This is a genomic window from Aeromonas sp. s9 (genome assembly GCF_040907765.1).
Lineage (GTDB): Bacteria > Pseudomonadota > Gammaproteobacteria > Enterobacterales > Aeromonadaceae > Aeromonas > Aeromonas caviae.
The window spans coordinates 56,169-113,839 of the sequence record NZ_JBFOCK010000045.1 but is presented as its reverse complement, the minus strand read 5'-3'; the positions used below and the strand labels follow the sequence as shown (position 1 = coordinate 113,839).

The following is a 57,671-nucleotide window of genomic DNA, read 5'->3' as shown; positions in this document are numbered from 1 at the left end:
GGGGCGCCTCAAGGTGAGCTTCTTCGGCCCCTTCTACGGCAGCTACAACGTACTGGCGACGGACTATGACCTCTCTCTGGTGAGCAGTTACAACCTCCAGTACCTCTGGATCCTCTCCCGCACGCCCCATCCCCCCAAAGAGAAGGTAGAGGCCCTGGTCGAGCGAGCCCGGGGGCTCGGCTTTGCCACCGACCGGCTGATCTGGGTCAGCCAGGATCCGGCGGGGAACGCCCCATGAGGATCTTCCAGGCCACCCCCGGGGACATTCCCCGGATCACCCCCCTGTTCGTGGAATACCGGGCGTTCTACCGGCTGCCTGCCCGGCCCGAGGCCGCCGAAGCCTTCCTGCTGGAGCGCTGCACCGCCGGGGAGTCGGTGCTCTTCGTGGCCCAGAGCGAGGCGGGAGAGGTGCTGGGATTTGCCCACCTCTATCCCCTGTTCTGCTCCCTCGCCCTGAAACCCATCTGGCTGCTGTACGATCTGTTCGTGGCGCCGGCGGCCCGCCAGCAGGGGGTGGCCCAGGCGCTGCTGGCGCGGGCCGATCGCCACGGCCAGGAGACGGGCGCCGCCTTCCTGATGCTGAGCACCGCCACCGACAACCGGCAGGCTCAGGCCCTCTACGAAGGGCACGGCTACCAGCGGGACAACGAGTTCTACAGCTACATCAAGCCTCTCTGAGCCTCTGCCTGCGCCCGTTGCAGGGCCAGGACCCGGCATTATTCAGCGGGTGCATGGTGAAATAATATCCATACACAGAATGAATAAAGGCGACCCCGGGGTCGCCTTTGTCACATCCGGGTCGCAGCCTAGAGCCGGAAGCGCCCGATCTCCTGCTCCAGCCGCTCGGTAAGAGACTTGAGCTGGGCCGCCTGGGCGGCCTCTTCGCCAGCCTGGGCCGCCAGCGCCTGGGAGACGTGGCGGATATTCTCGGTGTTGCGGCTGATCTCGCCGGTCACCGAGGTCTGCTCCTCGGCCGCCGCCGCGATCTGGGTCGCCATGTCGCTGATGGCGCCGATGGCCTCGTTGATCCTGCCCAGGCTGAGATTCGCCGCTTCGGCGTCCTCCACGCTGGTGCCCGCCAGCTGGCGACTGGTCTCCATGCCGCCCACCGCCTTGCGGGTGGTCTGCTGCAGCGCCTCGATCATCTGCTGGATCTCGGCGGTGGAGTCGTGGGTGCGGCGCGACAGCACCCGCACCTCGTCCGCCACCACGGCAAAGCCGCGCCCCTGCTCCCCGGCCCGGGCCGCCTCGATGGCGGCGTTCAGGGCCAGCAGATTGGTCTGCTCGGCGATGCCGCTGATGGTGGCCAGAATGCCGCTGATCTGCTGGGCGTGGCCATCCAGCTCGTGGATGGTCTGGCTGGCGTCGGAGACCTCCCCCGCCAGCCCCGTGATGCTGCGCTGGCTCTGGCCGACCTGGGACTGGCCGGCCACCGCGAGGCGCACCGCATCGCCGGCGGTGTTGGCGGCAAACTCGGCGTTGCCGGCGATCTCCTGGGTGGCGGAGGCCATCTCGGTCACCGCGGTCGCCACCATGACGATCTCGTCCTGCTGCTGGCGCACCCGCTGGCTGCGGGCCTCGGCCCCCGCCGCCTGGGTGCGGGACTGGGCCGCCAGCTCGACGGTGACGTCCCGCAACCGGCTGACGATGCCATGCAGTCGCGCCACGAACTGGTTGAAGTTCTGGGCCAGCTGCCCCACCTCATCCTGGCTGCGGGTGGCGATCTGCACCGTGAGATCACCCTCCCCGTGGGCGATGTCGGCAAGCGCCCTGGAGACCCGCCCCAGATCCGCGAACAGGTAGTTGAACATGGCGATGAGCAGGGCACCGAACACCAGCAGCAGCACCAGGGTCAGCCCCACCAGTTGCCACAGCAGGGAGGCGAGCGGCGCCTCCAGCACCTCCTTGTACATCACCATGGCGAGCAGCCAGTCGGTGCCGGGCACGCCCTGCACCGAGAGCAGCACCTCGCGCCCGTTCAGGTTGGCGCCGTGCAGTTCGCCGTCGCGGCTCCACGCATCCAGCGCCGCCCCGGTGAGACCGGGATCCAGCTCCGCCACCAGCTTGAGCGCCAGCTCCTTGTTCGGGTGGCCGACGATGAGGCCGGTGCGATCGAGCAGCATGGCGTAGCCCTCTCCCTGCACCTTCATGGCCAGCACCTCGTCGATGAGGGCGTCGAGGGAGAGATCCGCCCCGGCCACCCCGATCACCCGGCCCTGGTGGCTCACCGGCTCGGCCAGGGTCACCACCATCTGCTGCATGGTCACGCTGACATAGGGCGGCGTGACGATGAGCTTGCCCGCCTTGTCGGCGTTCTGGTACCAGGGGCGGGCCCTGGGGTCATAGTTGGCGGTGTTGAGGGCGGGATCGTGGCGGGTCATCTCCCCCTGCGCCGAACCAAAATAGGTGAGGCCGAAACCGCCGGAGGTGCGGGTCTGCAACAGGTGGGGCACCAGGGCCGTGTCGGGGTCGCGCGCAATGACAGCGGCCAGGGCGTCGACCGCGTGCTTGCGATCCTCAAGCCAGTTGCCGATGGCCACCGAGTGGGCGTGGCCGTAGTTGACCGCCTCGCTCTGGATGGCGTCAAGGGTGCGGGATTTGAGGGTGTGGAAGGCGACAATACCGAGCAGGGCTGCCATCAGCAGCACTACCCCCAGGCTGGCCGCGAGCAGCTTGCCGCGCAACGAGAGAGCCATGACAACGAATCCTTGTGGTAGCCGGGGGCCGGGAATACCCCCATCTTGGTAGTTCTATCGGCACAATCATGAACGGTCTTTAGTGAATCCTGATATTTTTTCATCTATCAACAACAGAACGCACTACCAGCAACAGACTGCTCACTATTCCATGCTGACACCCGCAGACACCACAAGGCCGCCCGAAGGCGGCCATGAGGTCAGGTCGCGGATGACGGGCAGGCGGCCAGCACCCGCTGACCTGTCTCTTGAGGGCGGTTTCAGGCGTCTGAAAAGAGGGTTGGCGGGCAGGGTTGAGCATCCATCAGGAACCGAGCTGGTGCTCCCCCTGTTGCCCCCTCTCGACAACGTGGACTGTGCTAGATTGGGTATCCCGTTTTCAAGGAGAGCCCGCTGCCATGCCACGAAATATCGAGATCAAAGCCCGCATAGCCGGGGTCGATGACCTTATCCCCAAAGCCGCGGCCATCGCCGACAAGGGCCCCGTCGACATCGCCCAGGACGATACCTTCTTTCGCTGTGAATCGGGCCGCTTCAAATTGCGGACGCTCTCCCCGTCGGCAGGCCAGCTCATCTTCTACCGCAGGCCTGATCAACAGGGTCCGAAGGAGAGCTACTACCACATCACGCCAACGAACGAGCCGGACAAGCTGCGGGAAACACTCACCCTGGCTTGCGGCCAGATTGGCAGAGTGCGAAAACAGCGGACCCTCTTTCTGGTGGGCAGAACCCGGATCCATCTCGACCGGGTTGAAGGGCTGGGTCACTTCCTCGAACTGGAAGTGGTGCTGGAAGATGACGAGCCGCGCGAGGTGGGGATGCAGGAAGCTCACGACATCATGGCGCGTCTCGGTATCGAGCCCTCCCGGTTGATCGAAGGCGCCTATCTGGATCTCCTGCTGCAGCGACAACCCTGAGGGATTAACAACAACAAGGCCGCCCGAAGGCGGCCTTTTACTGTCCGGCGGCTGGGTTATTTGACCCGCGCCAGCGCCGTGTTGATCCTCAGGTTGGTCGCTTCCAGCCCCGGCTGCTGGCCGTAGAAGTCGAACGCCAGCTCGACACCGGGACGAAACAGCAGGCAGTGGGTGGAGCCGCCGAAGTGGAACATGCCGAGCTGCTCCCCCTTCGCGATCCACTGCCCCGGCTGCACCGTCACCTCGCAGCTCGACACCTCCGCCATGCCCACCGGCACCACGCACATCAGGCCGATTTTGGGGTTGTCCGCCTCGATGAAGATGAGTGCCCGGGTCGCCACCGCGGTGAGGAAGGGCTGGGACTGGTTCGGGGCGCTGGGGTCGGGCCCCGCCGGGCTGTCGAAACCCTGGTGGCGGTTGGCCAGGTAGTAGCTGCCGTTGACCACTTTGACCGAGCGCACCGTGCCGCTCACCGGGCTGTGCCAGCGGTGATAGCTGAGGGCACTGAGGAAGGCCTGATAGAGGGTGCCCCCCTCGAACGCGGCGGCGCGCGGGTCGAAGTCCAGCAGGTTGTCCAGGGAATAGGGCTGCCCCTTGAGCCAGAAGGCGTCCTGCCGCCTTACCCCGGTCACCACCTGCAGCGGGGCCGACTCGCAGGCGTTGGCGATCACGCTGTCATCGTCCGGGGCCGTCACCGGCCGCACGCCGGGGCAGAAGCGGCGGGTGAAGAAGTCGTCCCAGCTGGCGAAGCCCTCGTATTCCTCTCCCGGCGCGGTGTGGAAGATCCCCTCGAAGCGCTCTGGGGTGGGGTTGTCGCCGGCCCCGAGCGCCCCCTGCGCCACCTTGACCATCTCCCGTTTCGCCACGTCACCCAGCCAGGGGACGATCAGGGTCTGGCGATCCAGGGGGCTCACCGACTCCGTCAGCACATAACGGGACGCGGGACTTTGCAGGAAGTCGGCCCAGTAACCGAGGATCTTGCGCAGTTGCTGGTTCACCAGCGCATTGGCGAAGAAGTCGTACCCGGCGGCCGTCGCCATGGGCCAGTTGAGCAGGGCATTGATGGGGAATCCGATCAGCCCGGCGGGCTCCTGGGTCTGCACATCCTGATAGGCCTCCGGGGCCGTGGTCATGATGCCGTTGAGCAACTGCAGGAACTCATCGAAGCTGCGCACCTGGGCCTGACCGAGCGGGGTGCTGTGCTCGTGCTGCCACGCCTCGTCGAACATCCCCTGGGCCTGCTGATGCAGGAGAGGATCCTGCTCCACCAGCGCCTTCAATCCGGCGATCGGGGCCACCAGCGGGCGAGGCTGGCGGGTGACCGCCTGACGCAGCCGCTGTACCCAGCGCGCCACATGGGCCTGATCCCGGGGGACCCAGCCACCGGCATGGGCATGGGGGGGGCGCGTATCCACTGCCTTGTTCATCGCTCTCTCCTTGTTGAAGCTCCTTGGGCCCGCCGGATGCGATGCGCCTGAGGGCGCCATCTGGCAGGAAGCAAGGTGTAGCACAGGGGAAAAGCGGCCTCCATTGACAGAAATGGCAGCGGCGAAGCGGGGAAAAGAGGCTAACGGAGGCGGTGGCAAACGCCGGAAATGCGAAAGGCCAGCTCAATGAGCTGGCCTTTCTGAAAAATGGCAGGGGCGGCAGGACTCGAACCCGCAACCATCGGTTTTGGAGACCGCTGTTCTACCAATTGGAACTACGCCCCTGCAACAAACGAGGCGTAGTATACAAAGCGGAGGTCAAAGGTAAAGGCTTTTTTTCTCACTTTCGATGCGATCGAACAAATGACGAGCAGATCCCCGCAATTCCAACAAGGAGCGGGGGTAAGCTGCTGTATTTGCAGCCCCGACGGGGTAGGAATGGGACACAAATGGGGGTAGGGTGAAACCAGGCTCAGGGAGGCTGCCCATGCTCAATTACCGACTGCTGCAACAGCTTGCGCCCCTCAACTTCCGGGATGAGCGCAAGACGGAGACCCTGGCCGACTATCTGGACAGAGTCTCTCCCCTGGCGCCCTCCATTCCCTCCAATGTGCTCGCCCAGTGGATTTACCGTCATTGGCGCGGTTTTGAATCCAACTGGAGCTTTATCGATCTCGCCAGCCACCAGTTCGAGTGCGAGCACTGGCCCACCGCGCAGATTATCGAGCAGATAGACTCCCGCCACATGGAGGTGATCGATCGCTGGGGCGAGATGCTGCGCAGCAACCGCTACGTGCGCCGCTCCTGGCTCGGCGATGACATGCTGCGCCGGGGCACCTGGTCCGAGCCTGTCATCGTCCTCGCCACCGCCCCGGGAACCTGCTACCCGGACGGTCACCCCCTGCCCCATCCCTACTGCCTGCTGGAGGGGCACCACAGGCTCGGCTACCTGCGCAGCATGGCCGCCGATGGCGCTCCTTTGCAGGCGCAGCACGCACTCTGGATTTGCCGACCCGTTCGCGACACTTAAACGTTTTTCTGGCCAAATCCTGCCTATGAAATAAATTTTTGACAATTCAAAAACCAGCCCTATAATCGGTGCGGTTTTGAAAAAGGTCGGGACAGGACAATGCCGTTTTTGATGAAAAAAGCAGCCTTGCAGACGGGTGGAGCGCACCAGAGCGGCCCCGTTGTTTCCGGTTCCCGTCCCACAGATCCCCCGTTTTTTTTGAAAAGAGCCCCTGTTTCAGGGGCTTTTTTTTGTGCCGGAAAAACCTTCATTGATGCCAAAGGGAATGCAGACGATGACCAATCCACTCTATAACAAACACGTCATCTCCATCTCGGATCTGACCCGGTCCGACATGGAACTGGTGGTCGCCACCGCACAGCGGTTGAAGGCCGAACCCGACAGCCGCCTGCTGAAAGACAAGCTGGTCGCCAGTTGCTTCTTCGAAGCCTCCACCCGCACCCGTCTCTCCTTCGAGACCGCAGTCCAGCGCCTGGGCGGCAACATCATCGGCTTCGCCGACGGCGGCAACACCAGCGCCAAGAAGGGCGAGACTCTGGCCGACTCCATCAAGATCATCAGCTCCTACACCGATGCGGTGGTGATGCGCCACCCGAAGGAAGGGGCAGCCCGTCTGGCCTCCGAGTTCTCCCGGGTGCCGGTCATCAACGGCGGTGACGGCTCCAACCAGCATCCCACCCAGACCCTGCTCGACCTCTTCTCCATCCACGAGACCCAAGGCAAGCTGGACGGCCTCAACGTCGCCTTCGTCGGTGACCTGAAGTACGGCCGCACCGTCCACTCCCTGGCCCAGGCCCTGAGCCTGTTCAACTGCCGCTTCTTCTTCATCTCGCCGGAGGCGCTGGCCATGCCGGACTACCTCTGTGAGGAGCTGGAAGAGAAGGGCATCCGCTTCAGCGTGCACGAGACCATGGAAGAGGTGATGCCGGAGCTCGACATCCTCTACATGACCCGCGTCCAGAAGGAGCGCTTCGACGAGACCGAGTACAAGCACATGGCCGCCAAGTTCGTTCTGGAGCTGGCGACCCTGGAAGGGGCCAAGCCCACCATGAAGATCCTCCATCCCCTGCCCCGGGTTGACGAGATCGAGGTCGCCGTCGACAAGACCCCCCACGCCTACTACTTCCAGCAGGCGGAGAACGGGGTCTATGCCCGCCAGGCACTGCTGGCACTGGTACTGAACGAAACCGTCTAAGGGAAAGGGGAACATCATGTCCGAGAAGAACCAACTGCAAGTCGAAGCCATCCGCCACGGCTCCGTCATCGACCACGTCCCCGCCGGCCAGGGCATCAAGATCCTCAAGCTGTTCCAGCTGATCGAGACCCAGGAGCGGATCACCGTCGGCTTCAACCTCAAATCCGGCGCCCTCGGCAAGAAGGATCTCATCAAGATCGAGAACACCCGTCTGACCGAGCAGCAGGCCAACCAGCTCGCCCTGTTCGCCCCCAAGGCGACCGTCAACATCATCGAAGACTTCGTGGTGGTGAAGAAGCACCAACTGGCGCTGCCGGAGTTCATCGAAGGGGTCTTCCACTGCCCCAACTCCAACTGCATTTCCCACAACGAACCGGTGGAAAGCTACTTCCGGGTGCGCGAGGTGAAAGGGGCGGTGCGGATGAAGTGCAAATACTGCGAGAAGTCCTTCACCCAGGACATCGTCAGCGAACGCTACTGATTTCCTGCCGACAAAAGATATCCATGTGGGCCCCATCGGGCCCATTTTTGAACCCTGTCACATCACTTATTCCCCCTTTGGTTATAATTTGCCATCCCGTAATGGATATACCTCGCTCATCCCCTGCTTGAGTGCTCCTCATTAGTGTTTTTCGCTATGAAAAGCCGGAACGACAGACTGGGCGAGACCGCCATCGCTCATCGCCAAAGGAAGTCGCCATGGTCAACACCCTCAGCCGCCCAGCAGAACCAGAGTCCGACCTGGCCCAGCTCGACGCCTGCCGCCAGATCATCGGCCAGCACTGCTACAGCACCCAGGAGGAGATCCGCCGCGAGCTCTCCGCCCGCGGTTTTGCGGACATCAGCCAGTCCACCATCTCCCGCCTGCTGCGCCGTCTCGGGGTCGCCAAGGCCCAGAACGCCAACGGCAAGAAGGTCTACACCCTGGTGGACGAGCAGCTGGAGCCCGCCGGCAGCACCCGCTCCATCCACGACATGGTGCGCGCCGTGGTCCACAACCAGCAGATGGTGCTGGTGCATACCACCCCGGGGGCCGCTACCGTGGTGGCTCGCCTGCTGGATCGCAACGCCAATCCCGAGATCCTGGGGGCCGTGGCCGGCAACGACGTGGTACTGATCGCCCCGCGCCACATCAGCCGAACCCGCCAGGCTCACGCTGCCGTGGTGCGCACCCTGGAAAACGCCCGCTGACCCCTGCTGGATGCCAGAAGGCGACCCCGGGGTCGCCTTTTAGTTGCCCGCGCGGCAAGGAGCCAAGCCACGTGAGAGGCCGGGCGCCCCGCCTTGCCAGCCATCAAAAACGGGAGCCCCAGGCTCCCGTTGTTGTCCCTATGTCTGTCGGCATTCATGCCAGCACGGCGCCCAGGCTCAGGCAGAGCACGATCAGCACGGTCAGCATGCCGAGCAGCGGGGCCACCCACTTCAGCCAGCGCACATAGGGCACCTTGGCAATGGCCAGCCCCCCCATGACCACGGCGGAGGTCGGGGTCACCAGGTTCACCAGGCCGGAGGCGGACTGGTAGGCGGTGACCACCAGCTCGCGGCCCACGTTGGCGAAGTCGGCGAGCGGCGCCATGATCGGCATGGTCAGCACCGCCAGACCGGAGGAAGAGGGCACCAGGAAGGAGAGCACCACTTCCAGCACGAACATCACGTTGATGAAGACGATGGTGGAGAGGCCGGTCACTATCCCCTCTGCACTGTGCAAAATGGTATGGGTGATCATGCCGTTGTCCATCACCACGACGATACCGCGGGCGATACCGATGATGAGGGCCACGCCGAGCAGATCGCGGGCACCGTCGATGAAGTTGGAGGTCAGCTCCTCCTCGCTCATGCGGGAGATGACGCCGACGATGATGGCGGCAGCCAGGAACACGCCGGAGATCTGCGCCATCCACCAGCCCAGCACGGCCACCCCGTAGATCATCACGGCAAAGGCGGCGACGAAGATACCCAGCACGATCTTGCGGGTGGTGGTGAACTCCAGCATCTGGTCGCTCTTGTTGCCGAGGAAGTGGGCACGGTTCTCTTCCCACTTGTCGGCCACCAGGGATTTGCTGGGGTCGCTTCGCACCATCTTGGCGTAACGCATCACATAGGCCACGCAGATCAGCCAGCCGGCCACCAGCATGGCGACCCGCAACCAGATGCCGTCGGTGAAGGAGATGCCGGCCGCGTTGGCGGCGATCACGGTGGCGAACGGGTTGATGGTGGAGCCCAGGGTACCGATACCGGCCCCCAGCAGCACGGTCGCGGCAGCGACCACGGGGTCGAAGCGGGCGGCCATCATTACCGGCACCAGCAGGGTGTAGAACGGCAGAGACTCTTCCGCCATGCCGTAGATGGTGCCCCCTGCGGCGAACAGCGCCATCAGGATGGGGATCATCCACTCTTCACGGCCACGCAGGCGATCGGTGACGCGCTCGATACCAGCATCGATGGCACCTGTCTTGGTCACGATGCCAAGGAAGCCACCGATGATCAGGATGAAGAGGGAGACGTCGATGGCGCCAGCCTCATAGGTGTCGTGGTTGTAGAGACCGTCGATGGGTGCCAGCAGCACGTCGACGATCCCCTGGGGATTGGCATCCACCAGTTTGTAGGTACCGGCCACCGGCACTTCCTTGCCGAGGGCCTCGTTCATGGTCATCTCGTATTTGCCGGCCGGCACTATCCAGCTCAGGGCGGCCACCAGGGCGATCAGCACAAACAGTATCGTGTAGGCTGACGGGAACTTGAATTTGGTCATGGTCCAGCTTCCTTCTGTGGGTGTGGTATCCATGCAGGCTGCGGGTCGTAGGGTTGGAGGTATTATGCCGCTGTCACATGGTTGAAAAGCCGGGGGTCACCCCCCGGCACCACTGACGACGTCAGTCGCCCAGCGTAGCCACCATCACTGCCTTGATGGTGTGCATCCGGTTTTCCGCCTCGTCGAACACGATGCTGTGCTCGGATTCGAACACGTCCTCGGTCACTTCCAGGCCCTTCATGCCATATTTGTCGGCCACTTCCTTGCCCATTGTGGTCTCGTCGTTGTGGAACGCCGGCAGGCAGTGCATGAACTTCACATCCGGGTTCTTGGTCGCGTTGATGACGTCCATGTTGACCTGATACGGGGTCATCAGTTTGACCCGTTGATCCCAGGCTTCCTTCGCTTCGCCCATGGAGACCCAGACGTCGGTGTAGAGGAAGTCGGCACCCAGCACACCCTCTTTCACGTCTTCGGTCAGGTGGATGCGCGCACCGGTCTCTTCGGCGATGAGGCGGCAGGTGGCAACCAGCTCCTCTTCCGGCCAGAAGGCTTTCGGCGCCACCAGGCGGATGTCCATGCCCATCTTGGCGGCACCCACCATCAGGGAGTTGCCCATGTTGTTGCGGGCGTCACCCAGGTAGGCGAACTTGATCTGATCCAGACGTTTGCCCTTGCCGTGCTCCAGCATGGTCATGAAGTCCGCCAGGATCTGGGTCGGGTGGAATTCGTTGGTCAGGCCGTTCCAGACCGGCACACCGGCGTGGGCCCCCAGCTCTTCGACGATCTCCTGGCCGTAGCCGCGGTATTCGATGCCGTCATACATGCGGCCCAGCACCCGGGCGGTGTCCTTCATGGACTCCTTGTGCCCGATTTGGGAACCGCTCGGGCCGAGGTAGGAGACCTGGGCGCCCTGGTCGAAGGCCGCCACTTCGAACGCACAGCGGGTGCGGGTGGAGGTCTTCTCGAAGATCAGGGCAATGTTCTTGCCGACCAGATGCTTGCGCTCATAGCCACCGTATTTGGCTTTCTTCAGGTCGATGGCCAGATCGATCATGTATTGGATTTCGCGAGGGGTGAAGTCCAGCAGTTTCAGGAAGTTACGGTTACGCAGATTAAAAGCCATGATGAGTTCTCTCTATATTTGTTCAGACCAATTTGGCAGTGTCATTGACTACGCAGTTGTTCAGACCAGAGCCTTGGCTCAGGCATTGACGGTATTGGTGGCGACGATGTTGGTGCCGGCTTCCCCCTTGAGGATGGCGAGGCCATCTTCCAGGGCGCCGATGCCGACCATGCCGCCGGTCGCCTTGACGAATTCACAGGAGGCTTCGACCTTGGGCCCCATGGAGCCGGCATCGAACTTGACGCCAGCCAGCTCATCCGGGCTGGTGACCCGCAGCGGACGCTGGGTCGGTTTGCCCCAATCCAGATACACTGCATCGGCATCGGTCAGGATCAGCAGGGCGTCGGCCTTGATCTGCTTGGCCAGGTAGGCGGCAGACATGTCCTTGTCGATGACGGCCTCGATGCCGGTCAGGCTCTGGCCATCCCAGGTCACCGGGATGCCACCACCACCGGTACAGATGATGAGGTGACCCTGGGCGATCAGGGTTTCGATGGCGTCGCCTTCGACGATGCGCTGGGGCAGCGGGGACGGCACCACGCGGCGGAAGAACTTGCCGTCTGCCTTGACCGACCACTGCTTCTCGGCAGCCAGGGCGCGGGCCTCCACTTCTTCATAAACCGGGCCGATAAACTTGGTCGGGTTGGCAAACGCCGGATCCTGGGGATCGACCTGCACCTGGGTCAGCAGGGCGGTGACGTTGCGGCTCGGCATCAGGTTCTTCAACTCCTGGATCAGCATGTAGCCGATCATGCCCTGGGACTCGGCACCCAGCACATCCAGGGGATAGGGGGAGACCTTGGTGTAGGCGCTGTTCTGCAGGGCCAGCAGGCCGACTTGCGGGCCGTTGCCGTGCACCAGCACCACGTTGTAATCCTCGGCGATGCGGGCGATGGTCTTGGCGGCGGTGGCGATGTTCTTGCGCTGGATGTCGGCTTCCAGAGGTTCACCGCGGCGGAGCAGGGCATTGCCCCCCAGGGCGACGACGACAGTTGGTTTTTTCATGGGTGTTACTCTCGAATTCGGGTGTGTGTGGCGCCAGCCTCTGCCGGCGCCACGCCGTCTTGTCAGATGCCGTCACGTTCCATCGGGCAGCTCATGCAGCGGGCGCCGCCGCGGCCACGTCCCAGCTCTTCACCCGGGATGGGCAGCACAGTGATGCCGGCCTTGTCGTACTTCTCGTTGGTGTAGGTGTTGCGCTCGTAACCCACCACCACGCCGGGGCGCACGGTCAGCACGTTGTTGGCGTCATTCCACTGCTCCCGCTCGGCCTCGAAGCTGTCGCCGCCGGTGGTGATGAGCCTGAGCTGATCCACCCCCAGCGCCTTCTCGATGGCGGTCACGAAGTAACCCTCTTCCTTGATGTTCATCCCGGTGGCTCCGCCCGGGGTCAGGCTCCAGCAGTTCACATCCTTGCGGATGACTTCCGGATAGACGGAGAAGGTGTCGACATCCATGTGGGTCATGACGGTGTCGAGGTGCATGCAGCTGCGGTGTTTCGGCAGCTCCATGGCGATGACCTGCTTGGCCTGACCGTGCTTGAACAGGCTGCGGGCCAGATGCTCCACCCCTTGCGGCGTGGTGCGCTCGGACATGCCGATGAGCACGGCGCCTCGGCCGATGACCAGGACGTCGCCCCCTTCGATGGTGGAGTTGTCGTAGTCGCGCTCCTCGTCACCGAAGTACTTGATGAACTCCTGACCGGCAAACTGCGGGTGCCAGCGGTAGATCGCCTTCACGTGGTTGGTCTCGCGACGACGGGCGGCCTTGGCCATGGGGTTGATGGAGACGCCGCCATAGACCCAGCAGGAGGTATCGCGGGTGAAGAGGTGGTTGGGCAGCGGTTCGATGATGAAATCGGTCGGGGCATGCATGCCGACCACCATGTTGACGCCGCTGTAGGGCATCTCGGAGTAGGTGAGGCCGCCGGAGAGGATGCGGGCCAGCTCGCGGTGAGGCATGTCCGCCAGGAAGCAGCGCACGTCGTTGGCCAGGGCAGTGCCGAGGCGATAGTCGGAGACCTGGTGTTGCAGCAGCCAGGCTTTGGCTTCCGGCACGTCCAGGGTTTCCGCCAGCAGATTGGTCAGGAGGAAGACTTCGACATTTTGATCGCGCAGTACCTGAGCGAATTTGTCGTGCTCCTGACCGGCACGTTCCACGGACAGGACGTCGTCAAACAGCAGATCCTGGCAGTTGGAAGGGGTCAGACGCTTCAGACTGAGGTTGGGGCGGTGCAACATGACACGGCGCAACTGGCCAACTTCAGAACCTACATAAAATTTGCTCATGATGATATTCCGTCTAGCAGTGGTCCCTGCGAGTGATTGAATAGATTCCTTCTATTCAGGCTCGTGGCTAAGGCGGGATATTCTTTATGTAGGGTACTCGGCTTGTGTTCTATCCTGCCCTTGCCTTTCGACGCAGAGATTAGGTCTGGCAACTCCACCAAACTTGGACATTGATCACATTCACCCGAGACTGCATAAATTCAGAAGTTAATTTATGATGGAGTTTACATATCTGACATTTCCCTCACCCTCCATCCGGCATAAATACGCAATAAAGCCCCAACATATTCCACAAAGAGCGCAATTTCATTCATCCATGATATCCACAAATGGATATCCACAAATAAAAAACATCAAATAAATCATTACATTAAAATCAAAATGCTCATTTTTTGAATAAAGCTCACCCAACTTTGAATTTAATCTCGCTTATCATCCCGTTTGCTCCCAAATAAATAATCACCTGCTCCTTTATCGCTGAATAATCCATCTCTTGTCCCAGATCATGGCGGCCCGACCGGGCCAGATGGCGAGCCTCATCGCCAAGTCGTGTGCACTATCTCTTTTATATGGATATGCATTTTGCACGCATCCTGATGGCGACTTTTTCACCGACCGGTGTGCAACCGGGATTCAAAGTTTTTTCATTAGTTGAATTTTTTCAGTCACCTTGCGCCGATTTCGGGTTCGCCTTAACTCAAAAAGTGATGCTTGTCACATTCGTTCCCGTCACCAAGGAGATAACCATGAAGATCCCGTCGCTGTTTCTGCTCGTCGCCCTGGTCCTGCCCATGACACCGGCCCTGGTGCATGCCCAGGGAGCCCCCGCCATGCCGCTGGTGGTCTGTCACGTTGACCAGGCACCCCAGATGCTGGTACCCGCCTACCTATGCCAATGGTACGGTGGCAGCCAGCACCCCTGACCCTCTCGCCCAAGGGGAGGCGATCTCCTCTTGGGTCATCTCAGCTTTCCCTCCTTTACCTCCTGAATGGGATCCGGACCACGCCACCAGCATCATGCCCGCTGCCCGCCCTCATCTGCGATCGACACTGACCGGCCTCCCAGGATTCTGAACCGCAGTTAAACGCCTTGTGAGACATTCGCCATATACTGCGTAAGTAAAGTGCCAACAAAATTCTCGCCATAGTCGGAAGATACGCGTGAAAAAACAGCACGATAGATCATTAAAACCATGATTTTAAAAAAGATAACTTCATTATCCTTTCTCGGGAAACCAGTTTGAAAAAAACGTTTTTCAGCATGTCATTGTCGCCCTGCGCGAAATCCTTATAGTTACTCCTGCACGGACGCAATGAAGTCGGTCAGGAAGACTGGCTGCCAGGGTTGGGCAAATGGACTCACCACAGGATGTGGTAAAGGACACCTCCCAGGACGGAGAAAGTGCGACGGGAACGGATGACTCGTCAGGCCATGATGGCTAAAGGACACCCCAAAGGATTGGGAAGGGGAAACCTAAAGGAAGAGGTATAGTCAGGGATTGCAGGGAGCAACTTCGTTCAAGGATATGAGCGATAAGACTATCGGGGGCGACGCAAGTCGCCCCCATCTTTTTTGGGTATTTTTCACGTCTGCCCGCTGATGGGTCACCCCGACCACGGCATTGCTGGCCAGGGTAACCGGGACTCGCCCAGCCGGCGCTATTCCAGCCGGAAGTGCCCCACTATCTCCCGCAGCCTGTCATAGGTGCGCTGCATGGCATTCGAGCTGTCCACGGTGCGCTCGCCATTCCCCTTGAGCTGGGTGATCACCTCGGCGATGGCACTCATGTTGCGATTGATCTCCTCGGCGACGGCACTCTGCTCCTCCGCGGCCGTGGCGATATGGCTGATGAGATCGTTGATCTCCACCACTTCTCCCGCCATCAGATCCAGTGACGCATTCACCTTGCTGGTGTTTTCCGCCGCATCCTGGCAGCTCTGCCGGGTGTTGCCCATGGCAGCCACCACGGTCTGGGTGCCCCGTTGCAGCCGGGTCAGCATGGTCTGGATCTCGGCAGTGCTCTTCTGGGTGCGTCCCGCCAGAGAGCGCACTTCGTCCGCCACCACCGCAAACCCCCGCCCCTGCTCACCAGCCCGGGCCGCCTCGATGGCGGCGTTGAGGGCCAGCAAGTTGGTCTGCTCTGCGATGCCACCGATGACCCCGAGAATCGAGCCTATCTGCTGCACATCCTGCTGCATGGCTTCGATGGAGTGTGCCGTGGTCTCCACCTCCGTCACCAGCGCAGTGACGCTGGCCATGGCCTGATCCACCACCTGACGCGACTGGTTGGCCAGTTGCTGGCTCTGGCCGGTCAGCTGGGCAGTATTGGCCGCGCTCTCCGATACCGAGACGGCAGTACGGCTCATCTCGTTGATGGCGGTGACCACCTGTTCGGTCTCCCGCACATGCTCCGCCAGCAGGCCCTGGGCCGACCCCGTCTGCCTCGCCAATGCCGATATCCCTTCATTGAGCTGGCCGCTCGCTTGTCTCACCTCCCCCATCATGCCCTGCAACTGCTCGATGAAACGGTTGATGCCCGCCGAGATCTGGCCGAGATCATCCTTGCTGGTCACCGTGAGCCGGCGGGTCAGATCCCCATTGCCCTGGGAGAGCTCCTGTACCAGGTCGCGCAGGGAGAGGATGGGTCTATAGGCCAGGTTGAGGGCCACCATGGAGAGGGCCAGTACCAGCACCGCCACCCCGAGCAGGGCCAGGGTGATCTTGCCGTTGAGCGCCTGGGTCATGGCCCGGATATAGTCGAGATCCACATAACCGGTCAGGGTCCACTCGCTGCCGCGAATATCCAGCTTGTTGGGGCGGCTCTCGCTCTCTCCCTGGGGCTTGCTGCTGTAGAGCACCTGTCCCTGACTGTCGGTGAGGGAGAAGTAACGCCCTTCCCCGCTTACCTTGGTCAGCAGCGTCTTGAACTCGCTCATGTCGAGGTAGTAGAGGTAGGCTGAGTCTGCACCGCGCGGCACCAGGATGGAGATGACTGGTTTGCCGTCCAGCTGCTCCAGCGGGCTGACGGTGATCTGGTTGTTGGCGGCGGGGATCAGCTTGCGCAGGGCATCAACCCTAGCCTTGTCGTCGATGATCCCGTTCGCGTCGAATGCCATGTCGCCAATGAGCTTGACGATGTTGTGAAAGCCGGTCTCCTGCAGCGCCTTCTTGACGCTGGTCACCCCGAGGTTGAGGTTGGCGGCCAGCAGCACCTTCTGGTTGATGTCACCCGCCAGCTTCTCCCTGACCAGGGTGATCTGCTCGTTGATGTTCTGGGTGGCCTGGGTGCGGATGTAGCCGCTGATGAAATGGTTGACGCTGAACCAGGCGGTACCGATGGTGACCAGAATGGCGAGCAGCAACAGTACGTTGATTTTGACTTTGAATGCCATGGTATGGGTCCCTCCAAAGAGAAAGGGCCGGGATGACCCGGCCCTCCCTGCCAATGCTTACTTCTTCTTGGCGTACTTCATGGAGTCCAGGGCTACCGCCAGGATGATGATGCCGCCCTTGATGATGAACTGCCAGTAAGGGCTGACACCGATGTAGGTCAAACCATAGTTGATCAGCGTGAAGATAAGTACGCCGGTGATCACACCCGCGACAGTTCCCACACCGCCGGCAAACGAAACGCCCCCCACCACGCAGGCCGCGATGGCATCCAGCTCGTACATGAAGCCGAGGTTGTTGGTGGCACTGCCGATCCGCCCCGCTTCCAGCATGCCGCCGAAGGCGTAGAAGACACCGGCCAGGGCATAGATGACCACCAGGTTGACGGCGACGTTGACGCCGGACACCTTGGCCGCTTCCGGGTTGCCACCGATGGCGAAGATGTTCTTACCAAAGCGGGTCTTGTTCCACAGCACCCAGACGAAGACGCTGGCGATGGCCGCATAGAAGGTCAGGTACGAGAGCTTGAACCCACCAATCCGGATGAAGCCCTGCGCAAAGTTGGAGAAGCGAGGATCAAACCCGGCTACCGGAGAAGCCCCCACGGAGTCGAAATAGAGGGAGTTGATGCCGTAAACGATGATCATGGTGCCCAGGGTGGTGATGAAGGGCGTCACGTTCAGGTAGGCGACGATCAGGCCGTTGACCAGACCAATCAGGGCGCCCACCACGCACACCAGCAGGATCACCGCCGGAATGGGCACCTCCCCCAGGGTGGGGAAGACCTTGTTGACGTTGGTCAGGGCCTGCAGCATGGTGGCCGCGATCAGCGCTGCCAGGCCGACCTGGCGACCGGCCGACAGGTCAGTACCCTGGGTGATGATGATGCCCGCCACCCCGAGGGCAATGATGACCCGTACCGAGGACTGGGTCAGGATGTTGCTGAGGTTGGTGAGGCTGAGGAAGGAGGGCTCCTTGATCACGATGATCATGAGCAACACCAGCAACACCACATAGATGCCGTTCTCTTTGAGCGCCTGCATCAGATTGAAATTTTTAGCCGACTCCATAATGTCTTCCTGTCTTTATAGGTACAGAGATGCCAGGCGCAGGATCTCGCTCTGGTCAGTTTCTTTGGTGTTGACGATCCCCGCGACCCGGCCATTGCTCATGACCATGATGCGGTCCGTGATGCCGAGCAGTTCCGGCATTTCGGAGGAGATGATGACGATGCCCTTGTCCTTCTTCGCCAGCTCCAGGATGAGCTGGTAGATCTCGAACTTGGCGCCGACGTCGATACCCCGGGTCGGTTCATCCAGCATCAGGATCTCGGGCTGGGTCAGCAGCCAGCGACCGATGATCACCTTCTGCTGGTTGCCACCGGAGAGGGAGCCGATCTGGGTCTGCTGGGTCGGTGTCTTGACCCGCATGGAGTCGATGACCCACTGGGTATCGCTCTTCATCTTGTTGTCGCTGAGCAGCCCCATGGATCCCTTGTAGTTGTCCATGTTGGCGATCAGGGAGTTGAAGGCGATGTCGAGGCGTGAATAGATCCCGGTGGAGCGGCGCTCCTCGGTCACCAGGGCGAAGCCGTTCTGGATCGCCTCGTGGGCGTTGTGGTTCGCCACCTCTTTGCCGTGCAGCTTGATGGTCCCTTCGCTGCGATCGCGGATGCCGAACAGGGTCTCCACGATGTCGGTGCGCTTGGCCCCCACCAGACCGGCGATGCCGAGGATCTCCCCCTTGTGCAGGTTGAAGGTCACGTCCTTGATGGAAGGCTGGTTCTTGGCCGTCAGGTGCTCGACCTCGAGGATCACCTCTTTGGGCTGGTTGGTTTTTTCCGGGAAGCGCTGGGTGAGCTCGCGGCCGACCATCATGCCGATGATCTGATCCATGGTCATGCCCTGGAGGGGCTGGGTCGCCACCCACTGGCCATCCCGCAATATGGTGATCTCGTCACAGAGCTGGAAGATCTCTTCCATCTTGTGGGAGATGTAGACGATGCCGCACCCCTTCTCCTTGAGCTTGTTGATGATCTTGAAGAGGTGGTTAACCTCTTTCTCGGTCAGGGAGGAGGTGGGTTCGTCCATGATGACGATCTTGGCGTCATAGGAGAATGCCTTGGCAATCTCGATCATCTGCATCTGGGAAACCGACAGGGTGCCGACCTTGACCCTGGGGTCGATATCGATGTCCAGCTCCTCGAAGATATGCTTGGTGTCCTGATACATCTTGCCGTGGTCGACAAACAGTCCCTTGGTGGGATAGCGGCCGAGCCACATGTTGTCCATCACGGTGCGTTGCAGTACCAGGTTCAGCTCCTGGTGCACCATGGAAACGCCATTCTCCAGCGCCTCTTTGGACGAGGTGAAGTTGATCTCCTGTCCCTTGAAGAAGATCTTGCCCTGATCCTTCTCGTAGATGCCGAACAGGCACTTGAGCAGCGTGGACTTCCCTGCGCCATTCTCGCCCATCAACGCATGCACAGAATGAGGACGGACCCGTAAATTGACATTATCGAGTGCCTTGACGCCAGGAAAGCTCTTACTGACGTCAATCATCTCCAACAGCCATTCTGATTGTTGCCGTGTTGTCATATCAGCCATCACATCTGGTTGAAAAGAGGGCAAGGGGATCTCCCTTGCCCTGAGGGGAGGAATTACTCGAATTGGGACAGGTTGTCTTTGTCTACGCCCACGTAGGCAACGCGGACGACCTTGTTGTCGATCTTCCAGTTGGTGCCTTCACCGGCCGGCTTGCCTTCGGCCAGGTTCTTGGTCAGCTCGAAGGTGGCCTTGGCCTGGTTGGCCGCATCGTTCAGCACGGTACCGGCCATGGCACCGCTCTTGACCATGGCCAGGGCTTCCGGCAGGGCGTCAACACCGAACACCGGGATGGCGGTCTTGCCCTGGGCCTTCAGGGATTCCACGGCGCCCATCGCCATGCCGTCGTTGTTGGCGATGACCACTTCGATCTTGTTGGCGTTCGGACCGGAGATCCAGGCGTCCATCTTGTCCTTCGCCATGGCGGTATCCCACATACCGGTATCCATGTGCAGCTGCTCGGTCTTGATGCCGCCATCGTTCAGAGTCTTGACGACGTAGGTGGTGCGGGCTTCTGCATCCGGGTGGCCAGGCTCCCCTTTCAGCAGCACGAACTGGATGACGCCATCCTTGTTCAGATCCCACTCGGGGTGCGCTTTCCAGTGCTTGGCGATCAGCTGGCCCTGGATGATGCCGGACTCCTTGGAGTCGGTGCCCACGTAGTAGGCCTTGTCATAGCTGGCCAGGTCGGCCGCGCTCGGTTCCTTGTTGTAGAAGACCACGGGGATCTCGTCCGCACGGGCTTTCTCAATCACGACAGGGGCCGCCGCCGGGTCAACCAGGTTGATGGCCAGGGCCTTCACGCCCTTGGCCAGCAGTACGTCGATCTGGTCGTTCTGCTTGGACTGGTCGTTCTGGGAGTCGTTCATCAGCAGTTCCACACCCGGGGTGGCCGCCGCTTCTTTCTCGATGGCCTTGCGTACCACGGCCATGAAGTTGTCGTCGTACTTGTAGACGGTGACCCCGATACGGGTATCGGCCTGGGCTTGGGCTCCCGCCATCAGTCCCATCAGCAAGGTGGCAACTGTCGTGAGTTTTTTCATTGTTATGCTCCGATCTCTATCTGTTTTTTGTAGGGAATTCTGTACACCGTTTGAGCTGGCGCCAGCCTAATGTAATCAGTTTGTTGTGAGGCGGTCTGTGATCCTGGCAACAAAATGAAAACGTTTACACTCTGTTACATAGCCGTAATATTGTTAAAAATTAAATAGTTACGTGAGAAACCGCCTTTGAGTCTCGCCATCTCGCGACGGCGGGTCCGGCTAGCTCAGACGGCAGTGCCAGTGATAACGCCCCGGCAACAGCCAGAACTCGGGCCGCACGCTCTGGCTCCAGGAGTCGTCGCCTCCTACCCCCATGTGGAAGCCATCGAGGCACAGGTGCGTGCCCCCCAGAGCCACCAGATCGGTCTGGTGACGGGCTTCGGCCAGCTGCTGCTGACTGTAGCGGCTGACGCTGAAGTGGAAGCGTCCCTCCACCGCCAGATCCCCCAGTTGCAGTGCGCGGGTATCGCAGCGCAGTCCGTTGTCGGTGGGGAAGACATAAGGGGTGTGCAACGCCTCGATGGGCAATTGCCAGCGACCGAGATCGGCGGCGAGCCGGCGATCCGGGTAATTCTCGTGGGGGCCAAGCCCCAGCCAGCTCACCGGGGCACCTTCGGCCGGTTCATCAGCCAGCCAGAGCCGGGCACCGATGCGCGGCAGGGAGGGCATGTCGGCGGCCACCTCCACCTCGATGGCGAGGTGCATGGCGCCCTCCCCGTCCACCCTGTGATGCCAGCGGGTCAGGATCTTCGGCTCGTCACCCACGAAGTAGCCGTGGTGCGCCGTGATGAGACCCAGCTCCGGACTCGCCTCCAGGCCGAGACAGCGGTGCTGCAGATCATTGAGTCCGGCCTCCTGCCAGCGGGCAATCCAGGCGTTGGGATCGGCGTGATCCGCCTCGCTGGTGCCGATATCGTTGTCGAGCGGCGCCCGATAGAAGTGATCGGCGATGGCGTCGCGCAGCCGCTCGCGGCCCTGCTTCTGCCAGCTGACGATGCGACCACTGGCCTTGTCGAGCTGCCACAGGGAATCTGCGGCGCCAAGCACCCAGTGATCGCGCTGCTCGGTCAGGCTGACCGCCGGGCAGGCCGACGGCAGCGCCAGGGGCGCGGGCAACAGGCATTGCTGGCGAGCCACCTCGTGACCCGCTCCGGCCCAGGCCGTGGCGGTGGGCTGCACGATGGCGAGATCCAGCCAGGCAAGCGCCCCCGGCGCAAAGGCCGGCAGTTGCTCCAGCAGGGTCAGCGTCACGCTCCCCCGGGGGGCCAGCTCGAGCGGGCATTCACCCTGGCTCACCACCACGCCGTCTTCACACAGACGCCACTGCAGGCGTTCGTTGTCCGTCTCGCGGAACAGGTATTCGCTGCGGATCTCCACCGTCAGCGGCTGGCGACCCTGCAGGGTCAGAACAAAGGGCTGCTGGGCACGCCGGGCTTCAAACAGGGAGGGATGGGGGGTGCGATCGGGGAACAGCAGGCCGTTGCAGCAGAACTGGCGATCGTTGGGAGTGTCGCCGAAATCGCCACCATAGGCCCAGAAATGGCGGCCATCGTCGGTCTGCTTGTCCAGCCCCTGATCGACCCAATCCCAGACAAACCCACCCTGCAGCCGCGGATGATCGCGAAATGCCTGCCAGTAATGGGCATAGCCCCCCAGGCTGTTGCCCATGGCGTGGGCGTATTCGCACAGGATCAGCGGCCGGGTCTCTTCCGGCAGGCCGATCCACTTGGCCAGCGCCCACTTGGGCACCGCCGGGAAAGGTTGATCCTGGTGGGTACGGGCATACATGGGGCAGATGATGTCGGTGGCCGGGGTGTCGGCCCCGCCCCCTTCGTACTGCACCGGGCGGCTGGGATCCGCCCCCTTCACCCAGCGATACATGGCGTCGTGGGCCGGACCATAACCGGATTCGTTCCCCAGGGACCAGATGATGATGCAGGGGTGGTTGAAGTCCCGGGCCACCATGCGGGTAACACGCTCCAGGAAGGCGTTGCTCCAGGCGGGATCCCGCGCCAGCCGCCCCATGGGGGTCATGCCGTGGGTCTCCAGGTTCGCCTCGTCCACCACATAGAGGCCGAGCCGGTCGCACAGGCGATAGAGCTCGGGGTGATTGGGATAGTGGGAGCAGCGCACCGCGTTGAAGTTGTGCCGCTTCATCAGCAGCAGATCCTGCTCCATGTCGGCCGGGGTCACCACGTGACCCGTGGCGGGATGGTGTTCATGGCGATTGGCACCACGAATCAGCAGGGGTTGGCCGTTGACCCGCAGCAGGCCGCCACGGATCTCCACCGCCCGAAAGCCCACGTCATGGGCCTCGCTCTCGAGGACGCTTCCTTGCTCGTCCAGCAGGGTCAGGGTCAGGCGATAGAGGTGCGGGGTCTCGGCGCTCCACTTGTGTGGCGCCGTTACCATCAGCCACAGCTCGGCGCGATCGTCATACACCCCTTTCTCGTCGATGGCCTGGGTGCCGATCCGCTGGCGCAGGGTCGCGACCCGCTCGTCGCCATCATAGAGGTTGGCCTCCACCGACAGACCGGCTCCGTTGGCCGCCTGCAATTCAACCTTGAGGCGGGCATCCCGGTAGCAGGCGTCGAGCTCGGGCGTCACCCGGATATCCATCAGATGACGGGTCGGTTTGTGCAGCAGGCTGACGGAGCGGAAGATGCCGCTCATGCGCCACATGTCCTGATCTTCCAGATAGGAGCCGTCAGACCAGCGCAGCACCAGGACGGCGAGGCGGTTGGCCCCGGCCTGAAGGAAGGGGGTCAGATCGAATTCCGCCGGCAGCCGGCTGTCCTGGGAGTAACCGACCCAGCGGCCGTTGCAGAAGAGGTGAAACGCGCTGTCCACCCCGTCGAAGATGATCCGGGTCTGTCCCTCGGCCAGCCAGTCCGCAGCAACGGTGAACTCGCGGGAGTAGCAACCGGTGGGGTTCTCGGCAGGCACCCGGGGCGGGTCGCAGGGAAAGGGGTACTTGATGTTGGTGTAGATGGGCACATCCGTGACGGGCCGCGTCCCCGGGTAGGCCGCAGCCAGTTGCCAGTTGCCCGGCACCTTGATGGGGCAGGCATCCGGCAGATCCTCCACCAGCCACTGCTCCGGCACCCGCTCCGGGGCCTCGAACCAGGAGAACTGCCACTCGCCGTCCAGCAGCAGGCGGGAAGGTGACAACCCCCCCATCCTGGCTTCCCCTTCACTGCGCCAACTGGACAAGGGGGTATGGGCTGGCAACCGGTTCACGGCGGTGATCCCCTGGGTCTGCCAATCCTGACGGGCCACTATCTCCCTGAGCATGCTTCACTTCTCCCTGCATTCACGCTGAAAACCACTGCAGTGTAGGAGAGTTTTGCCCGGTGATCGGCGATCCCGCTCACACAGATGTAAACGATTACACTCATTTTGTTAAGTAAAACGGAGTAAAAATCGGATAAATCCGGGTAAATGACCCCATGGGGGAAAAAGCGGACCTTCGGAAGGGCAAAAGATGCCCGGGAGTGTGAAACCGGGAGGCAATGGCCGAGCCAGCGGAGCAAGCCATGGCAAAGACACTACATCGCGCCCCCCTCGCCTCATCAGGTGCTGGAGCGCCTCAACCCGGTTCCGGGCACGCAGCCCGGCCTCTCGAAGGAGCGCGCAGAGGCCACGATCGCCCCTGCCCGGCGCAGAGAAAAGCCATGACGGGCGTCTGGCAGGATCTGGCAAGAAGTGAGGCTCGGCAGGCCGGGGGAGAGGGGCTCGTGACAGACGAGCGGGAAGAGCTGCCGAGTTCGGCAGGCAGGGAGCGTGAGGGGACCGTTGTCACTCCTCAGACAGTCCTTTATGGTCTGCGCTAGCCATGCTCTGAGCTATCTATCGTCTGAGCTATGGGGGCGCTTTATATGCTGCAGTACGGGTTCGCCAGGTGCAGCGCTTGCGCCGACGGGGGCGCAAGCGCTGCGATCAGGACCTGACGGGAGCGACCGAATGGCGGTTGATCAGGGTGGGGGTATAGATGCGGCTCTGCACCGATTCGCTCTCCCCTGCGGCGAGTTGCAGCGCCAGCTTGGCCGCCTGGGCCGCCATCAGCTCGATGGGATAGCGCATGGTGGAGAGCTTGGGTCTCAGGTATCTGGCGTAGATGATGTCATCGAAGCCCACCACCGAGACCTCTTCCGGCACCTTGAGGCCGTTGTCCGCCAGCACGGAGATGGCCCCTGCCGCCATGGCGTCGTTGTAGGCCACCACCGCCGTGATGGGCAACCCCTTGGCCAGCAGGTTGAGCATGGCGCGCTCGCCCCCCTCTTCATTGGGCATGCCGCTCTCCACCAGCTCGGGATCGGCGAAGACCTCCGCCTCCGCCAGGGCATCCTGATAGCCCTGGTGGCGCAACAGCGCATCCTCGATGGCGTGATCCGAGCTCAGGAAGGCGATATGGCGGTGGCCGAGATCCAGCAGATGACGGGTGGCGGTCGCCGCACCCTGGCGGTTGTTGAGGGCGATGCAGCGCCCCCTCAGACTCGGAATGTCGCGGTTGATCAGCACCATGCCGGGGGCGCGCAGGGCGTAGTCGACCAGCTCCTCGTCGCTGAGCGCCTTGCTGTGCACCACCAGTGCCTCGCAGCGTTTGCCGATGAGCAGCTCGATGGCCTCCCGCTCCTGCTGGGCGCGGTGAAAACCATTACCCATCAACAGGTGCAAGCCCTGCTCCACCGCCACTGCCGCGACCCCTTTGACTAGGGCGCCGAAGAAAGGATCCGCCACGTCGCCCACCACCACTCCCATGGTGTCACAGGTCTGGCTGACCAGGGCCCGCGCGTTGGCGTTGGGGGTATAGCCCAGCTCGGCCATGGCCTTCAGCACCACCTCGCGGGAGGCGGCACTGGCCTTGGGTGAGTTGTTCATCACCCGTGAAACCGTTGCCACTGACACATTGGCCAAACGGGCGACATCCTTGATGGTGCTCATGCTGTTTTCACTTATTTCACGCTGCAACTGGCCGCATTATACCGTTCAATGTCACTGATAACAGGGGGAAAAATCAGAACTTGCCACATTGGTCGATGAAAACAAGTGTAATCGTTTACACGTATTTGTTAAGCAGCTCACAGTTTGCCCGTCAGCCCCTCGGCTAGACTCCTGCTCAGGCTTTCCTGATGCGAGGAGTTGAGGGTGGAACAACGGATGAAAGTACTGGTCACCGGCGGTTGCGGCTACATCGGCAGCCACACCTGTCTGGCCTTGCAGGCCGCAGGCATGGAGCCCGTGGTGGTGGACAACCTCTGCAACAGCAAGGCGGGCGTCCTGACCCGTGTCGCCGCCATCAGCGGGCGCGAGCCCCGCTTCTACGAAGGGGATATCCGTGACCCGGCCCTGCTGGATCGCATCTTCAGCGAGCAGCACATCGACGCCGTGATCCACTTCGCCGCCCTCAAGGCGGTCGGCGAGTCGACCCGCATCCCGCTGGACTACTACGAGAACAACCTGAGCGGCACCCTGGTATTGCTGCAGGCGATGAAACGGGCCGGGGTACGCAATCTGGTGTTCAGCTCGTCGGCCACCGTCTACGGCGATCCCGCCAGCACCCCGATCCGGGAAGATTTTCCCCGCAGCGCCACCAACCCCTATGGCCGATCCAAGCTGATCATCGAGGAGATCCTCGAGGAGCTGCAGCGGGCCGAGCCCCACTGGAGCATGACCCTGCTGCGCTATTTCAACCCCGTCGGCGCCCACGAGTCCGGCACTCTGGGGGAGGATCCCCAGGGCATCCCCAACAATCTGATGCCGTTTTTGACCCAGGTAGCCATCGGCCGGCGCGACTGCCTCTCGGTCTTTGGTAACGATTACCCAACCATCGACGGCACCGGGGTGCGCGACTACATCCATGTGATGGATCTCGCCGAAGGGCACGTCAAGGCTCTGGAACACTGCGCCGGACGGGGCGGTGTCCACGCCTACAACCTGGGCACGGGCCAGGGCCAGAGCGTGTTGCAGATGGTCGCGGCGTTCGAGGCCGCCTGCGGTCGGCCCCTTCCCTACCGGATCGAGCCACGGCGCCCCGGCGACATCGCCGAGTGCTGGGCCGATCCCGCCAAGGCCGCTCGGGAACTGGACTGGCACTCCAGCCGGGATCTCGCCGCCATGTGCGCCGACAGCTGGCGCTGGCAGTCCGCCAACCCCAATGGTTACGAGGCGTAGGCCCTGTCCTGCGCCTTCGGATGTATTCAACTCACACACTGGAGTGATGATGTTCAACCCCGTTGATCACCCCCACCGCCGCTTCAACCCGCTCACCGGCCAGTACGTGCTGGTCTCCCCTCACAGGGCCAAGCGCCCCTGGCAAGGCCAGGTCGAGAAGGTGAGCCTGGCGCCGAGCCAGGCCCATGATCCCGACTGCTTCCTCTGTGCGGGCAACACCCGGGTGACCGGCGATATCAACCCCGACTATCAGGACACCTTCGTCTTTACCAACGACTTCGCCGCCCTGATGCAGGACACCCCGGCCGCCGACGCGGCGCCGGATCCCCTGCTGAAGCTGGAAGCCGCCCGGGGCACCAGCCGGGTCATCTGCTTCTCGCCGGATCACGGCAAGACCCTGCCCGAGCTGCCCCTGCCCGCCATCGAAGGGGTGATCACCACCTGGATGGACCAGGTGGCCGAGCTCTCTGACCAGTGGGAATGGGTCCAAGTCTTTGAAAACAAGGGCGCCGTCATGGGCTGCTCCAACCCGCACCCTCACGGCCAGCTCTGGGGCAGCGACTTCCTGCCCAACGAGATTGCCAGGGAAGAGGCGCACCAGCGCGCCTGGCTGGCCGAACACGGCCGCCCCCTGCTGCTGGACTATGTGGAGCGGGAGCTGGCGGATCGCTCCCGCATCGTGGTGGAGACCGCCCACTGGCTGGCGGTGGTGCCCTTCTGGGCGGCCTGGCCGTTCGAGACCCTGCTGCTGCCCAAGGCCCATGTTCCCTCCATGCTGGATCTCACCCGGGAACAGCAACAGGATCTGGCCATCGCGCTCAAGGAGCTTACCAGCCGCTACGACAACCTGTTCCAGTGCAGCTTCCCCTACTCCATGGGCTGGCACTTCGCCCCGCCCCGTTCCGACTGCCCCGAGGCGTGGCAACTGCACGCCCACTTCTATCCGCCCCTGCTGCGCTCCGCCACGGTGCGCAAATTCATGGTGGGCTTCGAGATGCTGGCCGAAACCCAGCGCGATCTCACCCCGGAACAGGCGGCCGAACGGCTGCGCGCCCTCAGTCCCATCCACTACAACGACCAGAACCAGTCCAATGAGGAGGCCCTATGACCCCGAGCCAGCGCGTCAGCGCCGTGTTTGCCGAGCAGTTTGAGCAACAACCCGACCTGCTGGTACGGGCTCCAGGCCGCGTCAACCTCATCGGCGAGCACACCGACTACAACGACGGCTTCGTGCTGCCCTGCGCCATCGACTACGAGACCTGCGTCGCCATCGGCCTGCGCGGCGACAACCTGGTCGAAGTGATCGCCGCCGACTACGACAACCAGCGCGACCGGTTCAGTCTCGATCAACCCATCGAGCACCACCCCAGCCAGCGCTGGAGCGACTACATCCGCGGCGTGGTGAAACACCTGCAGGCACGGGGCCACGCCCTGAGCGGCCTCAATCTGGTGGTCTCCGGCAACGTGCCCCAGGGGACGGGTCTCTCCTCCTCCGCTTCCCTGGAGGTGGCCATCGGCCAGGCCTTCAAGGAGGCCCAGGGGCTGGCCATCAGCCAGGCGGAAATCGCCCTCAACGGCCAGCAGGCGGAGAACCAGTTCGTCGGCTGCAACTGCGGCATCATGGATCAGATGATCTCCGCGAGCGGCAGGCAGGATCACGCCCTGTTGCTCGATTGCCGTTCCCTGGAGACCCGGCTCATCCCCATGCCCACCGATCTGGCGGTGCTCATCGTCAACTCCAACGTACGCCGCGGCCTGGTGGACAGCGAATACAACACCCGTCGCCAGCAGTGCGAAACCGCCGCCCGCCACTACGGGGTCAAGGCCCTGCGCGACCTGGATCTGGCGACCCTGGAAGCGGGCAAGGCCGGGCTGGACGAGGCCTGCTATCGCCGCGCCCGCCACGTGGTCGGCGAGAACGCCCGCACCCTGGCGGCGGCTGATGCACTGGCACAGGGCGATCTGGTGCGCCTCGGTGAGCTGATGGGCCAGTCCCACGCCGCCATGCGCGATGACTTCGAGATCACCGTGCCCCCCATCGACGGCCTGGTGGAGATCATCAAGGCCCGGATCGGCAGCGAAGGCGGTGTGCGCATGACCGGCGGCGGTTTTGGCGGCTGCGTGGTCGCCCTGCTGCGCCCCGAGAAGGTGGCCGAGGTGATCGCCGTGGTGGAGGCGGAATACCCGGCACGCTTCGGCCTCAAGGCGGACTGCTACGTCTGCCGTGCCAGCGCAGGGGCCGGCAGACTGTAACGCACGCCTGACAACGGGTGACGCCCCCTGCCCGGCACTCGCGAGGCCGGCAGGGGGCGACGGGATCACGACGGGGAACCGCAAACCATGATGAGATTCGAGCTGGAAAACGAGAAGGGACTGCGGCTGCGCGGTCTCGCATACGGGGCCACCCTCACCTCCCTCACCCTGCCGGTGGCGGGAGAGCGGCGGGAGGTGCTGCTGGGCTGCGCCGACGAGGCCTACCTCACCCAGCAGGTATGGCTGGGTGCCGTGGCGGGGCGCTTTGCCAACCGCATCGGCGGCGCCCGCCTTGAGCGGGAAGGCCAGTGCTGGACGCTGGACGCCAACCAGGGGGCCAACTGCCTGCACGGCGGGCGCGACGGGTTCCATCGCCGCACCTGGCAGATCAAGGAGCAGGAGGCGGACAGGGTCAAGCTGGCGCTCCTCTCCCGTGCGGGGGATCAGGGCTTTCCCGGCAATCTGAGGGTGAGCCTGGAGTATCGGCTGGAGCAGTGCGATCTGGTGGTCGACTTCTGCGCCAGCACGGACGCCCCCAGTCCGGTCAGCCTCACCAGCCACGCCTACTTCAACCTGGATGGCGGTGGCGACATCCGCCACCACACCATCAGCCTCGACGCCGACCGCTACCTGCCCACGGATGACCAGAGCCTGCCGCTGGCCATCGCCCCGGTGGAAGGCCCCTTCGATCTGCGCGCCCCCCGCCCCATCGGCCAGGCGTGGCTGGACCACCCCCAGCAGCAGTTGGCCAAGGGGTACGATCACGCATTTCTGCTCAACAACAGCGATTTTGAGCCTTCTGATGAGCCGTTTGGTGGGTCCAATCAGCCATGGGCCGCCCGGGTGATCTCGGGGGATGGCAAGCTGACCATGGAGGTCTACACCAATCAGCCCTCCCTGCAGTTCTACAGCGGCAACTGGCTGACCGGCACGCCGGATCGTCAGGGCCGACCCTACCGGGATTACGACGGCTTCTGCCTGGAGGCCCAGCAATTGCCCGACAGCCCGAACCGGCCCGCCTTCGGCGATCCCTGGTTGCTGCCGGGGCAGCGTTATCGCCACCAGACCCGTTATCGCTTTATTCCTGCCCCCTGACAGCCCTGCTCGGGCAGACGAAGGGGCCCGGGCGCGCCGCCACGTCATGGCGGCCCCGGCCCCGATGGCACCGCCGAATCAGCCGGGGTGAGGCCCGCCGCAGGGCCCGTCGCTCCTCATTGCACACCAGCCCAAGGAACCGCACCGTGATGGATGACAACTACCTCGCCGCCCCCGACCGCTACCAGCGCCAGCCCTACCGACCGGCGGGCCGCCACGGCCTGCGCCTGCCCGGCATCGGTCTGGGCCTTTGGCACAACTTCGGCGCCGGGAGCGATCCCGCCACCGCGAAGGCCATGGTGCATCAGGCGTTCGATCTGGGGATCACCCACTTCGATCTCGCCAACAACTACGGGCCGCCGCCGGGATCTGCCGAACTGACCTTCGGCACGCTGCTGAAGAGGAGCCTGGCTCCCTATCGGGACGAGCTCATCATCGCCAGCAAGGCGGGCTACGTGATGTGGGACGGCCCCTACGGCGATGGCGGCAGTGCCAAGTACCTCTTCGCCAGCCTGCACCAGAGCCTGCGCCGTCTGGGCCTCGACTACGTGGACATCTTCTATCACCACAGGCCGGATCCCCGCACCCCGCTCGAGGAGACCTGCCAGGCCCTGGCCCTGATGGTGCGCCAGGGCAAGGCGCTCTACATCGGCCTCTCCAACTACTCGGCCCCGCTCGCGGCCAAGGCTGCCGCCCGGCTGGCGGAGCTCGGCACCCCCTGCCTGGTCAACCAGCTCAAATACTCCCTGTTCCAACGCGATATTGAGCCCGACACCCTGCCGGCCTGCCGGGAGCACGGCATGGGGGTGGTCGCCTTCTCACCCCTGGCGGGGGGGCTGCTGAGCGATCGCTACCTGGCGGGCATTCCCGCGGATTCCCGCGCCGCCAGTGCCAGCCCCTTCCTCACGGCGGACCAGATCACCGAGGAGAAGCTCGCCACCGTCCGCGCCCTGCATGCACTGGCCCTGCAACGGGGTCAGTCCCTGTCGCAACTCGCACTGCAATGGGTGCTGCGCGACCCCGTGGTGAGCTGCGCCCTGATTGGCGCCAGCCATCCCCAACAGATAACGAGCGCCATCGACGCCCTGGGGCAGCCCCCTCTGGACGATGATCTTCAACAGAAAATCCTGTCCATACTGGCCTGACAGCACAAAGAGATCATAAAACAGATGTCAACATGCGTGACTGACCTGTCAGAACGTGACGGGACAGTCATGGCTTCTGACAGCATACGGCAAGCCGCGCCCTGCATGGTCCGCCAGCGCCCTTTCCCGGCCGGAACAGGGCGCTGAAATCCCCAATATTCACTGGTTGCCCGCGCGATTTTCCGCCATCATTGGCCGCCCCGACCCGTTCGGGGTTGATTTTATCCAGACCCCATAACCAAGAGATCTGCACCATGACCGAATCCTACGCCCTGTTCGTCGCCTTTGTGCTGGGCATAGTGGAAGGCCTGACCGAGTTCCTCCCCGTCTCCTCCACCGGCCACATGATCATCGTCGGCCACCTCCTCGGGTTTGAAGGACCCAAGGCCGCCACCTTCGAGGTGGTGATCCAGCTCGGCTCCATCCTGGCAGTGGTCGTCATGTTCTGGCGCCGCCTGTTCGGACTCATCGGCATTCACTTCGGTCAGAAACCGACCCCGGGCCACGCGACCCTCTCCCTGGTGCACGTCATCCTCGGCATGCTGCCTGCCGTGGTCGTCGGGCTGGCTATCCACAGCTGGATCAAGGCCAATCTGTTCGGGCCGGAAACCGTGATGTATGCCCTGGTGGCCGGTGGCATCCTGCTCATCATCGCCGAAAAGTTCCGCCCCGCCGTGACCGCGGAGACCCTGGACGACATCAGCTACAAGCAGGCCTTCGGCATCGGCCTGTTCCAGTGCCTGGCACTCTGGCCCGGTTTCTCCCGCTCCGGTGCCACCATCAGCGGCGGCATGCTGATGGGCATCAGCCGCCACGCGGCAGCGGAATTCTCCTTCATCATGGCGGTGCCCATGATGATCGCGGCCAGCGGCCTGGATCTCTACAAGAGCCGCGATTTCCTCTCCATGGCGGACTTCCCCATGTTTGCGGTGGGCTTCGTCACCGCCTTCGTGGTGGCCATGGTCGCCATCAAGACCTTCCTGGCGCTGATCCGTCGTCTCGACTTCATCCCGTTCGCCATCTACCGCTTCCTGCTGGCCTTCGTCGTCTACCTGGTCTTCGTGGCCTGATGGGCTTCGCCGCCAAGCAACACAAAAGGGACCCGAGGGTCCCTTTTTTCATGCCGTGATACCGCCTCAGTCGCGCGGCAGCCCGCTATCGCCGAGCAGCCGTGAGCCTAACTCAATAGAGGTGCTGGCTGATGCCGTTGAGCAGCCGTGACAGCCCCTTGGTGAACTGGACCGGCGCATCTTGCACCGTGTAGCAGAGGCAGCCGTCCGGGGTGTGGGGGCTGTGGGCGTGGTTGGCGTCGCGCCAGATGAAATCCCCCGCCTGATAGCGGGTGTCGCCATCCTCGATGGTGCCCGCCAGCAGCAGGGTCAGCTCATATCCCTTGTGGGTGTGCTCGGGGATCCGCCCCCCCGCCTCGATGTGGAGCAGGTTGGCCCGCGCACCCATCTCGTCCAGCGGCAGGCTGACCTGACGGATGGCCCCGAGATGACGCCACCTGGGGGCATGATGCCGTGCCAATGCCCGCGGCAGCCGGTAACTGTGACCCGCCACCCTGAGCTCTGGCCTCGGGCTCTCGGGAAGGGCGAGCGCCGCCTCCGTCGCCACCGGCTGTTGCAGTATGCCCGCCAGCATGGCATCGAATCCGGCGGGCAGCGCCTCGTCCGGCGCGTCAGGGGCCAGATGCTGGCACGCCAGCGCCTCTTCAAATTGCTTCACCCGGGCGGCGCACTCGGGGCAGAACTCGCAATGGGCGGAGACACCGACGGCCAGCGGCAGAGGCAGCTCGTCGGCAGCGAAGGCGCGCAGCATGGGTTCAGTCGGATGGGTCTTAATCATGGCCTTGCTCCACTTGTTCCTTCAGTTTCTGTAGTGCCAGCCGCAGCCGGGACTTGATGGTGCCAAGGGGCACGCCGAGCCGGTCGGCCAGCTCCTGCTGGGAGAGCTCCTGCAGGTAGATGCCGCGCACCACCTGCTGCTGCGGCTCCGGCAGCGTGGCGACATAGTGGGCCATCTGGCGGGTCAGCACCGCGTCTTCACCGCCGCTCAGGTGCTCCTCTTCGGCCCGGAATTCCAGCAGCGGCCAGATCTCCTCGGCGCAGAGCTCCTCCTTGCTGGCGCGGCGGCGGCGCAGCATGTCAAAGCTCTGGTTGCGCATCACTGTGTAGATCCAGGTGGTGGCGGCGCCCTTGTCGGGGTGATAGAGCCGTGCCTTCTGCCAGACCAGCAGCATAGTCTCCTGCACCAGTTCCATGGCGTTGGCCTCGCTGCCGAGGTGGCGCAGCCCGTAGCTGCGGATGCGCGGCGCGAAGTGGTGGAACAGGGTGGCGAAGGCAGCCTTGTCGGCACGCTCGGCCACCCGGACCAGCAAAGATGTGAGGTCGCCGTCTGGGTTGTCCATGGGGGGCGATGTCCTGCGTGGAGCCGATTGTGGTTGGCCAGTATATGCCATTGCGCCATCCCTCGCGTGTGGTGTTCACCCCCAATACGGTGAGCGAGGAAAAAGGATCACCGGGAAGGGGAATTCAATGGCTCGCGACCAGCAGACCGCTCAGCAGGGAGAGGGTGGGCTGGTTGTCCTTGGCCGCCACCAGCCACTGTTTTTGCTCCACCGGGATGGGCAGCACCTCCAGCCAGCGCTGGGCGACCCAGCTCGCATCCTCCCAGTCCGGCTCCGGATAGAGGGCCGCGTACTCCGGATAGTCGTTGAACACGTCCTGCAACGCCTTGGCCAGGGAGTGCTGATCCGCCTGGAGCCTGCCGCTCTGCCAGGGGGGAAGGGGCTCCACCTCGCCGACCCGCAGACCGTCCTCTTCCTGCCAGAGATCCGTGATGCGCACCCGCTCCACCCCGAGCACCGTGATGCCGAGCAAACCATCGGGCAGCAGATCGAAATCGATGATGCGCACCCGGGTGGCGATGGGGTACATGTTGCGCAGCGCGTCGGGCTGGCGGGGGTCCAGCATGCAGAGCGCGAACTCCCGCTCCCGGGACTCGGCGATCATGCGCTGGTATCTGGGCTCGAAGATGCGCAGCGGCATAATGCCGCCCGGCAGCAGGTGAGCGGAGAGTGGAAACAGTACCAGTGTCATGGGAATCATCCTCCAACGGCTTCCTCAAAGGATACGACCGCCACGGGAAGCGGGATCATTCAGATCGAATCGGTATAAATAACCCTGTCATAATCAGGGGAAAATAGCCTGGACAAGCCGTTTCGTTATGCAGTAGAAATGGATAACCACCACTTACCCAAATCAATATCCTGCAATGTGGTGGAAAACGCAGTGAAATATCCGCCACGCCCACGGGTGCGGGCCGTTCCTATAGTTTTCTCGGCCCGATGCGGGTAAAATTCACGCCCTTATCCAGTCAGTCACTTTTCGACGCGCAACCTCGGTGGTCAGTTATGAAAGAGCATATTCATCATCTACTTGAACAAACGGTAGCCAATCTCAAGTCCGCAGGCGTCCTGCCCGCCGACCTGGAAGCCCGGGTGCAAGTAGACCGATGCAAGGAGAAGGCTCACGGCGACCTGGCCACCAACCTGGCCATGCTGCTGGCCAAACCGGCCCGCAAGAATCCCCGCGAGCTGGCCGCTGCCATCATCGAGCACCTGCCTGCCTCCGATCTGATCGCCAAGGTCGAGATCGCCGGCCCCGGCTTCATCAACTTCTTCTTCGACCCGAGCTGGCTGGCCGGTCAGGTGGAAGCCATGGTGACCTCCGACAACGCCAACGTGAAGCTGCCGGCGCCGCAGACCGTGGTGGTGGACTACTCCGCCCCCAACGTGGCCAAGGAGATGGCGGTGCACCACATCCGCTCCACCGTGCTCGGTGACGTGGCCGCCCGCGCCCTCGAATTCCTGGGCCACAAGGTAGTGCGTGCCAACCACATCGGCGACTGGGGCACCCAGTTCGGCATGCTGATCGCCTATCTGGAGAAGATGGCCAACGAGCACGCCTCCGACATGGAGCTCAAGGACCTGGAAGCCTTCTACACCCAGGCCAAGCGTCACTATGACGAAGACGAAGCCTTCGCCGAGCGCGCCCGCAACTACGTGGTGAAACTGCAAGGTGGCGATGAGTACTGCCGCACCATGTGGAAGAAGCTGGTCGACATGACCATGGAGCAGAACCAGCGCAACTACGACCGTCTGAACATCTCCCTGTCCAACAAGGACATCATGGGCGAGTCCATGTACAACGACATGCTGCCGCAGATCGTTGCCGACCTGAAAGCCAAGGGGCTGGCAGTCGAGAGCGAAGGGGCCACCGTGGTCTTCCTGGACGAGTTCAAGAACAAGGATGGCGAGCCCATGGGCGTCATCATCCAGAAGAGCGACGGCGGTTTCCTCTACACCACCACCGACATCGCCTGCGCCAAATACCGTTACGAGAACCTGGGCGCCGACCGGGTCATGTACTTCATCGACTCCCGTCAGCACCAGCACCTGATGCAGGCCTGGACCATCACCCGCAAGGCGGGCTATGTGCCGGAGTCCGTGCCCCTCGAGCACCACGCCTTCGGCATGATGCTGGGCAAGGACGGCCGTCCCTACAAGACCCGCTCCGGCGGCACCGTCAAGCTGGTCGACCTGCTGAACGAAGCGGAAGAGCGCGCCAGCGCCCTGCTGGAGAGCCGCAACAGCGACCTCTCTGCCGAAGAGAAGGCCCAGGTGGTGCACGCCATCGCCATGGGTGCGGTCAAGTATGCGGATCTCTCCAAGAACCGCACCACCGACTACATCTTCGACTGGGATCTGATGCTGTCGTTTGAAGGCAATACCGCCCCCTACCTGCAATACGCCTACACCCGTATCCAGTCCATCTTCCGCAAGGCCGGCGTCGATGCCGACACCCTGAGCGGCAAGGTGGTCCTGAGCGAAGATGCCGAAGAGACCCTGGCCCAGAAGTTGATCCAGTTCTCCGACGCGGTCAACGGCGTGGCGGACAAGGGGATGCCGCACCTTCTGTGCACATATCTCTATGAATTGTCTGGCAACTTCATGACCTTCTACGAAGCCTGCCCGATCAACAAGGACGGCGTGGACGAGGCGACCCGCCAGAGCCGTCTGCTGCTGTGCGCCGCCACCGCCAAGGTGCTCAAGCTGGGCCTGGGCGTGCTGGGCATCCACACCCTGGAGCGCATGTAATAGATGGCGACCCGGGATTACGTCGGCAACAGCCCGAGACGACGGGCGGGTGGCCGTAACATCAAGAAAGCGGCCCCTCGCCGCTTTCCTGTTATCCCGGCACTGCTGGCCGGGGCCCTGGTCGTCGGTTTCGGCGCCTTCCTCTACCTCATCAACGGCAAGGGCGCCGATGCCCCCACCATCGAAGAGCAGGTGAAGGCCAACAAACCCAAGGCACAGGGCAATACCCTGCCCCAGGAGAAGTGGAGCTACATCGAGCGGCTGGAGAACAAGCAGGTGGACATCATAGAGCCGCCGCCCCAGCCGGGCGTGCTGCCGCCCCCGCCTGCCGAGACCATGACCCTGCAACCGGAGAAGCTGCCCAAGCCGGTCGCGACCGACATTCCCCAGCCGGGAACCCCCATCGGTCAGGTGAAGCCCTATCAGCCGCAACCGGTGCAACCGGCCAAGCCGACCACCGGCGCCCCGGTCGCCAGCGCTCGGGAGCAGGTGATCGACCAGAAGGCCGAGCGTGAGCGGATGGAGCGGGAGATCCGCGCCGAACTGGAGCGGGAGCGTGCCGAGGCCGCCAGGGCCAAGGCGGCGACCCAGACTGCACAGACCGCAGCCGCCGACGGCGGTCGCTACATGATGCAGTGTGCCGCCCTGCGCTCCCAGGATTCCGCGGAATCCCTCAAGGCGCGCATCGCCTTCACCGCCGGGCTATCTTCCAGCCTGCAGGTGGTCAACGGAGCCGGTGGCGCCGTCTACAAGGTGATGGTGGGCCCCTTCAACGGCAAGGCGGCGGCCGATGCGGCCAACCGCAAGCTGCAGGGCTCGGGCATCAGCGGCTGCATCCCCAAGAAGGGGTGATCGCCGCGTCCATGCACAGGGCCGGGTGGCAACACCCGGCCCTGTTTCTTTTGGCGCCATCCCGCGCCCACCCGATCCCTCCCCCGCGATCCGTGCTCGGCACAGGCTTGAAAAGCCGTTTTGCCATCCCCATCTTTTCCTCCATGCACAGTCAGGCCGTCATTCGGCTCAAGCGAGGTAAGTAAAGTGACTACCATAGTTTCAGTTCGCCGCAACGGTCAGGTCGTCATCGGTGGCGATGGCCAGGTTTCTCTTGGCAACACCGTCATGAAGGGCAACGCCCGCAAGGTTCATCGCCTCTACAACGGCAAGGTACTGGCTGGTTTCGCCGGCGGCACCGCCGACGCCTTCACCCTGCTCGAGCGCTTCGAAGCCAAACTGCAGGCCCATCAGGGCAACCTGGAGCGCGCCGCCGTGGCGCTGGCCAAGGACTGGCGCACCGATCGCGCCCTGCGCCGCCTCGAGGCGCTGCTGGCCGTCGCCGACGAGCACAAATCCTTCATCATCACCGGCAACGGTGACGTGGTGCAGCCGGAGCACGATCTCATCGCCATCGGCAGCGGCGGCAACTTCGCCCAGTCCGCCGCCATCGCCCTGCTGGAGAACACCGAGCTCGACGCCAAGAGCATCGTCGAGAAGTCCCTCAAGATTGCGGGCGACATCTGTGTGTTCACCAACGGCAACCACACCATCGAAGTGCTGGATTATTCAGCTAAATAAGTCGGCGAAATAGGGCCGCCAAATTAGGCCGCCAGCCAAACCCCATTTTCCAAGGGGTGGGCCCTGCCCGCCCCGGATACAGGAACGCCATCATGTCCGAGATGACCCCGAGAGAAATCGTCCACGAGCTGGACAGGCACATCATTGGTCAGGCCGATGCCAAGCGCGCGGTCGCCGTCGCCCTGCGCAACCGCTGGCGCCGGATGCAACTCAATGAGGAGATGCGCCACGAGGTGACCCCGAAGAACATCCTGATGATAGGCCCGACCGGCGTCGGCAAGACCGAGATCGCCCGCCGCCTGGCCAAGCTGGCCAACGCCCCCTTCATCAAGGTGGAGGCGACCAAGTTCACCGAGGTGGGCTATGTGGGCAAGGAAGTGGACAGCATCATCCGCGATCTGACCGACGTCGCCATCAAGCTGGTGCGCGAGACCGAGATGGAGAAGATGAAATACCGCGCCGAGGAGGCCGCCGAGGAGCGCATCCTCGACGCCCTGCTGCCGAACCCGCGCAACAGCTGGGGCGAGGAGGAGAAGGCCGACAACTCCAACACCCGCCAGATCTTCCGCAAGAAGCTGCGGGAAGGCCAGCTGGATGACAAGGAGATCGAGCTGGATCTGGCCGCCACCCCCATGGGCGTGGAGATCATGACCCCGCCGGGCATGGAAGAGATGGCGAACCAGCTGCAGGGGCTGTTCCAGAACCTGGGCCAGGGCCAGAAGAAGAAGCGCAAGGTCAAGGTCAAGGAGGCCATGAAGGCGCTGATCGAAGAGGAAGCGGCCCGCCTGGTCAACCCGGAAGAGCTCAAGCAGAAGGCCATCGCCTCCGTCGAGAACAACGGCATCGTCTTCCTCGACGAGATCGACAAGATCTGCAAGCGCGGCGAGAGTTCGGGCCCGGACGTCTCCCGTGAAGGGGTCCAGCGCGACCTGCTGCCCCTGGTCGAGGGCTGCACCGTCAACACCAAGCACGGCATGGTCAAGACAGACCACATCCTGTTCGTCGCCTCCGGCGCCTTCCAGATCGCCAAGCCGTCCGACCTCATCCCCGAGCTGCAGGGGCGCCTGCCGATCCGGGTCGAGCTGACAGCGCTGACCACCGAAGACTTCGAGCGCATCCTGACCGAGCCGAACGCCTCCCTGACCGATCAGTACCAGGCGCTGATGGCCACCGAAGGGGTCAAGATCGAGTTCACCCAGGACGGCATCCGCCGTCTGGCCGAGGCGGCCTGGCAGGTCAACGAGCGCACCGAGAACATAGGTGCCCGCCGTCTGCACACCGTGATGGAGCGCCTGATGGAAGACATCTCCTTCGATGCCTCCGAGCAGTCCGGCGCGACCTTCGTCATCGACACCGACTACGTCAACGCCCACCTCGGCAAGCTGATTGAAGACGAGGACCTGAGCCGCTTTATCCTGTAACAGGTTGATAGAAAACGAGAGTCTGAGCGGTTCAGTATCCTGTAACAGACTGATCGAAGACGAGGTTCTGAGTGGTTTAATAGCCTGTAAGCGAACCACTCAATCTCATAGCAAGAAGCCTCCCCTGTGGAGGCGTCTTCGTTTTCAGCGCTCTCCCAACTCGCGGCCGTCCCGGGTCGCGTCACCCTGCACGACACACTCCCCTCTTCCCGCCAGCCAGAATGCCGTCACCAGCAGCAAGGCCGTCAGGGCGAAGGTGACCCGGGTGGCGAACACCAGCTCGTCCGCCGTGGCCGTGGCGAGATCGGGCCGCCCCACCAGGGTGGCGAACAGGGCACCCAGCCCCGCCGCCCCCGTCAGCTGGCCCAGATTGCGCGACAGGGTCAGCAGGCCGGCCACGGCCCCCCTGCTCCGCTCATCCACACCACCCACCACGGCGCTGTTGTTGGCGGTCTGGAACAGGGCGTAGCCGGCGGTCAGCAGCAGGATGGGCAGCAAGTAGCCGAGGGGGCCGAGGGCCGATCCCGGGAGGACGAGACAGGTCACGGCCCCCACCATGAGCAGCAGCCCCAGCCGCACCACAAAGGTCGCGCCGACCCTGTCCACCAGCCAGCCGGCGGGCATGCCGGACAGCGCCGCCAGCAGGGGGCCGCCCGAGATCATCAGGCCCACGGTGCCCATGTCGAGGGCGAAGACCCCGTGCAGGTAGAAGGGGCCGATGAGCAGGGTCACCACCATGACGCTGGCCACCAGGGCGCTGGCGACGATGCCGTTGCGCCGCCCGGCATCCCCCGGCAGCCCAGGCGGCAACAGGGGAGCCTGGGCCCGCGCCTCGAGGCGCACAAACAGCGTGGTCGCCAACAGGGCCCCCAGTCCAGCCCAGATCCCGGCCAGGCTACCCCACGTCAGCGCCAGCCCGTAGCAGAGCAGCGCAGCCACCAGCGCCAGCAGGCCGGGGAGAGGGAGCTCGCCCCGGGACGGATGCCCGTCATCCGGCGGCAGACCGCCCCAGAGACACCCAGACGCCAGTAGCCCGAGGGGGAGCAGCAGCAGGAAGGGGACCTGCCAGCCAAATCCGGCGATCAGCAGACCGCCGAACGAGGGGCCGAGCGCCGTGCCGCAGGCCGACAGGGTGCCGAGCAACCCCATGCCCCAGCCGCGCCGGGTCGGCGGCACCAGCTGCCCCACCATGGCCAGCGAGAGCACCAGCATGCAGGCCGCTCCCGCCCCTTGCAGGGCACGGGCCGCGATCAGCCAGCCGATGGAGGGCGCCAGGGCGCACAGCAGGGAGGCCAGCACGAACACCCCGGAGCCCCAGAGCAGCAGGCGACGGCGACCGAGACGATCGCCGAGCCGACCGGCCACCACCGTCAGACTGGTGATCCCAAGCAGGTAGGCCACCAGCACCCATTGCAGGCTGGCGAAGGGCACGCCGAAGTCCTGCCCCAGGGCAGGCAGCACCAGGTTGGCCATGCTCCCCGCCAGCATGGGCAGCAGGGTGGCGAGCCCGAGCCCCGCGAGACCGAGACGGCGCGTCACGGGAGGGGAAACAAGAAGTGGTGTGGACATGGCAGTCTCTCCGGCAAGTGATGATGCACTCAGGCTAGCGGGGGAGATGACAAGGCGGAAGACGCACGGGTTGCAGCTTATAGTTGCACCAGACGCCATATGAAGAGACGGCAACTCGCGTATCATGAAGGGGTCGGCCCCTCAGGCGCCGCCTGCGAGGAGACGACCATGACCCCGGATTTCAACCTGCTGATCACCCTGGATGCCCTGCTGGAAGAGGGCAGTGTGGCGGGCGCCGCCAGACGGCTAGGCCTGAGTGCTTCCGCCATGAGCCGGGCCCTGGCAAGGCTGCGGGAGACCACGGGGGATCCGCTGCTGGTGCGGGCGGGACGCGGCCTGATCCCCACACCCCGGGCGCAGATCCTGCGGGATGAGGTCGCCCGCCTGGTTCAGGAGACCCGGGCCGTGCTGCGCCCCCAGCAGGAAGTAGACCCGGCGAGCCTGGAGCGCACCTTCCGCCTGCGATCCAGCGACGGCTTCGTGGAGGCGGTGGGCCCCGCCCTGCTGGCGCGCCTTGCCGTCGAGGCCCCCGGGGTGCGGCTCCACTTTCTGGCCAAACCCGACAAGGAGAGCGGCCCCTTGCGCCGCGGCGAGCTGGACTTCGAAACCGGGGTGATAGGTACACAGACGGCCCCCGAGCTGCGCACCCAGGCCCTGTTCCAGGATCACTTCGTCGCCGTGGTGCACCCGGACCACCCCCTCTGCGACGGCACCCTGACCGTGGCGCGCTATGCCGCCGCGCGCCACGTGCTGGTCTCCCGCCGGGGCCAGCCTCACAGCCCCATCGACGAGATCCTCGCAGGCCAGGGGAAGAGACGCACCATCACCACCCTGGTTCCCGGGTTTGCGACGGCGCTGGCCCTGGTCAGGGAGAGCAATCTGGTGGCGACGGTGCCGCACCTGCACTGCGCCAGCCTGCTCGGCGATCTGGTCACCCTGCCCCTGCCCTTCGCTCTGCCAGGGATCCGGGTCGCCCTGCTCTGGCACCCCAGTCAGGATGCCGATCCGGGCCACCGCTGGCTGCGCGCCCTGATACGGGACACCTGTGCCCGGCCCCCCTATCACACCGGGACCACCGACACCCCCTGATCCGGGTCAGGCAGCTCCCGGCTCCATCACCAGCCTCTTGTGGCCCGGGCACCCGCACCCGGGACCAGAAGCACCTGTCACCACCCCGTCACACCGACATGCCCGTGGCTTGGGCACAAGCGATGGATCCTTCCCCCTGCCGGACGGGGATCACGGCCCCTCAGAGCGGGGCGGATCACATTGCGGGCAAAAAGATCCTGTCGCCCGCTTCCGCATTTTTTATACGGTCGTATAATTGCGTACAAAATGCATACACCAGGAGCGCCAGCCAGATGCACCCCACCCGTCAGAAACTGCTCGATACCGGCCTCGCCATCGCCACCGAGAAGGGGCTATGCGGCCTGACGGTGCGCGAGCTGGCGGCGGCGGCCGAGGTGAACCTCGGCACCTTCGTCTATCACTTCGGCAACCGCGACGCCTATATCGACGAGCTGGTGGAGCTCTGGTACGCCCCCCTCTACGACGAGCTCAAGGCGGTGGCGGCCCGCGGCGCCTACCCCTCTGCCCTGGCAACCTTCGAGGCCACCATGGAGGCGCTGATCGGGCTGGTGGCGCGCCAGCGCGGCTTCATCAACCACCTGTTTGGCGATGCCCTGGCGGGGGAAGGGGCGGCCCAGCGCTTTCTGCTCAGCCTACCGCGCCGTCATCCCCTGCTGCTGATCGAGCAGGTACGGATGGCGCAGGCAGAAGGGTCGCTGGTCGCGGGTCACCCGCTCCAGCTGATGATCTTCATCATGGGGTCGGTCGGCCTGCCGCTGGTGATCGCAGGCAGCGGTCGCCAGCTCGGCTGGCTGCCCGAAGAGGCCGCCCCCTTTCTCAGCCAGATAGACAACCCCGAGGCCGCCAGACAACGGCTGGTATGGGCCCTGCGCGGCCTGCGCCCCACCGACATCAAGGAAGGAGAAACGGCATGAAACAACCCATCGCCATCATCCCTATGGCAGCTCTGCTGCTGGCCGTTTTCGGTGGTGACCTCTGGTTGCAGAGCCATCCTCAAGGAGAAGCGGCATGAAACAACGCATTGCAATCCTGGCCCTGCTGCTAACCGTTATCGGTGGCTACCTCTGGTGGCAGGGGCGCCCCGCCGACGGCTCCATCCTCTACGGCAACGTCGATATTCGCGACGTCAATCTGGCCTTTCGGGTCGGCGGCCGCGTCGATCAGGTGCAGGTCGATGAGGGAGATAGCGTAAAAGCCGGTCAACTGCTGGCACGCCTCGATCCGGCTCCCCTCACCCACAGCCGCGACAGCGCCCGCGCCAATCTGGCTGCACTCACTGCCGCCAACGCCTTGATCCACAAAGGCTATCGCAGCGAAGAGACCGACCGCGCCCGGGCCGAGCTGGCGGCCGCCGAAGCCGCTGCACTGGAGGCCAACCAGCAGTGGCGCCGCCAGAGCACACTGGCCGCCACCGGCGCTATCTCCCGCGGCCAGCTCGACAGCGCCCGCTCCCAGCGGGATCAGACCCAGGCCAGGGTGCGCTCCGCCCGCGAACAGCTCGCCCAGCTCGAAACCGGCTACCGCCCCGAGGAAATCGCCCAGTCCGATGCCCAGCTGGAAGGGGCCAAAGCGGCGCTCGCCAGTGCCGAACTGGCGCTGGCGGATGCCAATCTGACCGCCCCCAGCGATGGCATCATCATCAGCCGCGCCATCGAGAATGGCAGCATGGTGCAGAGTGGAGCGACCGCCTTCAACCTCTCCCTGACCGCGCCGGTCTGGGTGCGCGCCTATGTGGAGGAGCCCTGGCTCGGCCACTTCCCGAGCGGCGCCAAGGTGACCCTCACCACCGACTCGCGGCCGGACCAGCCCTATCACGGGGTGGTGGGCTTTGTCTCGCCCACCGCCGAGTTCACCCCGAAATCGGTGGAGACGCCGGACCTGCGCACTCACCTCGTCTACCGGCTACGTATCGTGGTGCAGGATCCCGACCCGGCCCTGCGCCAAGGGATGCCGGTCACCGTCAGGCTGGCTCCATGAACAGCGCCATCTCCCTTGAGGGGCTCACCAAACGCTTTGGCGAGCGGGTCGCCCTCAACGCCATCTCGGCCACCATTCCGGCTGGTGGCATCACCGGGCTGGTGGGCCCCGACGGCGCGGGCAAGAGCACTTTGCTGCGCCTGCTGGCCGGTCTGCTGATCCCCGAAGCGGGCACCATCCGGGTGCTGGGGCTGGATCCGGTGAACGAGGGAGACCTGCTGCGTCAGCGCCTCGGCTACATGCCCCAGCAGTTCGGCCTCTACGAGGATCTCAGCGTGCTGGAGAACCTCACCCTCTACGCTGACTTGCGCGGCGTACTGGAGCCCGAACGCACGCCCACCTTCGCGCGGCTGCTCGCCTTCACCGATCTTGCCCGCTTCACCGCAAGGCCGGCAGGCAAGCTCTCTGGCGGGATGAAGCAGAAACTCGGGCTGGCCTGCGCCCTGCTCGGCACCCCGGATGTGCTGCTGCTGGACGAACCGGGGGTCGGGGTCGATCCCATCTCCCGCCGCGCCCTCTGGCAGATGGTGCGCGAACTGGCAAAAGGGGGGATGACGGTGCTCTGGAGTACCGCCTATCTCGATGAGGCGGAGCTGTGCGACCACGTGCTGCTGATGGCAGATGGCGAGGTGCGCACCAGCGGCACGCCGGCCGATCTGATGGGGGCCATGGCCAGCCGCTGCTGGCTGCTGGAGGCGGGGCAACTGGATGGCCGCGAGCGACGCGCCCTGCTGCACCGGGCACTGGCTCACCCCGCCGTGATGGACGGCGCGGTGGCGGGGGAGCGGGTGCGCCTGCTGCTGCACGCCGGCGTGGCAACCCCCTCGCTGGCGGAGCTGGGGCTCTCTGAGGGGGCCTTCGTACCGACCCCGGCCCGACTGGAGGACGCCTTCATCGACCTGCTCGGCGGCGGCCCCGGCGGAGAGTCGAGTCTGGCGGCCGGGATGCGGGAAGCCGAACTGCCGCAGGGGGTCTCCCCCGAGGCGGTGATCGAGGCGCGCCACCTCACCAAGCGCTTCGGCGATTTTGCCGCCACCGATGATGTCAGCTTTGCGGTGCGCCGCGGCGAGATCTTCGGCCTGCTCGGCCCCAACGGGGCGGGCAAGTCCACCACCTTCAAGATGGAGTGCGGCCTGCTGCGCCCGAGCGAGGGGCAGGCGCTGGTGACCGGCATCGATCTGGCCCACAGCCCCTCGGCGGCGCGCCAGCGCCTCGGCTACATGGCGCAGAAGTTCTCCCTCTACAAGCAGCTCACCGTGGCCCAGAACCTAGCCTTCTTCGCCGGTATCTACGGCCTGTTCGGCCGCCATCAGCAGACGCGGATCGACGCCATGGTGACTGCCTTTGCCCTCGCCCCCTGGCTCGATCAGAAGGCGGAATCCCTGCCGCTCGGCCTGCGCCAGCGCTTGTCGCTGGCCTGCGCCCTGCTGCACGAGCCGCCGCTGCTGTTTCTCGACGAGCCCACCTCCGGGGTCGACCCTGTCACCCGGCGCGAGTTCTGGTCCCACATCAACGCGCTGGCCGACCACGGCGTCACCGTGCTGGTCACCACCCACTTTATGGACGAGGCGGAGTATTGCGACCGCATCGCCCTCATCTATCGCGGCAAGCTGCTGGCGCTCGGCACCCCGGACGATCTCAAGGGGCTGGCCGCCAAAGAGGCGGCGACCTCTTTGCCAACCGGCTCCTTGCCGACCTGTTCTTTGCCAACAATGGAAGAGGCCTTTATCACCCTGGTCGAGCGGGCCAGCGAGGAGGACGCATGAGCATCAACCGTCGGCGACTGCTGGCCCTGTGTCGCAAGGAGACGCTGCAAATCGTCCGTGACCCGAGCAGCATCCTCATCGCCTTCATCATGCCGGTGGTGCTGCTGGTGGTGATGGGTTACGCCATCAATCTGGATGTGGACCACCTGCGCCTCGGCATCTGGCGTACCGACAGCGGCGCCCCGGCGGTGCGGCTGGAGCAGGCCCTGCGCGGCTCTACCGCGCTGGAGATCCACAGCGGCCCGAGCAAGGAGTCCCTGCTCGCCAGTCTGGCCCGTGGCGAGATCCGCGGCCTGCTGGTGATCGATGACGGCTTCTCCCGCGCCATGGCCGGTCAGGGCAATGGTACGCCGCAGGTGCTGCTGCTGACCGACGGCTCCGAACCCAATACCGCCAACTTCGTCACCAACTATGTGCAGGGGATCTGGCAGGGGTGGCTCGCTAGCGAGGGGGTCGCCATGCCGGTGTCGATAGAGAGCCGCGCCTGGTTCAACCCGGCGCTGGTGAGCCGCAACTTTCTGGTGCCTGGCTCCATTGCGGTGGTAATGACCATCATAGGCGCCCTGCTCACCTCGCTGGTGGTGGCGCGGGAGTGGGAGCGCGGCACCATGGAGGCGCTGCTCGCCACCCCGGTCACCAAGGGGGAGCTGCTGCTCTCCAAGCTGCTGCCCTACTATGGCCTTGGCATCATCGCCATGCTGCTCTGCCTGCTCTTCTCGGTGGCGGTAATGGGCGTGCCGTGGCGCGGCTCCCTGCTGCTGCTCTTTCTGGTCACCAGCGTCTTTCTCGGCAGCGCCCTCGGGCTCGGGCTGTTCCTCTCCACCGTGATGCGCAGCCAGTTCAATGCCGCGCAGGCAGCGCTGATCGCCGCGTTTCTGCCCGCCGTGATGCTGTCGGGCTTCGTGTTCGAGATCGCCAGCATGCCGCCTTGGCTTCGGGCCATCACCCACCTCATTCCGGCCCGCTACTTCGCGAGCTCCCTGCAGACCCTCTATCAGGCGGGCAGCGTCTTCTCGATCCTGCTGGTCAACGGTTTCTGTCTGCTGCTGCTGGCCGGTTTCTGGCTCATCCTCACCGCCCGCAAGACGCGGCGCACTCTGGAGTAACCCATGCTGATCCGACTCTGGTGGCTGATCCGAAAAGAGCTGCAAGCCCTGATGGGCAACACCCAGGGGCGCTTTCTGCTCATCATGCCGGTGCTGCTGCAGACCGCCCTCTTCCCGTTCGCCACCACTCTGGAGGTGACCGGCAACACCCTGGCCATCTACAACCAGGATGGCGGTGCCCAGAGCCGCGAGCTGCTGGAGCGCCTCACCCATATGCCCGCCTTCACCACCATCATCCCGGTGCAGGGCGAGGCGGGCATGACCGAGGCCATCACCGAGCAACAGGCACTGCTCGGGCTGATTATTCCGGGGGATTTCTCGCGCCGGCTGGCGCGGGGCGAACCGGCCAAGGTGCAGTTGATCATCGACGGACGCCGCTCCAACGGCGGTCAGGTAGCGGCGGGCTACATCAGTCAGGTGATCGCCCGCTGGCAGAGCGAGGGGCGCGGCGCCCCCGAGCTGCCGGTGCGCCACCTCTACAACCCCAACGTCGAATTCCACTGGCATATCCTGCCGGCCCTGGTGGCCATCATCACCACCACCGGCTGTCTGATTGTCACCGCCCTCTCGGTCGCGCGGGAGCGGGAGGAGGGCACCTTCGATCAGCTGCTGGTTTCCCCCCTCACCGCAGGCTGGATCATGGCGGGCAAGGCGGTGCCCGGCATCCTGGTGGCGGTGGGACAAGGGTGCATAGTCGCGCTGGCCGCCCGTTTTGTCTTTCACCTCCCCTTCGCAGGGAGCCTCGGTCTGCTGCTGGCGGGCATGGTCTGCTACGGGCTGGCACTGGCCGGGATCGGGCTCTTCATCTCGTCGTTCTGCTCGACCCAGCAGCAGGCGTTTCTCGGGGTCTTCTCCTTCACCGTACCGGCGGTGATCCTCTCGGGCTACATCTCGCCGGTGGAGAATATGCCGCAGGTGTTCCAGTGGCTGGCGGCCATCGACCCCCTCACCCACTTCATCGTGCTGCTCAAGGGGGTCTTTTTGAAGGGGCTCGGCTGGTCGGCGGCCTGGCCCCTGATCTGGCCCCTGCTCGCCATCGCCGGCGTCACCCTGTCGCTGGCGCTCGCCATGTTCCGCCGCCATATCGCCTGACGTGCCGCTTTGATCAGCTGATGCCGGTCTCGTCCAGTGCGAGACCAGCCTTTTTCCGACAGAAGTTTTCACTCCCCGGCCGTGGGTAAACCGGGCTTACCCTCCACCATCCCTCACCCCGAGCTAACCCAGAAATCATTAACTGGTATACCTATTTTTGTATATCTTTGAATTTTATCGAATTACCCCTGAGGGGATATATAAATAGACACTTGATTTGCATCAATCGTCTGCCCCTGCCGACTGGGTAGCCTAGCCCCAGAATGATGTTTTATTACTCCAAACTAGAGGCAATCATGAGCAAAGTCAGACTGGTCGTTGTGGGCAACGGCATGGTGGGGCACCGCTTCATCGAAGAGCTGATCGAGCGGGCCGACCCGGGCCGCTACGAGATCACCGTCTTCGGTGCAGAACCCCGTCCCGCCTACGATCGCGTCCATCTCTCCTCCTACTTCTCCCATCACACCAGCGAAGATCTCTCCCTCGTCAAACCCGGTTTCTACGACAAGCACGGCATCTGCCTGCTGCTCGGCGAAGCGGTGAAAAAAATCGACAGGGCCAACCGCGAAGTGCATTCCAACAAGGGCACAGTGGTCGAGTACGACAAGCTGGTGCTGGCCACCGGCTCCTACCCCTGGGTGCCGCCCATCCAGGGCAGTCAGCATCACGAGTGCTTCGTCTATCGCACCATCGAGGATCTGAAAGCCATCCGCAGCGCCGCCAAGAGCGGCAAGAGCGGGGTGGTGATCGGGGGCGGCCTGCTTGGCCTCGAAGCCGCCGGCGCCCTCAAGGCGCTGGGCCTCGAGACCCATGTGGTGGAGTTTGCGCCGGTGCTGATGGCCGAGCAGCTCGACGGTCAGGGCGGCCAGCTGCTGCGCCGCAAGATTGAATCCATGGGCGTGCAGGTGCACACCAGCAAGAGCACCAGCGAGATCCTGATGCATGGCGGCGAGCAGGCGAAACACCGCCTCGCCTTCGCCGACGGCAGCCAGCTGGAAGTGGACGTGGTGGTCTTCTCCACCGGCATTCGCCCGCAAGATACCCTCGGCCGTTACGGTGATCTCGCCATCGCCGAGCGCGGCGGCATCGTCATCGACGATCACTGCCTCACCTCCGACCCCGACATCTACGCCATCGGCGAGTGCGCCGCCTGGCAGGGCCGCTTCTTCGGGCTGGTGGCGCCGGGCTACAAGATGGCCCAGATCACCGTCGACCATCTGCTCGGCGGCGACAGCCGCTTCGAAGGGGCGGACATGAGCGCCAAGCTCAAGCTGCTCGGCGTCTCCGTCGGCTCCATCGGTGATGCCCACGGCCGCACTCCGGGCAGCCACAGCTATGTGTTCCAGGACGATCAGGCCGGCGTCTACAAGAAGATCGTGGTGAGCGAAGACAACAGCCGCCTGCTCGGCGCCGTGCTGGTCGGCGACGTCGACGACTACGGCAACCTGCTGCAGATGATGCTCAACGCCCTGCCCCTGCCGAACCACCCGGACACCCTGATCCTGCCTGCCTACGCCGGGGCCAAGCCGACCCTGGGGGTGGATGCCCTGCCCGAGAGCGCCCAGATCTGCTCCTGCTTCGATGTCTCCAAGGGCAACATCGCCAAGGCGGTGGCCGAGGGCCACACCACGCTGGCCGCCATCAAGCAGCACACCAAGGCCGGTACCGGCTGTGGTGGCTGCGTGCCGCTCATCAGCCAGGTGCTCAACGCCGAGCTGGTGAAGCAGGGCATCGAGGTCAACAATCACCTCTGCGGCCACTTCCCCTACTCCCGTCAGGAGCTGTTCCACCTGGTCAAGGTGGAGGGGATCAAGAGCTTCGACGAGCTGCTGGCCAAGCATGGTCACGGCTATGGCTGCGAGGTGTGCAAACCGACCGTCGGCTCCATCCTCGCATCCTGCTGGAACGAGCATGTGCTGAGCCCGCGCAACATCCCGCTGCAGGACACCAACGACATCTTCCTCGGCAACATGCAAAAAGACGGCAGCTACTCCGTCATCCCGCGCATGGCCGGTGGTGAGGTGACCCCGGAAGGGCTGCTGGCGGTGGCCGAAGTGGCCCGCGACTACCAGCTCTACACCAAGATCACCGGTGCCCAGCGTATCGGTCTGTTCGGGGCCCAGAAGGATGATCTGCCCGCCATCTGGCGCAAGCTGCTGGCGGCGGGTTTCGAGACCGGTCAGGCCTACGCCAAGGCACTGCGCATGGCCAAAACCTGCGTCGGCAGCACCTGGTGCCGCTTCGGCGTGCAGGACAGCGTTGGCCTCGGGGTCTTCCTCGAGAACCGCTACAAGGGCATTCGCACCCCGCACAAGATGAAGTTCGGCGTCTCCGGCTGTACCCGCGAATGTGCGGAAGCCCAGGGCAAGGACGTCGGCATCATCGCCACCGATGCTGGCTGGAACCTCTATGTGGGCGGCAACGGCGGCATGAAGCCGCGCCACGCCGACCTGCTGGCGTCTGACCTCGACCGCGAGACCCTGATCAAGCTGATCGACCGCTTCATGATGTTCTACGTCACCAGCGCCGACAAACTGCAGCGCACCTCGGTCTGGCTCGGCAATCTGGAAGGGGGCGTCGACTACCTGCGCGAAGTGATCGTCGACGACAAGCTGGGACTGGCCGAGACGCTGGAACGCGATATCCAGACCCTCATCGACAGTTACGAGTGCGAATGGTCGCGCACCCTCAACGAAGAGGAAGCGCTCAAGCGCTTCAGCCACTTCATCAACAGCGACAAGCGCGACCCGGACGTTCAGTTCGTCAGCGAACGCGACCAGCACCGACCGGCCACCCCAGCCGAGCGCATCCCCGTCTACCAGATCGAGGTGGAGACCAAATGATGAAATTAGCCTGCCAACTCAACGGCATCCTGATGGGCTGCATGGACGTTTGCGCCCTGCTCGATAGCCAGTCCATCCAACTCGAGGTGGAGATTAAGCGATGAAACTTGCCTGCCAACTCAACGACATCCTGCCGGGAACCGGTGTCTGCGCACTCATTGAAGGTCGTCAGATCGCTCTGTTCCGCCCGAGCGCGGCCGCCGAGGTGTTCGCCATCGACAACCGGGATCCCTTCTTCGCCGCCAACGTGCTGTCGCGGGGCCTGATTTGCGAACACGACGGCGAGCTCTGGGTGGCCAGCCCGCTCAAGAAGCAGCGCTTTCGCCTGAGCGACGGCCACTGTTTCGACAACCCTGAGATGTCGGTGCAGAGCTACCCCGTTGAAGTGCGCGACCAGCAGGTCTGGGTCGCCGTCTAACACCAGACCCCACCCCGGCCCTCCCCTTCACAGGGGAGGGAGCAAAAAGCCCCTCCCCCTTGACAAGGGGGAGGCAGGGAGGGGGTTAAAAAACAGTCAGGGCTGCCCGCGGGCGGCCCTCTTGAAGGAAACAAAGATGTATACCGAAACCATCAACAAGTGCGCCGCCAACGCGGCCCGCATCAATCGCTTCGAGCGCAGCGACAAGCTCGGCTTCTGGCTCAGCTCGGCCATGGCGGGGGCCTATGTGGGCCTTGGCATCATCCTCATCTTCACCCTCGGCAATCTGGTGGATCCCGCCATCCGTCCGCTGGTGATGGGGGCCACCTTCGGCATCGCCCTGACCTTAGTTGTCATCGCCGGCTCCGAGCTGTTCACCGGCCACACCATGTTCCTCACCTTCGGGGTGAAGACGGGCAAGATCACCATGGCCGACCTGCTGCGCATCCTGCCGCAGACCTGGGCCGGCAACCTGATTGGCTCCATCGTGGTGGCGCTCATCTACTCCTACGGCGGCAGCCTGCTGCCGGACGCAGGCAGTCTGGCCCACAAGGTAGCGCTGGCCAAAACTCAGGCACCGGCGCTGACCCTGTTTATGAAGGGGATCCTCTGCAACTGGCTGGTCTGCCTCGCCATCTGGATGGCGCTGCGCACCGAAGGGGCCGCCCGCTTCATCGCCATCTGGTGGTGCCTGCTCGCCTTTATCGCCTCCGGCTACGAGCACTCAGTCGCCAACATGACCCTGTTCACCCTCTCCTGGTTTGGCGCCCACTCGGAGGCCTACACCCTGAGCGGCATCGGCCACAACCTGCTGTGGGTGACCCTGGGCAACACCGTCTCCGGCGCCCTCTTCATGGGCCTCGGCTACTGGTATGCCACCCCGAAAGCTGAGCGCCCGGTTGCGGTGAGCGAGACCACCTCCACTGCCAGCCAGACCCAAACCGCCTGATCAGGAGGCCCCATGGACTACTTGCCCATCTTTTGCCGACTCGACAACAAACCCGTGCTGCTGATCGGCGGCGGCGAGGTGGCGGAGCGCAAGGCGCGCCTGCTGCTGGATGCCGGTGCCCAGCTCACCGTGGTCGCGCCCGAGCTCGACCCCGAGCTGGCAGAACTGGCTGCCAACGGCAGCATCGAGTGGCTCGCCGGTGAATTCGCGCCGCAGCAACTGGCGGGCAAGTGGCTGGTGGTGGCCGCTACAGATCGGCGCGAGGTGAATGCGCTGGTCTACCAGAGCGCCAATCAGGCGCGGATCTTTGCCAACGTGGTGGATGACCCGAAACGCTCCAGCTTCATCATGCCGTCGATCATCGACCGCTCGCCGCTGATGGTGGCCATCTCCTCCGGCGGCAAGGCCCCGGTGCTGGCCCGCTTGCTGCGGGAAAAACTCGAGGCCCTGCTGCCTCAGCATCTGGGTGCCGTCGCGGCCTTCGCCGGCAGCCTGCGGGAGCGGGTCAAGGCCCGCTTCGCCAACATGGGCGAGCGGCGTCGCTTCTGGGAACGGTTGCTCGGGGCGGATCGGCTCGGGCAGGCGCTGGCCCGCGGTGATAGTGCCTCTGCCAATCAGCTGGCCGACAACCTGTTTGCCGACGAAAGCCAGACCGGTGGCGAGGTGGTACTGGTGGGAGCTGGCCCCGGCGATCCGGGTCTGCTCACCCTGCACGCCCTGCGCCAGATGCAGCAGGCGGACGTGGTGGTCTATGACCGGCTGGTCTCGGACGAGGTGATGGCGCTGGTGCGCCGCGACGCCAAACGCATCTTCGTCGGCAAGCAGGCGGGCAACCACTGCGTGCCGCAGGAGGGGATCAACCAGCTCTTGCTGGAGGAGGCGAAGAAGGGGCAGCGGGTGGTGCGGCTGAAGGGGGGTGACCCCTTTATCTTCGGCCGTGGCGGCGAGGAGCTGGAGACGCTGGTCGGCAGCGGCATCGGTTTTCAGGTGGTGCCGGGGATCACCGCTGCCAGCGGCTGCGCGGCCTACGCCGGTATTCCGCTGACCCACCGCGATCACGCCCAGAGCGTGCGTTTCGTCACCGCCCACGGCAAGGGGGGCGCTCAGGATCTCGACTGGCCGCTGCTGGCCAAAGATCGGCAAACGCTGGTCTTCTATATGGGGCTCTCCTCCTGCGCCACCATCCGCGAACAGTTGCTGACCCACGGCAAGGCGGGCAGCACCCCGGTGGCGCTGATCGAGCGAGGCACCCAGCCAAGCCAGCGGGTCATTCGCGGTACCCTCGATCAGTTGCCCGCGCTGGCGGTGGGCGTCGAGAGCCCGGCCCTCATCATGGTGGGATCTGTGGTGACCCTGGCGGACCAGCTTGCCTGGTTCGGGCAAGGAGGCGCCGCAGACGCGGCCCTGGCCTCGGCCTGATCGCTGCATCCATTCCAACGCCACCCTCGGGTGGCGTTTCTTTTTCTGCATTTACTGTCATAACCTGTTGTTTTAAGTCTGGTATCCTATGGGGACTGTCCGCCGGATCACCGAATTCAGGAATTCTGCTTCATGTCCCTCCCCCCCAAGAACAGCGCCAAACAGCGTGAACACGACAGAGCCCGCATCCTCACGCTGCTGCTGGCTGATGATGCCCTCACCGAGAGCCTGCTCGACCCGCAAGGGGAGCAGGACGCAGAGCTTCGGGACCAGACCAGCGAGCTGACCCGGCTGGTCAACAGCCTGCCCGCCGCCGATATCGCCGATGCGCTGGAATCCCTACCGCCGGACGAGCGCCACGTGCTGTGGCAGCAGGTGGATGCAGACAAGCACGGCCAGATCCTGGTGGAAGCGTCGGAGACGGTGTGGGACAGCCTCATCAGCGGCATGAGCGACAAGGAGCTGCTGCACGCCCTGAGCACCCTCGACATCGACGACCAGATCTACCTGGGCCAGCACCTGCCCCGCAACCTGATGGGGCGGCTGCTCACCTCCATGGCGCCGGTGGACAGGGACAAGGTGCGGGAGGTGATCCGCTACGGCAAGCACACGGTCGGCGCCATGATGGACTTCGAGCTCATCACGGTGCGGCCCGACGTGACCCTGGCCACCGTCCAGCGCTATCTGCGCCTGCGCGGCCAGATCCCCGAGAACACCGACAAGCTGTTTGTCACCGATCGGCGAAACCGGCTGCAGGGGGAGCTGCCCCTCACCGCCGTGCTGCTGCACAAGCCCGAAACCCTGGTGAGCGACGCGATGGAGAAGGATCCGGTCACCTTCGATCCGGAAGACAACGACGAGGCCGCCGCCCGCACCTTCGAGCGGGACGACCTGGTCTCCGCCGCCGTGGTGGATGCCAGGGGCAAGCTGATGGGCCGGCTCACCGTCGCCGAGGTGGTGGACTTGGTCTATGAGGAGAGTGACACCGACCTGCGCCGCATGGGGGGGATCAGCGAGGAAGAAGACGTGTTCGCCCCCGTCTCCAAGGCGGTCAAGACCCGCTGGGCCTGGCTCGCCATCAACCTCTGCACCGCCTTCGTGGCGTCGCGGGTGATCGGCCTGTTCGAGCACACCATCTCCCAGCTGGTGGCACTGGCGGCCCTGATGCCCATCGTCGCCGGGATCGGCGGCAACACCGGCAACCAGACCATCACCATGATAGTGCGGGCGCTGGCGCTGCAGCACATCCAGACAGGCAACGTCTCCTTCCTGCTGTGGCGCGAGCTGGGGGTAGCCCTGATCAACGGTCTGGTGTGGGGGGGCATCATGGGCATCGCCACCTTCCTGCTCTATCAGGATGCGGCGCTGGGGGGCGTGATGACGCTCGCCATGATCCTCAACCTGCTGGTGGCGGCGCTGATGGGGGTCATCATCCCCATGACCATGAGCCGGCTGGGGCGCGACCCGGCGGTGGGGGCCAGCGTGATGATCACCGCCATCACCGACACCGGCGGCTTCTTCATCTTCCTGGGGCTGGCGACCCTGTTCCTGCTCTAGAGCCCGAGGCTGACCGCCTGCGGCTCCTGCCATGACGCGGGGCAGCTTTCGCGCAAAAACGGCATTTCCCGCCACTGGGCAAGGAATAGTCGTTGAAATGCCAACCCCACTCCTTATACTGGATCCACCTGTTTCCAGCGGTGGATCTGACACAATGGAATACAACACTTCAGAACTGTGCGACATCTATCAGGACATGGTGGATGTACTCGAACCCATGCTCTGCTCCTTCGGCGGCCGCGCCTCTTTCGGCGGCGTCATCACCACGGTCAAGTGCTTCGAATCGAACGGCCTAATCCGTGAACTGGTCAAGGAGAACGGCGTTGGTCGCGTGCTGTTGATCGACGGTGGCGGCTCCATGCGTCGTGCCCTGATCGACAGCGAGATCGCCACCACGGCGGCGGAAAATGAATGGGAAGGGATCGTCTGCTACGGTTGCGTCCGTGAGGTCGATATCCTGGAAGATCTCGACATCGGCATTCAGGCCCTGGCGGCCATTCCGGTGGGCGCCGACAGCAAGGATATCGGGGAAACCGATCTGCCGGTCAACTTCGGCGGCGTCACCTTCCTGCCGGATGACCACCTCTATGCCGATACCACAGGGGTGATCCTCTCCCCCGATGCCCTCGACATCGAGTAAGCGGAGCAGAGTGAAAATGGGAGCCCTGGCTCCCATTTTTTATGCCCGCTGATGGCGGAAAAGACGCAAAAAAAGAGGGCCAGTAAACTACTGGCCCCTTAACTGGAAGCAATGTGAGCAATGTCGTGCCTTCACAAGAAGTCCATCACGTTGGAACAAATGAAGTCATTCCCGGAAAACAAGTTAACAATAATCATTCTCATTTAACTGTGCAAGCCTTATTTGCGAAGATCGCAAAAAAATTGACCACCCATGGGGGTGGTCAATCTCATCAGGCTTGTCGCGTAGCAGCTTGCAGGCCAGCCAATCCGGCCTCCCCCACCAGCTTGCGGCTGAGATAGCGCAGTAGCACACCGTAAAGCGGCACAAACAACCCAAGACTTATCAGCAACTTGAATACGTAATCCACGGTCGCGATCTCGACCCAGTGCTCGGCCATGAAGGGATCTGTGCTGCGCCAGAAGGCGATGCTGAAGAAGGCGATGGTATCCACCAGATTGCCGAACAGGGTGGAGGCCGCCGGTGCCACCCACCAGGCTTTCAGCAGGCGCAGGCGGTTGAACACCACCACATCCATGAACTGGCCCACCAGATAGGCCATAAAGCTGGCTAACGCGATCCGGGCAACAAAGAGATTGAACTCTGCCAGATTGCCCACCCCCTGGAAGCTCCCTTCGAAGAAGAGCACCGAGAGCACGTAGGACACGGTCAATGCCGGCAGCATCACGGTCTGGATGATCTTGCGCGCCAGGCCTGCGCCGAAGATCCGCACCGTCAGATCGGTGGCCAGGAAAATGAACGGGAAGCTGAAGGCACCCCAGGTGGTGTGGAAGCCAAAGATGGTGATCGGCAGCTGCACTAGGTAGTTGCTGCTGGCAATGATCAGGATGTGGAACAACGAGAGACGCATCAGTGCCGTCTGGTACTGAGCCGGAGTCAGGTTCATATTGTGACCTTTTTGGTTAATGGGGTTAGGGAACCCATATCGCCACCATGGCGATAATCGAGGGGCGGGATTATACGCCCCCAAATTGATAGTTCAATCTTTATGCGGCTATTTCGAACAGTGGCGACTCACATTCGGAACCGGCCAGGGGTCAGTTCCCGTATTGCCGGGCGAGCCAGAGCAGCGCCTCGATGTCCGCCGGTTGCACCGCCGCCAGCCAGCAACCGCTGTGGTGTTCGAACTCGAGCCGAAGGCGGCTCCCCTCAAACTCCAGCAGCCAGCCGTGACGATCGGCCCCCCACTCCCGCTCGAGTGCCGCCAGCTCCCACTCCTGCAGCAGGGCTTCGGCCAGTACTGGAAAACTGTCCCAGTCGAGCGCCGGGCACGTCAGCATCACCACCCCGGCTTCCCTGTCTGTCTGCGTGATACGCCAGTTCATCTGCGGCTCCTCAACTGCTGCACGAGAGCTCGCCCCCGCAATACCAGCCCGGATGCGGGGTGGCGAGATCCTCGTATTCGGGTTGGTCATCATAGGGGTGCTGCAGGGCCGCAAACAGCCGCTCGAACGGCGCCATGTCGCCCTGTTCTGCCGCCTCGATCACCTGCTGGGCCAGGGCGTTGCGCAGCACATACTTGGGATTGACTGCGCCCATCTGCCCCTTGCGCACGCCATCCACGCTCCCTTCCCGGGCGAGGCGCGCCCGATAGGCCTCAAGCCACCCCTGCCAGACGGCAGGATCGGGCAGCAGGGCCAACAGGCGGGCGGGCCACGCTCCCTCTCGCGTCACCTCACCGAGACGTCGCAGGAAGAGGTGGTAATCCACCTTGTGCGCCGCCAGCAGCCGGAACAACTCGCGGAACAGCGCCGGATCCTCCTCTTCCCACACTGCCAGCCCCAGCTTGGCGCGCATCAGCTCGGAGTAGTGCAACATCAGCTGGTGCTCGTACTGGGCCAGGGCCGACGCGAGCGCGTCGCCATCCACATGGCCAGCTAGCGCTTGGGCCAGCTTC

General features: G+C 63.8%; 49 protein-coding genes and 1 tRNA gene (2 of these 50 cut by a window edge). 30 read left to right on the top strand and 20 right to left on the bottom strand.

The features are described 5' to 3' along the window. On the top strand, nt 1-238 hold the end of the coding sequence (locus AB5Y54_RS09395; RefSeq protein WP_039039627.1) for a lipocalin family protein. 284 nt of this gene lie to the left of the window's left edge; only the last 238 of its 522 coding nucleotides appear in the window; its start codon lies beyond the left edge, outside the window; the stop codon is at nt 236-238. Then, nucleotides 235-678, top strand: coding sequence for an N-acetyltransferase family protein (locus AB5Y54_RS09390; protein ID WP_368153501.1), 444 nt, complete (start codon nt 235-237; stop codon nt 676-678). The genes AB5Y54_RS09395 and AB5Y54_RS09390 overlap by 4 nt, the downstream gene beginning before the upstream one ends. A gap of 128 nt (nt 679-806) precedes the next feature. Here the strand turns inward: AB5Y54_RS09390 and AB5Y54_RS09385 are convergent, their stop codons facing one another. Then, on the bottom strand, nt 807-2,696 hold the full coding sequence (locus AB5Y54_RS09385) for a methyl-accepting chemotaxis protein (protein ID WP_319904694.1): 1,890 nt from the start codon (nt 2,694-2,696) through the stop codon (nt 807-809). Between the two features lie 398 nt (nt 2,697-3,094). On the opposite strand from AB5Y54_RS09385, the gene AB5Y54_RS09380 reads away from it, so the two are divergent. Next, nucleotides 3,095-3,613, top strand: coding sequence for a class IV adenylate cyclase (locus AB5Y54_RS09380; protein WP_143236935.1), 519 nt, complete (start codon nt 3,095-3,097; stop codon nt 3,611-3,613). 56 nt (nt 3,614-3,669) lie between these two features. On the opposite strand, the gene AB5Y54_RS09375 is transcribed toward AB5Y54_RS09380, so the two are convergent. Then, entirely contained in the window at nt 3,670-5,040 is a 1,371-nt protein-coding gene (locus tag AB5Y54_RS09375; protein WP_325784597.1) for a phosphatidylserine decarboxylase family protein, read from the bottom strand. Between the two features lie 208 nt (nt 5,041-5,248). Continuing rightward, nucleotides 5,249-5,325: transfer RNA gene (locus tag AB5Y54_RS09370), tRNA-Trp, on the bottom strand. 202 nt (nt 5,326-5,527) lie between these two features. Between AB5Y54_RS09370 and AB5Y54_RS09365 the strand changes: the two genes are divergently transcribed. From AB5Y54_RS09365 to AB5Y54_RS09350, 4 genes are all read left to right on the top strand, one after another. Continuing rightward, entirely contained in the window at nt 5,528-6,070 is a 543-nt protein-coding gene (locus AB5Y54_RS09365; RefSeq protein ID WP_053288031.1) for a hypothetical protein, read from the top strand. 274 nt (nt 6,071-6,344) lie between these two features. Beyond that, complete coding sequence (pyrB, locus tag AB5Y54_RS09360; RefSeq protein ID WP_010676005.1) at nt 6,345-7,265, top strand: aspartate carbamoyltransferase; 921 nt, start codon at nt 6,345-6,347, stop codon at nt 7,263-7,265. A 16-nt stretch (nt 7,266-7,281) separates the two neighbouring features. Beyond that, complete coding sequence (gene pyrI, locus AB5Y54_RS09355; RefSeq protein ID WP_010676006.1) at nt 7,282-7,746, top strand: aspartate carbamoyltransferase regulatory subunit; 465 nt, start codon at nt 7,282-7,284, stop codon at nt 7,744-7,746. 218 nt (nt 7,747-7,964) lie between these two features. Beyond that, nucleotides 7,965-8,456, top strand: a complete 492-nt coding sequence (locus AB5Y54_RS09350) for an arginine repressor (protein ID WP_039039633.1) — start codon at nt 7,965-7,967, stop codon at nt 8,454-8,456. 154 nt (nt 8,457-8,610) lie between these two features. On the opposite strand, the gene AB5Y54_RS09345 is transcribed toward AB5Y54_RS09350, so the two are convergent. The 4 genes from AB5Y54_RS09345 to arcA form a co-directional block, all read right to left on the bottom strand. After that, entirely contained in the window at nt 8,611-10,017 is a 1,407-nt protein-coding gene (locus tag AB5Y54_RS09345) for a YfcC family protein (protein WP_010676008.1), read from the bottom strand. Nucleotides 10,018-10,138: 121 nt separating this feature from the next. Continuing rightward, nucleotides 10,139-11,143 carry an ornithine carbamoyltransferase gene (argF, locus tag AB5Y54_RS09340; RefSeq protein WP_010676009.1) on the bottom strand — a complete coding sequence of 335 codons (1,005 nt, stop codon included), beginning with the start codon at nt 11,141-11,143 and terminating at the stop codon, nt 10,139-10,141. Nucleotides 11,144-11,221: 78 nt separating this feature from the next. After that, a complete protein-coding gene (locus AB5Y54_RS09335; RefSeq protein WP_053288028.1) occupies nt 11,222-12,148 on the bottom strand; it encodes a carbamate kinase in 927 nt (308 codons plus the stop codon). 62 nt (nt 12,149-12,210) lie between these two features. Then, entirely contained in the window at nt 12,211-13,431 is a 1,221-nt protein-coding gene (gene arcA, locus AB5Y54_RS09330) for an arginine deiminase (protein WP_010676011.1), read from the bottom strand. A 746-nt stretch (nt 13,432-14,177) separates the two neighbouring features. Here arcA and AB5Y54_RS09325 point away from each other — a divergent pair. Continuing rightward, a complete protein-coding gene (locus tag AB5Y54_RS09325) occupies nt 14,178-14,354 on the top strand; it encodes a hypothetical protein (protein WP_010676012.1) in 177 nt (58 codons plus the stop codon). 736 nt (nt 14,355-15,090) lie between these two features. On the opposite strand, the gene AB5Y54_RS09320 is transcribed toward AB5Y54_RS09325, so the two are convergent. The 6 genes from AB5Y54_RS09320 to AB5Y54_RS09295 all read right to left on the bottom strand — a co-directional run bounded on the left by AB5Y54_RS09320 (nt 15,091) and on the right by AB5Y54_RS09295 (nt 25,412). Beyond that, nucleotides 15,091-16,824, bottom strand: a complete 1,734-nt coding sequence (locus AB5Y54_RS09320) for a methyl-accepting chemotaxis protein (RefSeq protein WP_368153496.1) — start codon at nt 16,822-16,824, stop codon at nt 15,091-15,093. A 57-nt stretch (nt 16,825-16,881) separates the two neighbouring features. Then, entirely contained in the window at nt 16,882-17,892 is a 1,011-nt protein-coding gene (mglC, locus tag AB5Y54_RS09315; RefSeq protein WP_010676014.1) for a galactose/methyl galactoside ABC transporter permease MglC, read from the bottom strand. Nucleotides 17,893-17,907: 15 nt separating this feature from the next. Beyond that, a complete protein-coding gene (mglA, locus tag AB5Y54_RS09310; RefSeq protein ID WP_043153953.1) occupies nt 17,908-19,428 on the bottom strand; it encodes a galactose/methyl galactoside ABC transporter ATP-binding protein MglA in 1,521 nt (506 codons plus the stop codon). 53 nt (nt 19,429-19,481) lie between these two features. After that, on the bottom strand, nt 19,482-20,468 hold the full coding sequence (gene mglB, locus AB5Y54_RS09305) for a galactose/glucose ABC transporter substrate-binding protein MglB (protein WP_010676016.1): 987 nt from the start codon (nt 20,466-20,468) through the stop codon (nt 19,482-19,484). Between the two features lie 219 nt (nt 20,469-20,687). Beyond that, nucleotides 20,688-23,762: a beta-galactosidase gene (locus AB5Y54_RS09300; RefSeq protein WP_368153493.1), complete on the bottom strand. Its 3,075-nt coding sequence runs from the start codon at nt 23,760-23,762 to the stop codon at nt 20,688-20,690. A 645-nt stretch (nt 23,763-24,407) separates the two neighbouring features. Then, nucleotides 24,408-25,412, bottom strand: coding sequence for a substrate-binding domain-containing protein (locus tag AB5Y54_RS09295; protein ID WP_042882348.1), 1,005 nt, complete (start codon nt 25,410-25,412; stop codon nt 24,408-24,410). 216 nt (nt 25,413-25,628) lie between these two features. On the opposite strand from AB5Y54_RS09295, the gene galE reads away from it, so the two are divergent. The 6 genes from galE to bacA all read left to right on the top strand — a co-directional run bounded on the left by galE (nt 25,629) and on the right by bacA (nt 32,205). Beyond that, nucleotides 25,629-26,642 (top strand): UDP-glucose 4-epimerase GalE, encoded by a 1,014-nt coding sequence (gene galE / locus AB5Y54_RS09290; protein ID WP_201921245.1) that lies wholly within the window; start codon nt 25,629-25,631, stop codon nt 26,640-26,642. A gap of 49 nt (nt 26,643-26,691) precedes the next feature. Next, a complete protein-coding gene (locus tag AB5Y54_RS09285; RefSeq protein WP_103243887.1) occupies nt 26,692-27,750 on the top strand; it encodes a UDP-glucose--hexose-1-phosphate uridylyltransferase in 1,059 nt (352 codons plus the stop codon). Continuing rightward, nucleotides 27,747-28,895, top strand: a complete 1,149-nt coding sequence (gene galK, locus AB5Y54_RS09280) for a galactokinase (RefSeq protein WP_201956648.1) — start codon at nt 27,747-27,749, stop codon at nt 28,893-28,895. The genes AB5Y54_RS09285 and galK overlap by 4 nt, the downstream gene beginning before the upstream one ends. Before the next feature lie 27 nt (nt 28,896-28,922). Next, nucleotides 28,923-29,990 carry a galactose-1-epimerase gene (gene galM / locus AB5Y54_RS09275; RefSeq protein WP_368153508.1) on the top strand — a complete coding sequence of 356 codons (1,068 nt, stop codon included), beginning with the start codon at nt 28,923-28,925 and terminating at the stop codon, nt 29,988-29,990. A gap of 149 nt (nt 29,991-30,139) precedes the next feature. Continuing rightward, nucleotides 30,140-31,135, top strand: a complete 996-nt coding sequence (locus tag AB5Y54_RS09270) for an aldo/keto reductase (protein ID WP_279961604.1) — start codon at nt 30,140-30,142, stop codon at nt 31,133-31,135. Nucleotides 31,136-31,389: 254 nt separating this feature from the next. After that, nucleotides 31,390-32,205 (top strand): undecaprenyl-diphosphate phosphatase, encoded by an 816-nt coding sequence (gene bacA, locus AB5Y54_RS09265; protein ID WP_010676024.1) that lies wholly within the window; start codon nt 31,390-31,392, stop codon nt 32,203-32,205. Nucleotides 32,206-32,317: 112 nt separating this feature from the next. On the opposite strand, the gene AB5Y54_RS09260 is transcribed toward bacA, so the two are convergent. From AB5Y54_RS09260 to AB5Y54_RS09250, 3 genes are all read right to left on the bottom strand, one after another. Next, entirely contained in the window at nt 32,318-32,983 is a 666-nt protein-coding gene (locus AB5Y54_RS09260; RefSeq protein WP_368153490.1) for a ChrR family anti-sigma-E factor, read from the bottom strand. Further along, complete coding sequence (locus tag AB5Y54_RS09255) at nt 32,976-33,545, bottom strand: sigma-70 family RNA polymerase sigma factor (protein WP_010676026.1); 570 nt, start codon at nt 33,543-33,545, stop codon at nt 32,976-32,978. Before AB5Y54_RS09255 ends, AB5Y54_RS09260 begins: the two co-directional genes overlap by 8 nt. A gap of 124 nt (nt 33,546-33,669) precedes the next feature. Next, complete coding sequence (locus tag AB5Y54_RS09250; RefSeq protein WP_010676027.1) at nt 33,670-34,236, bottom strand: LON peptidase substrate-binding domain-containing protein; 567 nt, start codon at nt 34,234-34,236, stop codon at nt 33,670-33,672. A 314-nt stretch (nt 34,237-34,550) separates the two neighbouring features. Here AB5Y54_RS09250 and argS point away from each other — a divergent pair, with 314 nt between their 5' ends. The 4 genes from argS (at nt 34,551) to hslU (ending at nt 39,289) form a co-directional block, all read left to right on the top strand. Continuing rightward, nucleotides 34,551-36,296, top strand: coding sequence for an arginine--tRNA ligase (argS, locus tag AB5Y54_RS09245; RefSeq protein WP_010676028.1), 1,746 nt, complete (start codon nt 34,551-34,553; stop codon nt 36,294-36,296). Between the two features lie 3 nt (nt 36,297-36,299). Further along, complete coding sequence (locus AB5Y54_RS09240) at nt 36,300-37,148, top strand: SPOR domain-containing protein (RefSeq protein WP_201888787.1); 849 nt, start codon at nt 36,300-36,302, stop codon at nt 37,146-37,148. A gap of 186 nt (nt 37,149-37,334) precedes the next feature. Continuing rightward, complete coding sequence (hslV, locus tag AB5Y54_RS09235) at nt 37,335-37,868, top strand: ATP-dependent protease subunit HslV (protein WP_005306539.1); 534 nt, start codon at nt 37,335-37,337, stop codon at nt 37,866-37,868. A gap of 92 nt (nt 37,869-37,960) precedes the next feature. Further along, entirely contained in the window at nt 37,961-39,289 is a 1,329-nt protein-coding gene (gene hslU / locus AB5Y54_RS09230) for an HslU--HslV peptidase ATPase subunit (RefSeq protein ID WP_042078733.1), read from the top strand. A 144-nt stretch (nt 39,290-39,433) separates the two neighbouring features. Here hslU and AB5Y54_RS09225 read toward each other — a convergent pair whose 3' ends face one another. Beyond that, nucleotides 39,434-40,858, bottom strand: a complete 1,425-nt coding sequence (locus AB5Y54_RS09225; RefSeq protein WP_368153487.1) for an MFS transporter — start codon at nt 40,856-40,858, stop codon at nt 39,434-39,436. A 168-nt stretch (nt 40,859-41,026) separates the two neighbouring features. On the opposite strand from AB5Y54_RS09225, the gene AB5Y54_RS09220 reads away from it, so the two are divergent. The 12 genes from AB5Y54_RS09220 (at nt 41,027) to rraA (ending at nt 55,714) form a co-directional block, all read left to right on the top strand. After that, nucleotides 41,027-41,947 (top strand): LysR family transcriptional regulator, encoded by a 921-nt coding sequence (locus AB5Y54_RS09220; RefSeq protein ID WP_368153486.1) that lies wholly within the window; start codon nt 41,027-41,029, stop codon nt 41,945-41,947. Between the two features lie 272 nt (nt 41,948-42,219). After that, on the top strand, nt 42,220-42,861 hold the full coding sequence (locus AB5Y54_RS09215) for a TetR/AcrR family transcriptional regulator (RefSeq protein ID WP_368153483.1): 642 nt from the start codon (nt 42,220-42,222) through the stop codon (nt 42,859-42,861). A gap of 94 nt (nt 42,862-42,955) precedes the next feature. Then, entirely contained in the window at nt 42,956-43,924 is a 969-nt protein-coding gene (gene hlyD / locus AB5Y54_RS09210) for a secretion protein HlyD (RefSeq protein WP_368153482.1), read from the top strand. Continuing rightward, nucleotides 43,921-45,690, top strand: a complete 1,770-nt coding sequence (locus AB5Y54_RS09205; RefSeq protein ID WP_368153480.1) for an ATP-binding cassette domain-containing protein — start codon at nt 43,921-43,923, stop codon at nt 45,688-45,690. The genes hlyD and AB5Y54_RS09205 overlap by 4 nt, the downstream gene beginning before the upstream one ends. After that, the gene (locus AB5Y54_RS09200; protein ID WP_201035608.1) at nt 45,687-46,796 is read left to right on the top strand and encodes an ABC transporter permease; all 1,110 of its coding nucleotides are present in this window, start codon (nt 45,687-45,689) and stop codon (nt 46,794-46,796) included. Before AB5Y54_RS09205 ends, AB5Y54_RS09200 begins: the two co-directional genes overlap by 4 nt. A gap of 3 nt (nt 46,797-46,799) precedes the next feature. Then, nucleotides 46,800-47,888 (top strand): ABC transporter permease, encoded by a 1,089-nt coding sequence (locus tag AB5Y54_RS09195; protein WP_368153478.1) that lies wholly within the window; start codon nt 46,800-46,802, stop codon nt 47,886-47,888. Nucleotides 47,889-48,184: 296 nt separating this feature from the next. Further along, nucleotides 48,185-50,731 (top strand): nitrite reductase large subunit NirB, encoded by a 2,547-nt coding sequence (nirB, locus tag AB5Y54_RS09190; protein WP_368153476.1) that lies wholly within the window; start codon nt 48,185-48,187, stop codon nt 50,729-50,731. A gap of 100 nt (nt 50,732-50,831) precedes the next feature. After that, nucleotides 50,832-51,149, top strand: coding sequence for a nitrite reductase small subunit NirD (gene nirD / locus AB5Y54_RS09185; protein ID WP_029314869.1), 318 nt, complete (start codon nt 50,832-50,834; stop codon nt 51,147-51,149). Nucleotides 51,150-51,285: 136 nt separating this feature from the next. Further along, nucleotides 51,286-52,098, top strand: a complete 813-nt coding sequence (gene nirC / locus AB5Y54_RS09180; RefSeq protein WP_201985332.1) for a nitrite transporter NirC — start codon at nt 51,286-51,288, stop codon at nt 52,096-52,098. Nucleotides 52,099-52,110: 12 nt separating this feature from the next. Further along, nucleotides 52,111-53,517: a siroheme synthase CysG gene (cysG, locus tag AB5Y54_RS09175; protein WP_128272677.1), complete on the top strand. Its 1,407-nt coding sequence runs from the start codon at nt 52,111-52,113 to the stop codon at nt 53,515-53,517. Between the two features lie 132 nt (nt 53,518-53,649). After that, complete coding sequence (mgtE, locus tag AB5Y54_RS09170) at nt 53,650-55,074, top strand: magnesium transporter (RefSeq protein WP_045522860.1); 1,425 nt, start codon at nt 53,650-53,652, stop codon at nt 55,072-55,074. Nucleotides 55,075-55,228: 154 nt separating this feature from the next. Then, nucleotides 55,229-55,714: a ribonuclease E activity regulator RraA gene (rraA, locus tag AB5Y54_RS09165; protein ID WP_010676045.1), complete on the top strand. Its 486-nt coding sequence runs from the start codon at nt 55,229-55,231 to the stop codon at nt 55,712-55,714. A gap of 271 nt (nt 55,715-55,985) precedes the next feature. Here rraA and AB5Y54_RS09160 read toward each other — a convergent pair whose 3' ends face one another. The 3 genes from AB5Y54_RS09160 to AB5Y54_RS09150 form a co-directional block, all read right to left on the bottom strand. After that, nucleotides 55,986-56,660, bottom strand: coding sequence for a 7-cyano-7-deazaguanine/7-aminomethyl-7-deazaguanine transporter (locus AB5Y54_RS09160; RefSeq protein ID WP_010676046.1), 675 nt, complete (start codon nt 56,658-56,660; stop codon nt 55,986-55,988). 151 nt (nt 56,661-56,811) lie between these two features. Beyond that, nucleotides 56,812-57,099 (bottom strand): DUF3630 family protein, encoded by a 288-nt coding sequence (locus tag AB5Y54_RS09155; protein ID WP_160836737.1) that lies wholly within the window; start codon nt 57,097-57,099, stop codon nt 56,812-56,814. 10 nt (nt 57,100-57,109) lie between these two features. Continuing rightward, a protein-coding gene (locus tag AB5Y54_RS09150) for a YdiU family protein (RefSeq protein WP_368153472.1) crosses the window boundary here: on the bottom strand, nt 57,110-57,671 show its final stretch. 866 nt of this gene lie beyond the right edge of the window; the window shows 562 of its 1,428 coding nt (coding positions 867-1,428); its start codon lies beyond the right edge, outside the window; it ends in the stop codon at nt 57,110-57,112.

Coding starts and splice junctions, on each gene's coding strand:
- AB5Y54_RS09390 (WP_368153501.1), top strand. CDS start 235: ATGAGGATCTTCCAGGCCACCCCCGGGGACATTCCCCGGATCACCCCC.
- AB5Y54_RS09385 (WP_319904694.1), bottom strand. CDS start 2,696: ATGGCTCTCTCGTTGCGCGGCAAGCTGCTCGCGGCCAGCCTGGGGGTA.
- AB5Y54_RS09380 (WP_143236935.1), top strand. CDS start 3,095: ATGCCACGAAATATCGAGATCAAAGCCCGCATAGCCGGGGTCGATGAC.
- AB5Y54_RS09375 (WP_325784597.1), bottom strand. CDS start 5,040: ATGAACAAGGCAGTGGATACGCGCCCCCCCCATGCCCATGCCGGTGGC.
- AB5Y54_RS09365 (WP_053288031.1), top strand. CDS start 5,528: ATGCTCAATTACCGACTGCTGCAACAGCTTGCGCCCCTCAACTTCCGG.
- pyrB (WP_010676005.1), top strand. CDS start 6,345: ATGACCAATCCACTCTATAACAAACACGTCATCTCCATCTCGGATCTG.
- pyrI (WP_010676006.1), top strand. CDS start 7,282: ATGTCCGAGAAGAACCAACTGCAAGTCGAAGCCATCCGCCACGGCTCC.
- AB5Y54_RS09350 (WP_039039633.1), top strand. CDS start 7,965: ATGGTCAACACCCTCAGCCGCCCAGCAGAACCAGAGTCCGACCTGGCC.
- AB5Y54_RS09345 (WP_010676008.1), bottom strand. CDS start 10,017: ATGACCAAATTCAAGTTCCCGTCAGCCTACACGATACTGTTTGTGCTG.
- argF (WP_010676009.1), bottom strand. CDS start 11,143: ATGGCTTTTAATCTGCGTAACCGTAACTTCCTGAAACTGCTGGACTTC.
- AB5Y54_RS09335 (WP_053288028.1), bottom strand. CDS start 12,148: ATGAAAAAACCAACTGTCGTCGTCGCCCTGGGGGGCAATGCCCTGCTC.
- arcA (WP_010676011.1), bottom strand. CDS start 13,431: ATGAGCAAATTTTATGTAGGTTCTGAAGTTGGCCAGTTGCGCCGTGTC.
- AB5Y54_RS09325 (WP_010676012.1), top strand. CDS start 14,178: ATGAAGATCCCGTCGCTGTTTCTGCTCGTCGCCCTGGTCCTGCCCATG.
- AB5Y54_RS09320 (WP_368153496.1), bottom strand. CDS start 16,824: ATGGCATTCAAAGTCAAAATCAACGTACTGTTGCTGCTCGCCATTCTG.
- mglC (WP_010676014.1), bottom strand. CDS start 17,892: ATGGAGTCGGCTAAAAATTTCAATCTGATGCAGGCGCTCAAAGAGAAC.
- mglA (WP_043153953.1), bottom strand. CDS start 19,428: ATGGCTGATATGACAACACGGCAACAATCAGAATGGCTGTTGGAGATG.
- mglB (WP_010676016.1), bottom strand. CDS start 20,468: ATGAAAAAACTCACGACAGTTGCCACCTTGCTGATGGGACTGATGGCG.
- AB5Y54_RS09300 (WP_368153493.1), bottom strand. CDS start 23,762: ATGCTCAGGGAGATAGTGGCCCGTCAGGATTGGCAGACCCAGGGGATC.
- AB5Y54_RS09295 (WP_042882348.1), bottom strand. CDS start 25,412: ATGAGCACCATCAAGGATGTCGCCCGTTTGGCCAATGTGTCAGTGGCA.
- galE (WP_201921245.1), top strand. CDS start 25,629: ATGAAAGTACTGGTCACCGGCGGTTGCGGCTACATCGGCAGCCACACC.
- AB5Y54_RS09285 (WP_103243887.1), top strand. CDS start 26,692: ATGTTCAACCCCGTTGATCACCCCCACCGCCGCTTCAACCCGCTCACC.
- galK (WP_201956648.1), top strand. CDS start 27,747: ATGACCCCGAGCCAGCGCGTCAGCGCCGTGTTTGCCGAGCAGTTTGAG.
- AB5Y54_RS09270 (WP_279961604.1), top strand. CDS start 30,140: ATGGATGACAACTACCTCGCCGCCCCCGACCGCTACCAGCGCCAGCCC.
- bacA (WP_010676024.1), top strand. CDS start 31,390: ATGACCGAATCCTACGCCCTGTTCGTCGCCTTTGTGCTGGGCATAGTG.
- AB5Y54_RS09260 (WP_368153490.1), bottom strand. CDS start 32,983: ATGATTAAGACCCATCCGACTGAACCCATGCTGCGCGCCTTCGCTGCC.
- AB5Y54_RS09255 (WP_010676026.1), bottom strand. CDS start 33,545: ATGGACAACCCAGACGGCGACCTCACATCTTTGCTGGTCCGGGTGGCC.
- AB5Y54_RS09250 (WP_010676027.1), bottom strand. CDS start 34,236: ATGACACTGGTACTGTTTCCACTCTCCGCTCACCTGCTGCCGGGCGGC.
- argS (WP_010676028.1), top strand. CDS start 34,551: ATGAAAGAGCATATTCATCATCTACTTGAACAAACGGTAGCCAATCTC.
- AB5Y54_RS09240 (WP_201888787.1), top strand. CDS start 36,300: ATGGCGACCCGGGATTACGTCGGCAACAGCCCGAGACGACGGGCGGGT.
- hslU (WP_042078733.1), top strand. CDS start 37,961: ATGTCCGAGATGACCCCGAGAGAAATCGTCCACGAGCTGGACAGGCAC.
- AB5Y54_RS09225 (WP_368153487.1), bottom strand. CDS start 40,858: ATGTCCACACCACTTCTTGTTTCCCCTCCCGTGACGCGCCGTCTCGGT.
- AB5Y54_RS09220 (WP_368153486.1), top strand. CDS start 41,027: ATGACCCCGGATTTCAACCTGCTGATCACCCTGGATGCCCTGCTGGAA.
- AB5Y54_RS09215 (WP_368153483.1), top strand. CDS start 42,220: ATGCACCCCACCCGTCAGAAACTGCTCGATACCGGCCTCGCCATCGCC.
- hlyD (WP_368153482.1), top strand. CDS start 42,956: ATGAAACAACGCATTGCAATCCTGGCCCTGCTGCTAACCGTTATCGGT.
- AB5Y54_RS09205 (WP_368153480.1), top strand. CDS start 43,921: ATGAACAGCGCCATCTCCCTTGAGGGGCTCACCAAACGCTTTGGCGAG.
- AB5Y54_RS09200 (WP_201035608.1), top strand. CDS start 45,687: ATGAGCATCAACCGTCGGCGACTGCTGGCCCTGTGTCGCAAGGAGACG.
- AB5Y54_RS09195 (WP_368153478.1), top strand. CDS start 46,800: ATGCTGATCCGACTCTGGTGGCTGATCCGAAAAGAGCTGCAAGCCCTG.
- nirB (WP_368153476.1), top strand. CDS start 48,185: ATGAGCAAAGTCAGACTGGTCGTTGTGGGCAACGGCATGGTGGGGCAC.
- nirD (WP_029314869.1), top strand. CDS start 50,832: ATGAAACTTGCCTGCCAACTCAACGACATCCTGCCGGGAACCGGTGTC.
- nirC (WP_201985332.1), top strand. CDS start 51,286: ATGTATACCGAAACCATCAACAAGTGCGCCGCCAACGCGGCCCGCATC.
- cysG (WP_128272677.1), top strand. CDS start 52,111: ATGGACTACTTGCCCATCTTTTGCCGACTCGACAACAAACCCGTGCTG.
- mgtE (WP_045522860.1), top strand. CDS start 53,650: ATGTCCCTCCCCCCCAAGAACAGCGCCAAACAGCGTGAACACGACAGA.
- rraA (WP_010676045.1), top strand. CDS start 55,229: ATGGAATACAACACTTCAGAACTGTGCGACATCTATCAGGACATGGTG.
- AB5Y54_RS09160 (WP_010676046.1), bottom strand. CDS start 56,660: ATGAACCTGACTCCGGCTCAGTACCAGACGGCACTGATGCGTCTCTCG.
- AB5Y54_RS09155 (WP_160836737.1), bottom strand. CDS start 57,099: ATGAACTGGCGTATCACGCAGACAGACAGGGAAGCCGGGGTGGTGATG.